The 55,446-nt window shown below is 66.9% G+C and carries 54 protein-coding genes, 1 tRNA gene, 1 other RNA gene and 1 pseudogene (1 of these 57 only partly in view); 29 read left to right on the plus strand and 28 right to left on the minus strand.

All coding sequences use genetic code 11. The annotated features are described in order from the left end of the window. Positions 1–73 precede the first annotated feature (73 nt). Positions 74–792 (minus strand): annotated as a pseudogene (tnpC, locus tag ACH0BU_RS00005) (IS66 family transposase); the annotation flags it as partial. 72 nt (positions 793–864) lie between these two features. On the opposite strand from tnpC, the gene ACH0BU_RS00010 reads away from it, so the two are divergent. After that, entirely contained in the window at positions 865–1,305 is a 441-nt protein-coding gene (locus ACH0BU_RS00010) for a hypothetical protein (RefSeq protein ID WP_500263428.1), read from the plus strand. Positions 1,306–1,558: 253 nt separating this feature from the next. Further along, positions 1,559–3,076 carry a sensor histidine kinase gene (locus ACH0BU_RS00015; protein WP_500263429.1) on the plus strand — a complete coding sequence of 506 codons (1,518 nt, stop codon included), beginning with the start codon at positions 1,559–1,561 and terminating at the stop codon, positions 3,074–3,076. On the opposite strand, the gene ACH0BU_RS00020 is transcribed toward ACH0BU_RS00015, so the two are convergent. Genes ACH0BU_RS00020 through metX form a run of 3 tightly spaced genes read right to left on the minus strand, consistent with a single transcriptional unit; the run spans position 3,060 to position 5,203 of the window. Continuing rightward, positions 3,060–3,452 (minus strand): response regulator, encoded by a 393-nt coding sequence (locus tag ACH0BU_RS00020; protein WP_301090538.1) that lies wholly within the window; start codon positions 3,450–3,452, stop codon positions 3,060–3,062. The genes ACH0BU_RS00015 and ACH0BU_RS00020 overlap by 17 nt on opposite strands. A gap of 21 nt (positions 3,453–3,473) precedes the next feature. After that, positions 3,474–4,088, minus strand: coding sequence for a methionine biosynthesis protein MetW (gene metW / locus ACH0BU_RS00025; RefSeq protein ID WP_125945561.1), 615 nt, complete (start codon positions 4,086–4,088; stop codon positions 3,474–3,476). Beyond that, positions 4,085–5,203: a homoserine O-acetyltransferase MetX gene (metX, locus tag ACH0BU_RS00030; RefSeq protein ID WP_500263430.1), complete on the minus strand. Its 1,119-nt coding sequence runs from the start codon at positions 5,201–5,203 to the stop codon at positions 4,085–4,087. The genes metW and metX overlap by 4 nt, the downstream gene beginning before the upstream one ends. Positions 5,204–5,335: 132 nt before the next feature. On the opposite strand from metX, the gene hisC reads away from it, so the two are divergent. Together hisC and ACH0BU_RS00040 are read left to right on the plus strand one after the other, a co-directional pair. Then, on the plus strand, positions 5,336–6,433 hold the full coding sequence (gene hisC / locus ACH0BU_RS00035) for a histidinol-phosphate transaminase (protein ID WP_500263431.1): 1,098 nt from the start codon (positions 5,336–5,338) through the stop codon (positions 6,431–6,433). Positions 6,434–6,482: 49 nt separating this feature from the next. After that, a complete protein-coding gene (locus ACH0BU_RS00040) occupies positions 6,483–7,391 on the plus strand; it encodes a prephenate/arogenate dehydrogenase family protein (protein WP_500263432.1) in 909 nt (302 codons plus the stop codon). Between the two features lie 73 nt (positions 7,392–7,464). Here the strand turns inward: ACH0BU_RS00040 and ACH0BU_RS00045 are convergent, their stop codons facing one another. Genes ACH0BU_RS00045 through ftsE form a run of 4 tightly spaced genes read right to left on the minus strand, consistent with a single transcriptional unit; the run spans position 7,465 to position 10,281 of the window. Further along, complete coding sequence (locus ACH0BU_RS00045; RefSeq protein WP_046408644.1) at positions 7,465–8,160, minus strand: lysophospholipid acyltransferase family protein; 696 nt, start codon at positions 8,158–8,160, stop codon at positions 7,465–7,467. Further along, entirely contained in the window at positions 8,157–8,696 is a 540-nt protein-coding gene (locus ACH0BU_RS00050; protein WP_046408643.1) for a YdcF family protein, read from the minus strand. The genes ACH0BU_RS00045 and ACH0BU_RS00050 overlap by 4 nt, the downstream gene beginning before the upstream one ends. Next, the gene (locus ACH0BU_RS00055) at positions 8,693–9,577 is read right to left on the minus strand and encodes a cell division protein FtsX (RefSeq protein ID WP_500263433.1); all 885 of its coding nucleotides are present in this window, start codon (positions 9,575–9,577) and stop codon (positions 8,693–8,695) included. The genes ACH0BU_RS00050 and ACH0BU_RS00055 overlap by 4 nt, the downstream gene beginning before the upstream one ends. Next, positions 9,574–10,281 (minus strand): cell division ATP-binding protein FtsE, encoded by a 708-nt coding sequence (gene ftsE, locus ACH0BU_RS00060; RefSeq protein WP_046408640.1) that lies wholly within the window; start codon positions 10,279–10,281, stop codon positions 9,574–9,576. The genes ACH0BU_RS00055 and ftsE overlap by 4 nt, the downstream gene beginning before the upstream one ends. 155 nt (positions 10,282–10,436) lie before the next feature. Here ftsE and ACH0BU_RS00065 point away from each other — a divergent pair, with 155 nt between their 5' ends. From ACH0BU_RS00065 to trhO, 3 genes are all read left to right on the plus strand, one after another. Next, positions 10,437–11,264, plus strand: a complete 828-nt coding sequence (locus tag ACH0BU_RS00065) for an MJ0042-type zinc finger domain-containing protein (protein WP_500263434.1) — start codon at positions 10,437–10,439, stop codon at positions 11,262–11,264. 161 nt (positions 11,265–11,425) lie between these two features. After that, a tRNA-Leu gene (locus ACH0BU_RS00070) sits at positions 11,426–11,512 on the plus strand. A gap of 65 nt (positions 11,513–11,577) precedes the next feature. Beyond that, positions 11,578–12,510 (plus strand): oxygen-dependent tRNA uridine(34) hydroxylase TrhO, encoded by a 933-nt coding sequence (gene trhO / locus ACH0BU_RS00075; RefSeq protein WP_500263435.1) that lies wholly within the window; start codon positions 11,578–11,580, stop codon positions 12,508–12,510. 112 nt (positions 12,511–12,622) lie between these two features. On the opposite strand, the gene ACH0BU_RS00080 is transcribed toward trhO, so the two are convergent. Next, complete coding sequence (locus ACH0BU_RS00080) at positions 12,623–13,954, minus strand: MFS transporter (RefSeq protein ID WP_046408637.1); 1,332 nt, start codon at positions 13,952–13,954, stop codon at positions 12,623–12,625. A 156-nt stretch (positions 13,955–14,110) separates the two neighbouring features. On the opposite strand from ACH0BU_RS00080, the gene cyoA reads away from it, so the two are divergent. The 8 genes from cyoA to ACH0BU_RS00120 are packed head-to-tail and all read left to right on the plus strand — an operon-like array spanning position 14,111 to position 22,451. Next, on the plus strand, positions 14,111–15,277 hold the full coding sequence (cyoA, locus tag ACH0BU_RS00085) for a ubiquinol oxidase subunit II (protein WP_125945555.1): 1,167 nt from the start codon (positions 14,111–14,113) through the stop codon (positions 15,275–15,277). A 16-nt stretch (positions 15,278–15,293) separates the two neighbouring features. Beyond that, positions 15,294–17,282, plus strand: a complete 1,989-nt coding sequence (gene cyoB, locus ACH0BU_RS00090; RefSeq protein ID WP_046408635.1) for a cytochrome o ubiquinol oxidase subunit I — start codon at positions 15,294–15,296, stop codon at positions 17,280–17,282. 40 nt (positions 17,283–17,322) lie between these two features. Continuing rightward, positions 17,323–17,943 (plus strand): cytochrome o ubiquinol oxidase subunit III, encoded by a 621-nt coding sequence (gene cyoC, locus ACH0BU_RS00095; protein WP_197075459.1) that lies wholly within the window; start codon positions 17,323–17,325, stop codon positions 17,941–17,943. Next, the gene (gene cyoD / locus ACH0BU_RS00100) at positions 17,940–18,338 is read left to right on the plus strand and encodes a cytochrome o ubiquinol oxidase subunit IV (RefSeq protein WP_125945553.1); all 399 of its coding nucleotides are present in this window, start codon (positions 17,940–17,942) and stop codon (positions 18,336–18,338) included. The genes cyoC and cyoD overlap by 4 nt, the downstream gene beginning before the upstream one ends. Beyond that, positions 18,338–19,024: an SURF1 family protein gene (locus ACH0BU_RS00105; protein ID WP_500263436.1), complete on the plus strand. Its 687-nt coding sequence runs from the start codon at positions 18,338–18,340 to the stop codon at positions 19,022–19,024. Before cyoD ends, ACH0BU_RS00105 begins: the two co-directional genes overlap by 1 nt. Next, a complete protein-coding gene (locus ACH0BU_RS00110; RefSeq protein ID WP_500263437.1) occupies positions 19,024–20,328 on the plus strand; it encodes an ATP-binding protein in 1,305 nt (434 codons plus the stop codon). Before ACH0BU_RS00105 ends, ACH0BU_RS00110 begins: the two co-directional genes overlap by 1 nt. Before the next feature lie 58 nt (positions 20,329–20,386). Next, positions 20,387–20,923, plus strand: coding sequence for a response regulator transcription factor (locus ACH0BU_RS00115; protein WP_046408628.1), 537 nt, complete (start codon positions 20,387–20,389; stop codon positions 20,921–20,923). Positions 20,924–20,972: 49 nt separating this feature from the next. After that, complete coding sequence (locus ACH0BU_RS00120) at positions 20,973–22,451, plus strand: diguanylate cyclase domain-containing protein (RefSeq protein WP_500263438.1); 1,479 nt, start codon at positions 20,973–20,975, stop codon at positions 22,449–22,451. Positions 22,452–22,697: 246 nt separating this feature from the next. On the opposite strand, the gene ACH0BU_RS00125 is transcribed toward ACH0BU_RS00120, so the two are convergent. Both ACH0BU_RS00125 and ACH0BU_RS00130 read right to left on the minus strand, forming a co-directional pair. After that, positions 22,698–23,102: a DUF6165 family protein gene (locus tag ACH0BU_RS00125; protein WP_500263439.1), complete on the minus strand. Its 405-nt coding sequence runs from the start codon at positions 23,100–23,102 to the stop codon at positions 22,698–22,700. Next, positions 23,059–23,970 carry a glycosyltransferase family 9 protein gene (locus ACH0BU_RS00130; protein ID WP_500263440.1) on the minus strand — a complete coding sequence of 304 codons (912 nt, stop codon included), beginning with the start codon at positions 23,968–23,970 and terminating at the stop codon, positions 23,059–23,061. The genes ACH0BU_RS00125 and ACH0BU_RS00130 overlap by 44 nt, the downstream gene beginning before the upstream one ends. A 208-nt stretch (positions 23,971–24,178) precedes the next feature. Between ACH0BU_RS00130 and ACH0BU_RS00135 the strand changes: the two genes are divergently transcribed. Genes ACH0BU_RS00135 through ACH0BU_RS00155 form a run of 5 tightly spaced genes read left to right on the plus strand, consistent with a single transcriptional unit; the run spans position 24,179 to position 29,384 of the window. Next, positions 24,179–24,994 carry a TIGR04290 family methyltransferase gene (locus ACH0BU_RS00135; RefSeq protein ID WP_125945549.1) on the plus strand — a complete coding sequence of 272 codons (816 nt, stop codon included), beginning with the start codon at positions 24,179–24,181 and terminating at the stop codon, positions 24,992–24,994. After that, complete coding sequence (locus ACH0BU_RS00140; protein ID WP_500263441.1) at positions 24,991–25,932, plus strand: glycosyl hydrolase; 942 nt, start codon at positions 24,991–24,993, stop codon at positions 25,930–25,932. Before ACH0BU_RS00135 ends, ACH0BU_RS00140 begins: the two co-directional genes overlap by 4 nt. Before the next feature lie 11 nt (positions 25,933–25,943). Next, positions 25,944–26,918, plus strand: a complete 975-nt coding sequence (locus ACH0BU_RS00145) for a Gfo/Idh/MocA family protein (RefSeq protein ID WP_500263442.1) — start codon at positions 25,944–25,946, stop codon at positions 26,916–26,918. 5 nt (positions 26,919–26,923) lie between these two features. Further along, positions 26,924–28,021, plus strand: a complete 1,098-nt coding sequence (locus tag ACH0BU_RS00150) for a polysaccharide pyruvyl transferase family protein (RefSeq protein ID WP_500263443.1) — start codon at positions 26,924–26,926, stop codon at positions 28,019–28,021. Then, entirely contained in the window at positions 28,008–29,384 is a 1,377-nt protein-coding gene (locus ACH0BU_RS00155) for a Coenzyme F420 hydrogenase/dehydrogenase, beta subunit C-terminal domain (RefSeq protein WP_500263673.1), read from the plus strand. Before ACH0BU_RS00150 ends, ACH0BU_RS00155 begins: the two co-directional genes overlap by 14 nt. A gap of 70 nt (positions 29,385–29,454) precedes the next feature. Here ACH0BU_RS00155 and ACH0BU_RS00160 read toward each other — a convergent pair whose 3' ends face one another. Next, a complete protein-coding gene (locus tag ACH0BU_RS00160; protein ID WP_500263444.1) occupies positions 29,455–32,625 on the minus strand; it encodes a TonB-dependent receptor domain-containing protein in 3,171 nt (1,056 codons plus the stop codon). A 324-nt stretch (positions 32,626–32,949) separates the two neighbouring features. On the opposite strand from ACH0BU_RS00160, the gene uvrA reads away from it, so the two are divergent. Then, complete coding sequence (uvrA, locus tag ACH0BU_RS00165) at positions 32,950–35,865, plus strand: excinuclease ABC subunit UvrA (RefSeq protein ID WP_500263445.1); 2,916 nt, start codon at positions 32,950–32,952, stop codon at positions 35,863–35,865. A 216-nt stretch (positions 35,866–36,081) separates the two neighbouring features. Then, entirely contained in the window at positions 36,082–37,287 is a 1,206-nt protein-coding gene (locus ACH0BU_RS00170; protein ID WP_500263446.1) for a hypothetical protein, read from the plus strand. Here ACH0BU_RS00170 and ACH0BU_RS00175 read toward each other — a convergent pair. Continuing rightward, positions 37,216–37,560: a BrnA antitoxin family protein gene (locus ACH0BU_RS00175; RefSeq protein WP_500263447.1), complete on the minus strand. Its 345-nt coding sequence runs from the start codon at positions 37,558–37,560 to the stop codon at positions 37,216–37,218. The genes ACH0BU_RS00170 and ACH0BU_RS00175 overlap by 72 nt on opposite strands. A 118-nt stretch (positions 37,561–37,678) precedes the next feature. Between ACH0BU_RS00175 and ACH0BU_RS00180 the strand changes: the two genes are divergently transcribed. Further along, the gene (locus ACH0BU_RS00180) at positions 37,679–38,071 is read left to right on the plus strand and encodes a hypothetical protein (protein WP_500263448.1); all 393 of its coding nucleotides are present in this window, start codon (positions 37,679–37,681) and stop codon (positions 38,069–38,071) included. A gap of 55 nt (positions 38,072–38,126) precedes the next feature. Here ACH0BU_RS00180 and ACH0BU_RS00185 read toward each other — a convergent pair whose 3' ends face one another. The 12 genes from ACH0BU_RS00185 to ACH0BU_RS00240 form a co-directional block, all read right to left on the minus strand. Further along, positions 38,127–38,447: a (2Fe-2S) ferredoxin domain-containing protein gene (locus ACH0BU_RS00185; protein ID WP_500263449.1), complete on the minus strand. Its 321-nt coding sequence runs from the start codon at positions 38,445–38,447 to the stop codon at positions 38,127–38,129. Beyond that, complete coding sequence (locus ACH0BU_RS00190) at positions 38,444–38,980, minus strand: J domain-containing protein (protein ID WP_500263450.1); 537 nt, start codon at positions 38,978–38,980, stop codon at positions 38,444–38,446. The genes ACH0BU_RS00185 and ACH0BU_RS00190 overlap by 4 nt, the downstream gene beginning before the upstream one ends. A gap of 39 nt (positions 38,981–39,019) precedes the next feature. Next, an RNA gene (gene rnpB, locus ACH0BU_RS00195) (RNase P RNA component class A) lies at positions 39,020–39,412 on the minus strand. A 38-nt stretch (positions 39,413–39,450) separates the two neighbouring features. Beyond that, positions 39,451–40,191, minus strand: coding sequence for an aquaporin Z (gene aqpZ, locus ACH0BU_RS00200; protein WP_500263451.1), 741 nt, complete (start codon positions 40,189–40,191; stop codon positions 39,451–39,453). 100 nt (positions 40,192–40,291) lie between these two features. Next, the gene (locus ACH0BU_RS00205; RefSeq protein WP_046408612.1) at positions 40,292–40,981 is read right to left on the minus strand and encodes an N-acetylmuramoyl-L-alanine amidase; all 690 of its coding nucleotides are present in this window, start codon (positions 40,979–40,981) and stop codon (positions 40,292–40,294) included. A 68-nt stretch (positions 40,982–41,049) separates the two neighbouring features. Next, the gene (locus tag ACH0BU_RS00210) at positions 41,050–41,853 is read right to left on the minus strand and encodes a CheR family methyltransferase (protein ID WP_197075450.1); all 804 of its coding nucleotides are present in this window, start codon (positions 41,851–41,853) and stop codon (positions 41,050–41,052) included. An 8-nt stretch (positions 41,854–41,861) separates the two neighbouring features. Continuing rightward, on the minus strand, positions 41,862–42,926 hold the full coding sequence (locus ACH0BU_RS00215) for a chemotaxis protein CheB (protein ID WP_500263452.1): 1,065 nt from the start codon (positions 42,924–42,926) through the stop codon (positions 41,862–41,864). A 3-nt stretch (positions 42,927–42,929) separates the two neighbouring features. Then, a complete protein-coding gene (locus ACH0BU_RS00220; protein ID WP_500263453.1) occupies positions 42,930–43,295 on the minus strand; it encodes a response regulator in 366 nt (121 codons plus the stop codon). A 58-nt stretch (positions 43,296–43,353) separates the two neighbouring features. Further along, positions 43,354–43,791 (minus strand): chemotaxis protein CheW, encoded by a 438-nt coding sequence (locus tag ACH0BU_RS00225; RefSeq protein ID WP_500263454.1) that lies wholly within the window; start codon positions 43,789–43,791, stop codon positions 43,354–43,356. Beyond that, positions 43,788–46,088 (minus strand): chemotaxis protein CheA, encoded by a 2,301-nt coding sequence (locus ACH0BU_RS00230; RefSeq protein WP_500263455.1) that lies wholly within the window; start codon positions 46,086–46,088, stop codon positions 43,788–43,790. The genes ACH0BU_RS00225 and ACH0BU_RS00230 overlap by 4 nt, the downstream gene beginning before the upstream one ends. Positions 46,089–46,135: 47 nt before the next feature. Next, positions 46,136–46,780, minus strand: coding sequence for a histidine phosphotransferase family protein (locus tag ACH0BU_RS00235; RefSeq protein WP_046408607.1), 645 nt, complete (start codon positions 46,778–46,780; stop codon positions 46,136–46,138). Between the two features lie 24 nt (positions 46,781–46,804). Beyond that, complete coding sequence (locus tag ACH0BU_RS00240; RefSeq protein ID WP_500263456.1) at positions 46,805–47,215, minus strand: M67 family metallopeptidase; 411 nt, start codon at positions 47,213–47,215, stop codon at positions 46,805–46,807. A gap of 12 nt (positions 47,216–47,227) precedes the next feature. Between ACH0BU_RS00240 and ACH0BU_RS00245 the strand changes: the two genes are divergently transcribed. From ACH0BU_RS00245 to bfr, 6 genes are all read left to right on the plus strand, one after another. Beyond that, positions 47,228–48,175: an RluA family pseudouridine synthase gene (locus tag ACH0BU_RS00245; protein ID WP_136451763.1), complete on the plus strand. Its 948-nt coding sequence runs from the start codon at positions 47,228–47,230 to the stop codon at positions 48,173–48,175. A gap of 60 nt (positions 48,176–48,235) precedes the next feature. Further along, positions 48,236–49,135 carry an RNA polymerase sigma factor RpoH gene (gene rpoH / locus ACH0BU_RS00250; RefSeq protein ID WP_046408604.1) on the plus strand — a complete coding sequence of 300 codons (900 nt, stop codon included), beginning with the start codon at positions 48,236–48,238 and terminating at the stop codon, positions 49,133–49,135. Between the two features lie 117 nt (positions 49,136–49,252). Then, positions 49,253–49,999: a hypothetical protein gene (locus tag ACH0BU_RS00255; RefSeq protein WP_500263457.1), complete on the plus strand. Its 747-nt coding sequence runs from the start codon at positions 49,253–49,255 to the stop codon at positions 49,997–49,999. Between the two features lie 12 nt (positions 50,000–50,011). Next, positions 50,012–51,295 carry a DUF418 domain-containing protein gene (locus ACH0BU_RS00260; protein WP_500263458.1) on the plus strand — a complete coding sequence of 428 codons (1,284 nt, stop codon included), beginning with the start codon at positions 50,012–50,014 and terminating at the stop codon, positions 51,293–51,295. A gap of 64 nt (positions 51,296–51,359) precedes the next feature. Beyond that, positions 51,360–51,530, plus strand: coding sequence for a (2Fe-2S)-binding protein (locus ACH0BU_RS00265; protein WP_082102837.1), 171 nt, complete (start codon positions 51,360–51,362; stop codon positions 51,528–51,530). A gap of 97 nt (positions 51,531–51,627) precedes the next feature. Further along, a complete protein-coding gene (gene bfr / locus ACH0BU_RS00270; RefSeq protein ID WP_046408598.1) occupies positions 51,628–52,113 on the plus strand; it encodes a bacterioferritin in 486 nt (161 codons plus the stop codon). 96 nt (positions 52,114–52,209) lie between these two features. On the opposite strand, the gene ACH0BU_RS00275 is transcribed toward bfr, so the two are convergent. The 3 genes from ACH0BU_RS00275 to ACH0BU_RS00285 all read right to left on the minus strand — a co-directional run. Further along, a complete protein-coding gene (locus ACH0BU_RS00275; protein WP_500263459.1) occupies positions 52,210–52,656 on the minus strand; it encodes an Hpt domain-containing protein in 447 nt (148 codons plus the stop codon). A 67-nt stretch (positions 52,657–52,723) separates the two neighbouring features. Beyond that, complete coding sequence (der, locus tag ACH0BU_RS00280) at positions 52,724–54,073, minus strand: ribosome biogenesis GTPase Der (RefSeq protein WP_500263460.1); 1,350 nt, start codon at positions 54,071–54,073, stop codon at positions 52,724–52,726. An 82-nt stretch (positions 54,074–54,155) separates the two neighbouring features. Beyond that, on the minus strand, positions 54,156–55,446 hold the 3' portion of the coding sequence (locus ACH0BU_RS00285; RefSeq protein ID WP_046408595.1) for an outer membrane protein assembly factor BamB family protein. The gene runs 32 nt beyond the window's last position; 1,291 of the gene's 1,323 nt are visible here — the last part of the coding sequence; its start codon lies beyond the right edge, outside the window; it ends in the stop codon at positions 54,156–54,158.

Below are 55,446 nucleotides of genomic sequence, written 5' to 3' on the forward strand. Positions count from 1 at the left end.
CCACCTCCAGCCGGCCATGGCGGCGGAGACGACGATGCACTAACAATCAACCCGGACCACCCGGTGGGGGCTGCTCAACCCCGTTCAGCTTGGCGGTTTCGAGCAGGCTGTACATGGCAGCCGCGCGCTCGCCGCCGCAGTCCGCTCCGGCGAACATCCAGTTCTTCCTGCCCACGGCGATGCCGCGCAGGGCGTTCTCGGCCAGGTTGTTGTCGATCTCCAGCCGCCCGTTCTCGGTGTAGGCGAGCAGCGCCGGCTTTAGCCGGACCGCATAGCGCAGCGCCTCCGCCAGCGGCGTCCGCGCCGACACCTGGCCCAGCACGTCACCGGCCCAGGCGAAGAAGTCGAGCGCAGTCAGCTTCGACTGCTTGCGCCCCTTGCGCCGGTCGTCATGCGGGTCCTGCACGATGCCGCGCTCGACCTCGTACAGGCTTCGGATCATGCGAAGCCCCTCGGTCGCAACCGAGCTCGGGTCGGCCTGGTAGACGCCGTGGAGCTTGCGCCGGGCGTGCGCCCAGCAGGCGACGGGCGTGATGGGACCGGGTTGCGGCCGGGGTCGTAGAGCCGCTCAAACCCGGCGTAGGCGTCGGCTTGCAGAAAGCCGGTGAACGCCTTCAGGTGCTCGCGCGGGCGCTCGCCCTTGCGGTCAGGGCTGTAGCGGAAGAGAGCGACTGGCTTGTCGCTCGGCCGCCATCGTCGGTTGTCGCGCAGGTACACCCATAACCGCCCGGTCGCGGTCTTGCCGGTGCCGGGCGCCAGCACCGGGACAGGAGTATCGTCGGCGTGGAGCTTGAGCGCTTAACCGAGTATTCCTGACACGCCCCTGCGGAGCGGACCGCCCTCGCCGCCGCCATCGCGGCCGGCGTGACCGCGCTGCGCATCGCCACCCCGACCAGCTCCAGCTACGGCAACGACCCGCTCGATCATCCCACGATCGTCATCAGCCGGAGCATGGACGACGACGATCTCGTCGACACCGGCTTCTGGACCTACAAGCTCGGCCTCGCGCTGCGGGCGTTCCACCTCATCGACCATGCCGCCGCCACCGGCCGCCTCGCCCTTCCCGACGCCACCCGCGCCCATCTGCAACAGCTCGCTGCCACCGCGACGCAGGCGTTGCTGCGTGCCGCCGACTATCGCGACGGCCTGATCGAGGTGCGCACTTCGTTCAACGCCGGGGAGACCAATTCGGAAACCCAGCCCTGGGCGGCGCTCGGCCTCGTCCCGCATCTCGACCGCGCCCTGCTCGATATTCCCGCCGGTGAGGCGCTTCCCCTGAGCATCGCGATCACCCCAAAGGCGTAACGCGCACGATCAGCGAGCCGGCGCGGTGCCAATACTCGAACGGCCGCGCGCAATATGCTAGCGCTCGGCCGAAGGTTTCAGGCGGGGCAAACTGGATGCATCTTTCCTTTCACGGCACGGCCATTGCTGGTCCAGTGACCCGGGCGCCGCGTTGACCACCCACCGCTCCCACCAGGCCATGGCGGCCCCGCTTCATGATCGGGATCAACCTCGCCCTTCGTCGGTTGATCCCCACCCGAACTTCCCGGAAGGAATGGTTACGCTCTCCTCCCTGCCCGAACTCGACGAGCTTGAGCGCGCCCGCGTGATGGAGCTCTATGACCTCGCCGGTGCGCGCGACGAAGGCTTGCTGGACGATCTCACCGCCTTCGCGGCCGAACTGTGCCAGGCGCCGATCGCGCTGGTCAGCCTGGTCGAGCAGCAGGACCAGTTCTTCCTGTCGCGCGTCGGCCTCGACGTCGACGGCACGCCGCGCTCGCAATCCTTCTGCGCCCACGCGATGCACGGCCATGCCGTGATGGAGGTCGTCGATGCGACGCAGGACGGGCGCTTTCGCGACAATCCGCTCGTCACCGGCGATCCGTTCATCCGCTTCTACGCCGGCGCCCCGCTCGTCTCGCGAGAGGGCACGCCGCTCGGCGCGGTGTGCGTGATCGACACGTCGCCGCGCTCGCCGCTCAACGACTTCCAGCGCCGCGGCCTCGAAATCCTCGCCACCGCTACGATTTCCCGGCTGGAGGCCCGCCGCGTTGCGCGCGAACAGCGGGAACAGCGCGCCGCGCTCGCCGACAGCGAGGAACGCTTCCGCACGCTCGCCGACACCATGCCGCAGATGGTCTGGTCGACGCTGCCCGACGGCTATCACGATTATTACAACGCACGCTGGTATGAATTCACCGGCGCGCCGGCCGGCACCACCGACGGCGAGGGCTGGAACGACATGTTCCACCCCGACGACCAGGCCCGCGCGTGGCAGGTGTGGCAGCACAGCCTTGCCACTGGCGATGCCTATCAGATCGAATATCGCCTGCGTCATTTCGACGGCACCTATCGCTGGGTGCTCGGCCGCGCGCTGCCGATCCGCGATTCAAGGGGGCGGATCACCCGCTGGTTCGGCACCTGCACCGACATCCACGAGCAGAAACTCGCGCTCGAGGAGCGTGAGGTGATCAGCCAGGAACTGTCGCACCGCATCAAGAACATCTTCGCCGTGATCGGCGGGCTGATCCAGGTTGCCGCGCGCGCCCATCCCGAACTGGTGCCGCTCGCCGCGGACCTGCGCGCGCGCATCGCCGCGCTCGGCAAGGCGCATGATTTCGTCCGCCCGCACAGCCCGCATTCGCGCCCCTCGGCGCATCAGGACAGCCTGCGCGGCCTGCTGGAGCAATTATTCGCCCCCTATCAGGCGCATCCCGGCGAGCGGCTGGTCATCAGCGGCACCGATATCGCGGTCGACGATCGCGCGGCCACGCCGCTGGCGCTGCTGTTCCACGAGCTTGCCACCAACGCGAGCAAATATGGCGCGCTTTCGGTCGCCGGCGGCCGCGTGTGGATCGCGATCAGCCGCGATGAAGCGACGGCGCGGATCGTCTGGCGCGAAGAGGGCGGCCCCGGCATCGACGCAAGCGCGATCGCCGCGGGCTTCGGCACCCAGCTGATTGAATTGAGCGCAGTGCGCCAGCTCGGCGGCGCGGTCGTGCGCGATTGGCGGCCGACGGGACTGGAACTGGTGATGGAGGCGCCGGTCGCGTCGTTCAGCCGGTCCGGCTGATCCGGATCACTTCGTCGTCGGCCGGTTCGCCGATCCCGCTCGCCAGCGCCGCCGCGGCCAGGATCGCGCGGTCGCTGAACGGCTTGCGTACATAGCCCAACGCCTCTGACGGGACGCCGATCTGCGCCGGGTTGGCGGTGACGAACACCACCTTCACGCCATAATCGCGCGCGATCCGCTCGGCGATCTGCGGCCCGGTCGGCCCATCGCGCAGGTTGATGTCGACGAAGGCGATCTCGCATCCCGGCGCGGCGGCCAGTGCCTGGTCGCTGTCGGCGGCGATCCCGGCCACCTTGTAGCCGGCATCAGTCAATATCCGCTCGAGGTCGAGCGCCACGAAAATCTCGTCTTCAATGATGAGTGCGGTCTTGGACATGATTGGATTGCGCAACACAGATTAGGGGTGTTTCGTTCCCCGCAGCAGGAATATCGCATGTTCTGCCAGGATATTTGCTGCGGCAGATGTTGTTTTCTTGTCACCCGACAGAAACCAGGCACCCTCTACAGCGATGCCCTGTTCTTTCAGATGCGCTCGAAAATCATCTACGGTCAGATGATGAATGTTCGGTGTATCGTACCAGCGTTCAGGCAGCAGCCGGGTCACCGGCATCCGCCCGCCCCACAATAGCGACAGCCGCACCCGCCAGTGCGCGAAATTGGGAAAGCTGACAAAGGCGTGTCGGCCGATCCGCAACAGGTGGCGCAGCACCACGTCGGGCGCGCGGCACGTCTGCAGCGTCTGGCTCAGAATGGCGTAATCGAAACTCGCATCGGGGTATCCGGCGAGGTCGACGTCGGCATCGCCCTGGATCACGCTCAGCCCGCGCCCCACCGCCGCCGCGACATTGCCGGGGTCCAGTTCCAGCCCGCGCGCGTCCGCCTGCTTGCCATCGCGCAGCGCCGCCATCAGCGCGCCGTCGCCGCAGCCGACGTCCAGCACGCGGCTGCCCGGCGCGACATGGTCGGCGATGATCGCCAGATCGGCGCGCAGATTGCCCGCGCCCGGCGTCATGCGCCCGTCCCCATGAAGCCGGCGACGACGCGGTTCATCTCGGGCGAATCGAGCAGGAAGGCGTCATGGCCATAGGGGCTCGCCAGCTCGACGAAGCTGACCGGCGCTCCCGCCGCGTTCAGCGCATGGACGATGCTGCGCGATTCGCGCGTCGGATACAGCCAGTCGGTATCGAAACTGATCAGCGCGAAGCGCGCGCGCGTCTGGCGGAATGCGTTGGCCAGCAGCCCGCCATGTTCCTCCGCCAGGTCGAAATAATCCATCGCGCGGGTGATATAGAGGTACGAATTGGCGTCGAACCGATCGACAAAGGCAATGCCCTGGTACCGCAGGTAGCTCTCGACCTGGAAATCGGCGTCGAAGCCGAACGTCTTCGCCTCGCGCGCCTGCAGCTTGCGACCGAATTTCTCGGTCAGCCCGGCTTCGGACAGATAGGTGATGTGCGCCGCCATCCGCGCCACCGCGAGTCCCGCGGCGGGCGCCGAATGGCCGTAATAGTCGCCGCCGCGCCAATTGGGATCGGCCATCACCGCCTGCCGGCCGACCTCGTGGAACGCGATGTTCTGCGCCGAATGCCGCGCCGCCGATGCGATGATGACGGCCGCCTCGACCCGGTCGGGGAAGGTCGCGGGCCAGCTCAGCGCCTGCATCCCGCCCATCGACCCGCCGATCACCGCCTTCAGCCGCCCGATGCCCAGATGGTCGAGCAGCATCGCCTGCGCGCGCACCATGTCGCGGATCGTGATGACCGGGAAACTCATCGCGAAGGGCTTGCCCGTCGCCGGGTTGATCGTCGCCGGCCCGGACGAACCCATGCAGCTGCCCAGCACGTTGGCGCACACGACGAAGAGACGGTCGGTGTCGACCGGGCGACCCGGCCCCACCATCTGAGTCCACCAGCCGGGCTTGCCGGTGCGCGGATTGGCGCCGGCGACATGCTGGTCCATCGTCAGCGCGTGGCAGATCAGCACCGCATTGCCGCCATCGGGCGCCAGCGTGCCATAGGTCTCATAGGCGATCTCGACCGGCGTGAGCTGGCCCCCGCCGTCCAGTGGCAGCGGGCCGGGCAGGATCACGTGGCGCTGGAGACCGAAACGCTGGTCATCGGCGGACATGCTGTGCGCGCTAGCATTGTGCGCGGCGCAAGCAAACCATTCGTGTACCGAACATTTGGTGCCGCGTTGCTTGCGCCGAAATGCCGCCGCCACATTGCCAACCTGCGCCGCCCCCCGCTACACGCCCGCGCCATGAACGGACCCGCTCCCAAGCCATGGATCATGCAGATCGCGCCCTATGTTCCCGGTCGCTCGACGACCGAGGACGGGCGCAAGGTCGCGAAGCTTTCCTCCAACGAAAACCCGCTCGGCACCAGCCCGCTCGCGCGTGAGGCATTCGCCAGCGCAGCGACCAGCCTGGAACGCTATCCCGATGCCGGCGCGGCCGATCTGCGTGAGGCGCTGGCCGCCAAGCACGGGCTCGATCCCGCGCGGATCATCTACGGCAATGGCTCGGACGAGGTGCTTCACCTTGCCGCTGGCGCCTTCGCCGGGCCGGGTGACGAGGTGATCTACGTCAATTACGGCTTCGCGGTATATCCGATCGCGACCCGCCGTACCGGCGCGACGCCGGTGATCGCCCCGGACAAGGATTATGCGACCGACGTCGACGCGATCCTCGCCGCCGTCACCGATCGCACCACGATGGTGTTCGTCGCCAATCCCAACAACCCGACCGGCACCTATGCGCCGCGCAGCGAGATCGAGCGGCTTCACGCTGGCCTGCGCGACGACATCCTGCTCGTCCTCGACCATGCCTATGCCGAATATATCGACGGCGCGGACGATGATGGCGCGATGGCGCTGGCGGAACGTGCCTCGAACGTGCTGGTCACCCGCACCTTCTCGAAGATGTACGGCCTCGCCGCCGAACGCATCGGCTGGGGCTATGGCGCCGCGCCGCTGATCGAGGCGATGCACCGCATCCGCCTGCCCTTCTCGATCACCATCGCCGGCCAGTCGGCGGCGATCGCCGCGCTGGGCGACACCGATTTCGTCGCCAACGCCGCCGCCCACAATGCGAAGTGGCGGGCATGGTTCTCGGACGAAATCGCAAAGCTCGGCAATGCCGGCCTTCGCGCCATCCCCAGCCAGGCCAATTTCGTGCTGCTGGTGTTCGAGGGCGATCTGACCGCGGAAGCCGCGTACAAGGGGCTGATGGACGCCGGCTATATCGTCCGTTGGCTCCCCGGCCAGGGTCTCCCGCACGGCCTGCGCATCACCATCGGCACCGAGGATGAAACCCGCGGCGTCATCGCGGCGCTGCGCACGCTCGCCGGCGCCGAATGATCACTCTCCCGTTCCCCACGGCCCGCGCGGCCTGACCCAAGGTGGCATGATGCTTCCCTTCGCACGCGTCACCATCATCGGCCTCGGCCTGATCGGTTCCTCCGTCGCGCGTGCGGTGCGTCACTATATGCCCACCGTCGCGCTCGTCGGCCATGATGCCGATCCCGACGTGCGCCGCCGCGCCGACGCGCTCGGGATCGTCGACGACGTGACCGACACGATCGGCGCCGCGGTGACCGACGCCGATCTCGTCATCCTGTGCGTCCCCGTCGGCGCGATGGGCGCGGCGGCAGCGGAAATGGCGGCCGATCTCCCCGCCGACGCGATCGTCAGCGACGTCGGCAGCTGCAAGGCAGAGGTGGTGCGCGCGCTGCGCGACGCGTTGCCCAACGCCACGATCGTTCCCGCACATCCCGTCGCGGGCACCGAACAGAGCGGGCCGGAGGCGGGCTTCGCCACCCTGTTCCGCGGCCGCTGGTGCATCGTCACCCCGCTTCCCGATGGCGATCCCGCCGCGACCGAGCGGGTCGCCGAATTCTGGCGCCGGCTCGGCAGCACGGTCGAGATCATGGCCCCGGACCATCACGATCGCGTGCTGGCGGTGACCAGCCACCTGCCGCACCTCATCGCCTATACGATCGTCGGCACCGCCAATGATCTGGCCGAGGTCACCCAGTCGGAAGTGATCAAGTTTTCCGCCGGCGGCTTTCGCGACTTCACCCGCATCGCCGCCTCCGATCCAACGATGTGGCGCGACGTGTTCCTCGCCAACAAGGAAGCCGTGCTCGAAATGCTGCAACGCTTCAGCGAGGATCTGTCGCACCTTCAGCGCGCGATCCGCTGGGACGATGGCGACACCTTGTTCGACCTGTTTTCGCGCACCCGCACGATCCGCCGCTCGATCGTCGATCAGGGGCAGGATGATGCCGCCGCGGACTTTGGCCGCAAGCACGACTGACGGGCCAAAGTTCGCCAGAGGGCGGCCGCTCACCGCCGCTTTGAGGCCATTCGCACCCGCCCGGCGGCCGCGCTTACCCCTGCGCGCCGGGCTCCAGCGCATTGATCGCCTGCCACACGCGCTGCTCGATTTCCTTGCGCGGTAGCCCCGCCGGGATCGGCGTTCCAACGCGGATCGTCACCACGCCCGGCCGCTTCGGCCCCTTCTTCGGCATGAACCGCCCACTGTCGAGCGCGATCGGCACCACCGGCAGGTTCACCGCCTTGTACAGCCCGGCAAAGCCCGACCGCAGCGGCGGCGATTCCCCCGGCGTCACGCGCGTTCCCTCAGGATAAACGATCACCGATCGCCCCTGCGCGCGAAGCTCCTTGCCCTCCGCCATCAACCGGCGCAGCGCCTTCGCCGACGCCTCGCGATCCACCGACATCGACCCGTACAGCTTGGTCGCCCAGCCCCACAAAGGGATCCGGCTCAGCTCACGCTTCAGCACCATCGCCGGCCCGCCCAGGATCAGCTGCAGCTCGGTCGTCTCGTACATCGACTGGTGCTTGGCCGCGAACAGGAACTGTCCCTCAGGGATCTCCCCCTCGACCCGCGTCGTCACCCCCAGGAACACGCGCGCCGCCCAGCGGTTCAGCCGCGCCCAGCGATGCGCGTGATGGATCGTCGCCTTCTGCCCGAACGGCGCTACCAGCGGCACGGCCAGCACGATCAGCACCGACCCGCTGTAAAAGACGATCTGATACAGGATCGTGCGTAACCAGTTCATATTCCGTCGATTCCTGCCCACAAGGCGATCCGTCGAAGGATCAGCTTGTTATATTCGTTGACCAGCCGGCCAAGCGGCTGTTCGGCACGCACGCCGTCGCGATGGATCGTGACGTCGCCGTCGAGCGCGGCCCCCAGTTCCATCCGGGCGCGCGCCATATGCCAGTCCGATGTCACCAGCCGCACCGACTTATAGCCATGCTCCCGCATCCAGCGCGCCGTCTCCTCGGCATTGGACCTGGTGTCCACCGCCTCCCGGCCCAGGTCGACGCAGCAGGCGATCGCCCGCTCATGCCCGTTGGCGGCGATCAGGTCCGCCTTGCGCAGGCCCGTGGCAACACCCGTCACCAGCATCCGCTTCGCCCGGCCCTCGTCGATCATCTGCAGCCCCCGAGGGATACGCCCCGGCCCGCCGGTCGGCACGACGATGGCGTCGGTGGTCAGCGATGGCTCGGCCGGTTCGGCCAGCCGCAGCATGAACACCGCGAAGCCCAGCGCCCAGGCCACCGCCAGCAATCCGACGAACCGCGAAATCACAGGACGCGCTCCAGCGTGCGGGTGATCGCCAGCCGCGCCGCCAGCGCCGCCAGCAGGACAAAGGCGACCGGCAGCAGCGCCAGCGTCGCCCAGCCCAACGGCCCCAGTGTCGCCTGCCCCAGCAGCTCGGACCCAAGCCCCGCGGCCTGCGCGCTGATCAGCAGCAACATCGCCAGCGCCGCCAGCCCGCCGATCACCGCGCCAATCGCCGCATCACGCGCGATCCGCCGCTGGAACAGCCGCGCCACCTGCACATCGGTCGATCCCAGCATGTGCATGATCTCGATCGTCTGGCGATGCGCCTCCAGCCCCGCGCGCGCCGCGAGCACCACCACCGCAGCGGTCGCACCCGCGAGCAGGATCACCAGCACCGCCGCGATCAGCACGATCAGGTCGAGGAAATCCGCCACGGGCGTCATCCACGCCTCATGCGTATCGACCCGCGCCCCCGGCGCGATCTTCGTCACCGCCGCACGCACCCGCTCGAGCGCCCGCGGCTCGCCGCTCGCCAGTTCCAGGTCGATCATCGTCGGCACCGGCAGGTCGGGATCAGCGCCCGCGTCCCCCAGCCACGGCCGCAGCAACGCGGCCAGTTCGCCGCGGTCCACCGGCGTCGCCGCGCGCACGTCTTCCAGCCGGCGAAGCGCGCCCAGGACCCGGTCCGCCTCCACCTGGCGACGTGCCGGGTCGCCGGTCACGATCTGCACCGTCGCGCGCCCGGCGAGCTGGTTCTCCAGCCCGCTCGCGGCATTGCGCGTGGCCAGCCCCAGCGCCGCGCCCAGCACCGTCAGGAACAGCATGATGGCGATGATCCACACCATCGCCCGTACCCCGCGCGCCTCGTCCAGGACGCGCCGGGTCCGCTCGCCGGCCCCACTCATGGCAGCTCTCGTGCCGGTGGATGACGCAACGTCCCCGTGGGATCCTGCAGCCGGCCTTTCACCAGCCGCATCATCTGCGCGCCCGGCACCCGGTGCATCAGGTGCAGGTCGTGGGTGGCCACCACCACCGTCGTGCCCAGCCGATTGAGCGAATCGAACAGCAGCAGCAATCGCTCCGCCATTTCCGGGTCGACGTTGCCAGTCGGCTCGTCGGCCACCAGCATTTCCGGGCGCCCGATCACCGCCCGCGCAATCGCGACACGCTGTTGCTCGCCGCCCGACAGCGTCGCCGGTTTCGCGTCGGCGCGCTCCGCCAGCCCGACCCAGGCGAGCATCTCGCTCACCGGCTCCGCAATCTCGGCTTCCGGCATCCCTGCAATCCTGAGCGGCAGCGCGACATTATCCGCCGCCGACAGATGGGGCACCAGCCGAAAGTCCTGAAAGACAACGCCAATCCGCCGGCGAAAGCCCGGCAGGCGGCTGCGCGGCATGGTCACGGCATCCTCACCAAACAGGCGAATGACGCCCCGGCTGGGGCGCTGCGCGAGGTACAGCAAACGCAGCAGCGATGTCTTGCCCGCGCCGCTCGCGCCCGTCAGGAAATAGAAGGAACCGGCAGCCAGCGCGAAACTGACATCGCAAAGCGTTTCAGGCTCTTGCCCGTAGCGCAGCCCCACATTCTCGAACTGCACGATATTCGCCATTGCGGCGCTGCTTGTCCCTTGAACCACCGATGTCTTGCACGCGCCATCGCACGATGCAGCCTTCCGCTTCAACCTCCGCTTGCAAGCGGGGCGCAGGGCGTGTTTAGATTCGCCATGGCTTCAGCCCTTCTGTCCTACGCCGGTAACGACGCGCGATGATCCTCGAATGTCCCGAATGCCGCACCCGGTATCTGGTGCCCGACACATCGATCGGCCCGGAGGGTCGCACGGTGCGCTGCGCCAATTGCCGCCACAGCTGGCACCAGGCGCCTGACGCCCGCGCGATCGAGGCGCTCGCCGCCGGCCCGCAGATGGCGACTGTCGCTGCCGACGCACCAGCATCCGATCCACCGCCCCCGCAACGGGGAACGGAGGCGCCAGCCACCCCCTCTCCGGCGGCGTCCAACAACACGCCCCCTACGGTCGCTGCCCCCCCTGCAGTCGCTTCGCCGCCTGCAACCGCTGCGCCGGCTTCCTTTGCATCCGCGCTCGCCGCGCCCGTGTCGCCGCCGGCAGCCAACGGCGCCGCCCCGCCCCCCGGCGGCCGCCCGCGGATCAACCCGGCGCGCCGCTGGACCATTGCGGCGGTGCTCGCTGCGCTGCTGATGCTGGTCGCGGTCGGGGCCATCCTGTGGACCAGCGCGCCGGGCCTCGCCTCTCAGCTCGGGCTCAATTTCGGGCCGGAGGAAACGCCGCTGCGGCTGATCGACAATCCAATCGAGCGGCGGGAGATCAGCAACGGCAGCGAATTATTCGCGGTCAGCGGCAAGGTGCTGAACCCGTCGAACGAGCGGCAGCGCGTGCCCGACATCCGCGCCGACCTGCGTGATGACCAGAACCGGATCGTCTACACCTGGACGATCATCCCGCAGCAGCGCACGCTGGCGCCCAAGAGCGCGATCGATTTCAACTCGGCCAAGCTCGACGTGCCGGCCAGCTCCAAGAAGCTGGAACTCAGCTTCGTGGGCGAAGGCGACAGCTGATTGCCGGGCCGCGATCCACGGCCCCGGGGCCTGCGGATCGCGGCGCATCATTTTTCCGCACAAACTTACGATTTGAGCCTTGGGACCCATTGCCAGCCCCAACAAGCCTTGCTAGTGGCCCGCTCCTGCCAGCCGCCGGGCCAGCCCGGTGGACATCACGTGCGGTCGTGGCGGAACTGGTAGACGCGCAACGTTGAGGTCGTTGTGTCCGAAAGGACGTGGAAGTTCGAGTCTTCTCGACCGCACCATTGATTATCGGCGGGGTTACGACACACTCTCTTGAGTGCCCCGCCGCTACTCCTGCCGGCTGATCATGACCCTGCCCTTCCGCACCGCCGCGCTGTATCAATTCGCCCGCTTCGATGATCCCGCTGGCTTGCGCGATGGCATTGAGGCGTGCTGCCGCGCGCACGGCGTGCAGGGAACGCTGCTGCTGGCGCATGAGGGGATCAACGGGACGATCGCGGGCTCGGCCGCGGCAATCGACGCCGTGGTCGCGCACCTGCGCACCCTGCCCGGCTGTGCCGACCTCGCGGTCAAATACGCCTGGGCGCCAACCGAGCCCTTCCATCGGCTGAAGGTGCGCCTGAAGCGAGAGATCGTCACCATGGGGCAGCCGGATCTCGATCCGCTCACCGATGTCGGCACCTATGTCGCGCCCGAGGAATGGGACGCCCTGATCACCCGGCCGGACACGGTGGTGATCGACACGCGCAACGATTACGAAGTCGCGATCGGCACCTTCCCCGGCGCGATCAACCCCGAGACACGCAGCTTCCGCGACTTCCCGGCCTGGTTCCGCGCCAATCGCGACCAGCTGACCGCGGGCAAGAAGAAGGTCGCGATGTTCTGCACCGGCGGGATCCGCTGCGAGAAATCCACGGCCTTCCTGAAGGCGGAGGGGATCGAGGAGGTCTATCACCTCCAAGGCGGCATCCTGAACTATCTGGAAAAGATGCCGGCGGACCAAGTCTCGTGGCAGGGCGAATGCTTCGTCTTTGACGAGCGTGTCGCGGTGACGCCCGACCTGGCCCCTGGCACGCACGTGCTGTGCCGCGCCTGCCGCCGCCCGGTCAGCCCCGAGGAGCGCCAGTCGCCGCTGTATGAAGAGGGCATCAGCTGCCCCGCGTGTCACGCCGACCTGGACGACGACAAGCGCGCCCGCCTCGCCGAGCGTCACCGGCAGGAGGAACTCGCCCGCAAGCGTGGCGAGCGGCACGTCGGCGCCCGGATGGACAAGGACTGACCGCGCCCCTCTCCTAGGACAGGCGCAAACCTGCCAGTCCCAAGCCAAACGAAAACGGGCGCCGACATCGTCGGCGCCCGTTCGTGCATCAGGATGCGGGTAAGCGCCGCGATCAGGCCGCCCGGCGGGCGAAGTCCTTGTTGATCGCCAGCGCCCCCAGCGTGCAGATTGCGCCCGACAGCAGGTAGAGGCCCACCGACCACAGACCGAAGCGGCTGGCGAGGAACAGCGCCACCAGCGGCGCGAAGCCGGCGCCGATCACCCAGGCCGCATTGGCGACGATCGCCGCGCCCGTGTACCGCGATTCGGGCGGGAAGTTGCTGTTCACCGCGCCCGACGACTGTCCGAACGCCAGGCCGAGCAGCGCGAAACCGCCGATCATGTAGATCGTCTCGCCCACCTGGCCCCCGTCGAGCAGGCGCGGGGCGAAGCCGCTGTACACCGCGATCAGCGCCGCCGAGACGCCCAGCACCGCGCGCCGGCCGACCCGGTCGGCAATCACGCCCGAGGCCAGGATGGCAAGGACGCAGACCACCGCGCCCAGCGCCTCGATGCCCAGGAAGCGCACCGGGTCCTCGCCCACTTCCAGCGTCACCCACGACAGCGGGAAGACGGTGACGAGGTGGAACAGCGCGAAGCTCGCCAGCGGGGCGAAGGCGCCAAGGATGATCGTGCGGCGCTCACGGAACATGGTGGCGAACGCCGGCGACGGTTGCAGCTCGCGGCTTTCGAACAGCCGCTCGAACTCGGGCGTCGCGACGAGGCGCAGGCGGGCGAACAGCGCCACGACGTTGATCGCCAGCACCACGAAGAACGGATAGCGCCAGCCCCAGCTGATGAAGTCCTCAGGCGACAGGATCGCGAGGAAATAGGCGAACAGGCAGGAGGCGACGAGCAGGCCAAGCGGCGCGCCCAGCTGCGGGATCATCGCATACCAGCCGCGCTTTTCCTCAGGCGCGTTCAGCGACAGCAGCGACGGCAGACCGTCCCACGCCCCGCCCAGCGCCACGCCCTGACCGATGCGGAACAGCGCCAGCAGCACCGCTGACAGCGTGCCGACCTGGGCATAGCTGGGCAGCAGCGCGATCGAGATCGTCGACCCGCCCAGCAGGAACAGCGCGATGGTCAGCTTCGTGCCGCGGCCATGGACACGGTCGATCCACATGAACAGCAGCGTGCCGAACGGCCGCGCGATGAATGCCAGCGCGAAAATCGCGAAGGAATAGAGCGTGCCGGTCAGCGCATCGACATACGGGAACACCAGCTGCGGGAACACCAGCACCGATGCGATCGCATAGACGAAGAAGTCGAAGAACTCGCTGGTGCGGCCGATGATCACGCCGATGGCGATCTCGCCGGGCGCGACATCCTTGTGGCGCGCGTTGATCAGTCGGGCATCTCGTTCCAGGGCTGCCGAATCCGGCGCGTTGGTCGATGCAGTCATTTTCCGTCATGCTCCCGCGGCACTCGGCCGTGCGATTAATGATTGGCCCGCCTCGGGGGTCACTAATACACTCCTCTGCCTAACCGACGCCAGTGACGGGATTGGACAAATTGTCCAATGTAGCGGCTACTGGACTCGGCCTAGGAGCGCCTGGATATGCCCGATCATCCCGCCCCGGTCCCGCGGTTCGCCCGCCTGGCCCTGCTTCCGCTCCTGCTGTTCGTCGCCGGTTGCCAAAGCGCCGTGCTCGATCCGGCAGGCGACGTCGCGCTTCAGGAGCGCAACCTGATCTATGCCTCGGTCGGGCTGATGCTGCTCATCATCGTCCCGGTGATGATCCTGACGGTGGTGTTCGCCTGGCGCTATCGCAAGGGCAACAAGGACGCGACCTACGATCCCCACTTCGATCACAGCACCTCGCTGGAGCTGGTGATCTGGTCGGCCCCGCTCCTCATCATCATCGCGCTCGGCGCGCTGACCTGGTCGAGCACTCACCTGCTCGATCCGTTCCGCCCGCTGAACCGCATCTCCGCGACTCAGCCGAAGCCGAAGAACGAACGGCCGATGCTGGTCCAGGTCGTGTCGCTCGACTGGAAATGGCTGTTCATCTACCCGGAACTGGGCATCGCGACGGTCAATGAACTGGCGCTCCCGGTGAACCGCGAGGTGCGGTTCGACATGACGTCGACGAACATGATGAACACCTTCTACGCGCCGACGCTGGCGGGGATGGTCTACACCATGCCGGGGATGCGCAGCACGCTGCACGCGGTACTCAATCGCCCCGGCGACTATGAGGGCATGTCCGCCAACTACAGCGGCGCCGGCTTCTCCTACATGCGCTTCAAGCTGCTGGGCGTGGACAATGCCGGCTTTGATCGCTGGGTGAACGAGGTGAAGGCACGCGGCGGCTCGCTCGACACCGCCAATTACCTGAAGCTGGAAAAGCCCAGCGAACAGGTGCCGGCGATGTTCTTCTCCTCGGTCCAGCCGCAGCTGTTCCAGCGCATCTATGAACGCTGCGTCACGCCCGGCACGCCGTGCATGAGCGAGATCATGGCGCGCGACGCGGCGCTGCGCGGTGCCAAGCCGCACGAGATGCGCCCTGTCGGGGCGCCCGCCGGCCGCACGTCGATCCCGCGCGAAAAGCCCGATGGCGCGCTGCTCAAGGAAAGCGAGGAAATCGAACCCGCGCCGCACCTCAGCAAGCCGCCGCAGCCCGGCGCGCCTGGTTCGACCAAGCCCGACTCGCCCCGCAACCGCGACATGTCCTTCCTTCTCCTGCCAACCGTGCCCGGCGTGACCGGCGCGGCGCGCGGCTGAGCCGCCGGAGCTCCTCATGTTCAACGAATCCGTTCTGAAGACGATCTTCGGTCGCCTCAGTCTAGAATCCTTCCCCGTGCACGAGCCTATCCTGCTCGTGACCTTTGCCGTCGTCGTCGTGCTGGGCCTCGGCATCGTCGGCGCGATCACGAAGTACAAGCTGTGGGGCTATCTGTGGCACGAATGGTTCACCAGCGTGGACCACAAGAAGATCGGGATTATGTACATAATCCTGGGCATCATCATGCTGCTCCGCGGGTTCGCGGACGCGGTGATGATGCGTGCACAGCAGGCGATCTCCTTCGGTGCGAACGAAGGCTATCTGAACGCTCACCATTATGATCAGATCTTCACCGCGCACGGGACGATCATGATCTTCTTCGTCGCGATCCCGCTGGTGGTCGGCATCATCAACTATGTGATGCCGCTGCAGATCGGCGCGCGCGACGTGGCCTTCCCGTTCCTCAACAATTTCAGCTTCTGGCTGACGGCTGCCGGTGCGGCGCTGGTCATGGTCTCGCTGTTCGTCGGCGAATTCAGCCGCGCGGGCTGGCTGAACTATGTGCCGGTCGCGAACCTGCAGAACAGCCCTGATCCGGGGCCCGACTATTATCTCTGGGCGCTACAGATCGCCGGGGTCGGCACGACGCTGTCGGGCATCAACATGGTCGTGACCGTGATCAAGATGCGCGCGCCCGGCATGACGATGATGAAGCTGCCGGTGTTCGTCTGGACGGCGCTGTGCAGCAACGTGCTGGTCGTCGCGATCTTCCCGGTGCTGACCGCCGCCTTCGCGATGCTGATGCTTGACCGCTACGTCGGCACCAACTTCTTCACCAATGATCTCGGCGGCAACCCGATGATGTATTGGAACCTGGTGTGGATCTGGGGTCACCCGGAGGTGTACGTCCTCATCCTCCCGGTGTTCGGCATCTATTCGGAAATCACCTCGACCTTCACCGGCAAGCGGCTCTTCGGCTATTCGTCGATGGTCTATGCCACGGTCGTCATCACGATCCTGAGCTACCTGGTGTGGCTGCACCACTTCTTCACCATGGGCTCTGGCGCCAGCGTCAACAGCTTCTTCGGCATTGCGACGATGGTCATCTCGATCCCGACCGGTGCGAAGATCTTCAACTGGCTGTTCACCATGTACCGTGGCCAGATCCGGTTCGAGCTGCCGATGCAGTGGGTCGTTGCCTTCATGCTCACCTTCGTGGTGGGCGGCATGACGGGCGTGATGCTTGCCATCCCGCCGGCCGACTTCGTGCTGCACAACTCGCTGTTCCTGGTGGCGCACTTCCACAACGTCATCATCGGCGGCGTCGTGTTCGGCCTGTTCGCCGGCATCGATTACTGGTGGCCCAAGGCCTTCGGGTTCAAGCTCGATCCGTTCTGGGGCAAGATCCACTTCTGGGGCTGGGTGATCGGCTACTGGATCGCGTGGACGCCGATGTACGTCGCAGGCCTGATGGGCGTCACCCGTCGCCTGCGTCACCTTGACGACGCGACGCTCCAGCCGCTGTTCATGATCGCTGCCGTCGGCGTGGTGATCATCGCCATCGGTATCGCGGCCTTCGTCATCCAGATCGCGGTCAGCATCAAGAACCGTGAGAAGCTGCGCGTCGGCGACGATCCCTGGGACGGCCGTACCCTGGAATGGGCGACCAGCTCGCCCCCGCCGGCGTACAATTTCGCCTTCACCCCGGTGGTGCACGATCTGGACGCGTGGCACGACATGAAGGTGCGCGGCTTCAAGCGCCCGACCAGTGGTTACCGGCCCATCCACATGCCGCGTAACACGGGGGCCGGTGTCATCCTGTCGGCGCTCGCCGCAGTGCTCGGCTTCGCGATGATCTGGTACATGTGGTGGCTGGCCGCCGCGAGCTTCGTGGCGATGATCGGCTACGGCATCGCCCACACGTTCAACTACAACCGCGACTATTACATTCCGGCCGAGGAAGTGGCCGAGAATGAACGCAAGAACGCGCTGGCGGGAGCCTGACATGACCAACCATTCCCCCACCGTGGAGGATGCACGGAAGATGGCCGGGGCCGACGACGCCCCGCCCGTCTTCTACCAGACCGAAGCGGATCATCACGATCACAGCTCCGGCGGCACGATGCTGGGCTTCTGGATCTATCTGATGAGCGACGCGCTCATCTTTGCGACCCTGTTTGCCACCTATGGCGTGCTCAGCACCGGCTATGCCGGCGGCCCGGCGCCCTTCCAGATCTTCGATCTGTCGCTGGTCGCGCTGAACACCGCGATGCTGCTGATCTCCTCGATCACCTGCGGCATGGCGATGATCGCGATGGAGCGCGGCAACAAGCAGGGCACGCAGCTCTGGCTGGCGATCACCGCGCTGTTCGGCGCTGCGTTCATCGCGATCGAGCTGTACGAGTTCGCCGAGCTGATCCATGAAGGCGCGACGCCGATGCGCAGCGCCTTCCTGTCGGCCTTCTTCACGCTCGTCGGCACGCACGGCCTCCACGTGTTCAGCGGCCTCATCTGGATCCTCGTGATGATCGTCCAGGTGGGTCAGCGCGGCCTCATCCCCGAGAACCGCCGCCGCCTGATGTGCCTCAGCATGTTCTGGCACCTGCTCGACGTCGTCTGGATCGGCGTCTTCACCTTCGTCTATCTGCTCGGAGTTCTGCGATGAGCACGCCCCACGCCCCGGCGCATGCGTCGGCCCACGCCCATGATCAGCACCATGACGGGCCGCCGCCCGATGGTGGCCACGGCCACGGCTCCGCCCGCGGCTATGTCATCGGCTTCCTCCTGTCGGCGGTGCTCACGGCCATTCCGTTCTGGCTGGTGATGAGCGGCACGCTGACGGCGCAGTTGACCGCCGTCATCGTGGTGGCGCTCGCCTTTGTGCAGATCATCGTGCACACGGTCTTCTTCCTGCACGTGAACCGTCAGTCGGAAGGTGGCTGGACGATGCTGACCATGCTCTTCACCCTGGTGATCGTCGCCATCGTGATCGCCGGCTCGCTGTGGATCATGTACCATCTCAACACCAACATGATGCCGATGGACGGCATCGGCATGTGATGCGGCGCGTCGCTTTCGCCGGCCTCTGTCTGGCGCTCGCCATTCTGTTCGCGGGCCTGGGCATCTGGCAGGTCGAGCGACGCGCATGGAAACTCGATCTGATCGCCAAGGTGGGGGGGCGGGTTCACGCCGCCCCCTCCGTCCTCCCCCCGCGGGATGAATGGCAGGGCGACAACGCCTATCGCCGGGTCCGCGTGACCGGCACCTTCCTCCACGATCGCGAAACGCTGGTTCAGGCGCTCACCGCCTTGGGCGGCGGCTGGTGGGTGCTCACCCCGCTGCAGACCCAGGATGGCATCATCCTCGTCAATCGCGGCTATGTGCCCGATGACCGCCGCGACCGCGCAACCCGCCAGGCCGCGCTCCCCACCGGGCCGGTCACGGTCACCGGCCTCATGCGCGACCCCGAACCCGGCGGCGGCTTCCTGCGCAGCAATGATCCGGCGGCCGACCGCTGGTTCTCGCGCGACGTGGCGGCGATCGCCCGCGCACGCCAGCTTGGGGCGACCGCGCCCTTCTTCATCGACGCGGACGATACGCCCAATCCCGGCGGCTATCCGGTCGGTGGCCTGACCGTGATCTCCTTCCGCAACAATCACCTGTCCTATGCCGTAACCTGGTTCGCGCTGGCGCTGCTGAGCGTGGCTGGCGCGGTGATGGTCCTGCGCTCGGGCCGGCGGCGCTGATGGAAGCCCCGATCCTCGCACTGACGGGCCGCCGCTCCGACCAGGCCGGATCGTCGCGTGATTCCACCGCGGCGGAGAATATGCGCCAGCTGGTGCATCTGCGCTGGATCGCCGTCGCCGGGCAGCTCCTGACGATCCTGTTCGTCGAATATGCGCTGGGCTTTCACCTGCCGTTGCTGCCGATGCTGCTCGTCATCGCGCTTCAGGCCGGCGCCAATATCATCAGCTTCGCCCTGCTCCGCACGAAGCGGGTGCCGCGGATCGCGCTCCTGTTCGGGCTCCTGTTCGACGTCGGCTCGCTCACCGCGCAACTGTCGCTCAGCGGCGGCGCATCCAACCCGTTTGTGTCGCTCTATCTGCTGCAGGTCGTGCTGGGCGCGATCCTGCTGCAAACCTGGTCGGTCTGGGTGCTGGTCGTTCTGACCGCAATCTGCTTCGCCGGCCTGACCGTCGGCAGCCGCCCGCTCGATTACCCGCCGGAGCTTGAGCCGCTGATCGGCGATCTCACCACCTTCGGCGCATGGCTCAGCTTCGTGCTCAGCGGCGTGCTGCTCGCCATGTTCGTCACCCGCATCAGCCGCAATTTGCGCGCCCGTGACGCCTATCTCGCCGATCTGCGCCAGCGTGCGGCGGAGGAGGAAGGGATCGTGCGCATGGGGCTGTTCGCCAGCGGCGCGGCGCATGAACTCGGCACCCCGCTCGCCTCGCTCGCCGTCATCCTGGGCGACTGGCGCCGCCTGCCCAAGATCGCACAGGATCCAGAGCTCGCCGCCGAGCTCGATGACATGCAGGCCGAGGTGCAGCGCTGCAAGGCGATCGTCACCGATATCCTCCATTCCGCCGGGGAGCCGCGGGGCGAGGCGATGGAAAGCGTCCCGGCGGGCGCCTTCCTCGCTGACATCGTCGATGAATGGCGCCCCACGCTGGCCAGCGCGCCGCTGGTGGTGGATCTGGAAGCCCTCGGCGATGCCGCGGTGGTTGCCGGCCCCGCGCTTCGCCAGGCGATCTGGAACCTCCTCGACAATGCTGCCGAGGCATCCCCTGCCGGGCTGACGTTGCGCGCCACGCGCGACGGCGAGGAACTGGTGATCGCCGTGATCGACGACGGGCGCGGCTTTACCGAGGCGCAGCTGGCCAGCCTTGGCAAACTCTACCAGTCCGGCAAGGGGGCCGGCCACGGCGTTGGCCTGTTCCTGGCCAACAACGTTGCCCGCCGGCTCGGCGGCCGACTTGAGGCCGTGAACCGCGAAGGCGGCGGTGCGGAGGTCAGGCTGGTCCTGCCGCTCGCCCCCAAGCGGCGCTGATCGCGACAATCCGCGCCGCGCGTTTTGAAAGCGACTGCCGCACTGGTACACCATCGCCATGACCGATCAGCGCCGCCTCCTCATCGTCGAGGATGACTCGACCTTTGCGCGGACCCTGCAACGCTCCTTTGAACGGCGCGACTATGCGGTCTGGGTGGCGCAGGGCCCTGCCGAAATGGAGGCCGCGCTGGAAGAAGCGCATCCCGGCTATGCGGTGGTTGATCTGAAGCTGGGCAGCGCTTCCGGCCTCGCCTGCGTGGAACGGCTCCACGCCTTTGACCCCGCCATGCTCATCGTCGTCCTCACCGGCTTTGCCAGCATCGCAACAGCGGTGGAGGCGATCAAGCTTGGCGCGTGCCATTATCTCGCAAAGCCCGCCAACACCGACGATATCGAAGCGGCGTTCGGCAAGGCCGCTCTGGGGGACGCTGCCGTGCCGATCGAAGGCCGCAGCACATCGATCAAGACGCTGGAATGGGAACGGATCAACGAAACGCTGGCGGAAACCGGCTTCAACATTTCCGAAACCGCGCGCCGGCTCGGCATGCATCGCCGCACCCTCGCCCGCAAACTGGAAAAAAAGCCGCTGCGCTGAGCGCCGCGGCGTTAACATTTGGGTAAGCATTGTGACAGAAGGTCGACCCATGTCGCCCGCGCTTGAAGAAGAGCGCTTGCGCGCGCTGCGCACGCTTGAAGTGCTCGATACCGCGCCCGAAGCTGAGTTCGACGCGATCGTGGAGGGCGCGCGTCACCTGTTCGGCTGCTCGATGGCATTCGTCTCGCTGCTCGACGTGAACCGCCAGTGGTTCAAGGCGCGCTTCGGCCTCGACGAAGCGGAAACGCCGCGGGATGCGTCGATCTGCCAGCATACGGTGGCCGCCAACGAAACCCTGGTCATCCCCGACACGCGCGCGGATCCGCGCTTCGCGACCAATCCCTTCGTCACCGGTCGGCCGCATATCCGATTCTACGCCGGCGTCCCGCTGCGGATCAGCGCAGAGGACGGTCGCCCTCCGCTCCCGATCGGCACCTTGTGCGTCGCTGATGATCGCCCGCAAACGCCACCTGCGGACAAGATCGCGTTGTTCGAAGGCATGGCGCGGGTCGTGGAATCGATCCTGTCGACCCGCCGGATCAGCAATGACCGGCTGCGCCTCGCAGTCGAGCGGCAGGAGGCGCTGGTCGAGATCGAGCGTGCCCAGCGGCTGCTCCAGCAGGCCGAACGTATGGCGCGCATCGGCTCGTGGCGGCTCGATCTGCACACTGGGCGGTCGCACTGGTCGGCGCAAACCTACGCCATCCACCATTTGCCACCCGACACCGACACTGCGGCGATCGAGCCCATGTCCTTCTACGCGCCGGGCGATCGCGCGTTGCTGCAACAGGCGCTCGTCGCCTGCAAGGCAGAAGGCCGCCCCTGGGACCTGGAGCTCGACTTCATCAACGCCGATGGCGTGCAGCGCCGCGTTCGCACGATGGGCGAGCCGGAACTGCGTGACGGCAAGGTCGTGGCAATGATCGGCGTCATCCAGGACATCACCGAACGCTACAAGGTCGAACGTCGGCTGCGGGCATACGCGCTGACCGACGATCTCACCGGTCTTGCCAGCCGCCGCGCGTTCAACGAGCAGATTGACGAGGCGATCGTCAGCGCGCGGGAACACTCCTCCCCGCTCGCGGTGGCCATCATCGACCTCGATCGGTTCAAGGAGGTGAACGATCGCCGCGGGCATCCGGCGGGCGATGAAGTCCTGCGCGTCGTCGCGGCCCGGCTGCGCGCCGCGGATTATCTTGGCGATTATCTTGCTGCCCGCCTCGGCGGTGACGAGTTCGTCGTCCTCCTGCGCGGCACCCATGCGCGCGAGCGGCTGGCAGAGGGGATCGGCATCCTGCTGTCCGAGTTGCGCCACACGGTCAGCGCCGATGATCGGGAGATCACCGTGTCCGCGACCATCGGCGCCTGCGTGCTCGATGATGCGCACGCCGACCGTTCGACGCTGCTGAAGGGAGCGGACGAGGCATTGTACCGCGCCAAGCGGGGCCGCCGCGGCACCGGCGCGATCGCCGGTCAGCCGGAGTTGCTGGCGCCGTCCGACAGCAGCGTTGCGGAGCCCGCCCGCTAGCGCCGCGCGGCCGCCCGCGTCACGACAGCGGCCGCCACTTGCCCTTCCGGCGGCTGGTCAGATGGATCATACCGCACCGGTCACAGCGATACGGCCATAGCGCCAGATCATGCGCCTGCGCGAAATCGATCGCCTCCCGCGTATCGGCGAACCTGTGCTTGCGCCGGCAGATACTCAGCCTCGTCCGCACCCCGGCCCCACCATCCTGCGTTCGGCACGCCCCTTACGCCGCCGTCCGCGCCGACGCTACGCGGCCACGCTGGCGGCGTAGCTCTTTTCCTCGATCAGGTCGGATTCCAGCGCCCGGTTGATCTCGCGCTTGATCGCCGCCCGCTCGTCGTTGCGCTGGTACACCGCGCGCGCCAGACGGACGAACTCGGCGCCGAAATCGCGCGCCGCCTCCTGTTCGCGGATCGCGTCTTCAATTTCCCAAAGCGTCTCGTTGACCCGCTTCAGCGCCTCGACCAGCGCGGCGACACCGCTACGGTTCAGCACCTGGGCGCCGATCCCCCGCAGCAGGCGATATTCACGCAGCACATTCTCCCGCGCCTCGGCACGGGCGATCCGGTCGCGCTTGATCTCCAGGATCGTGATCTTGTCGAGCAATTCACCCCAGGAGACGGGAACCGACGGTGCCGCAATCGTTGCCATGGTCCGACCTTTCGTTGTTGATGAGGGGGGCGTTGCGCGCCACCAGCGCGGCGTGGACGCGGGCGATCACCCCGGCCCAGTCGCCGGGCGATTGCTGCACGAACAAGCGCATGCTGGGGTACCAGGGGGTGGCGGTCGCCGCCGGGTTCCAGCGCCAGTCCGGCTCCGCCTTCAGCAACAGCCAGGTCGGCCGCCCCAGCGCACCGGCAAGATGCGCGATCATCGTATCCACCGTGATGACGAGGTCGCACGCCGCCACCAGCGCGGCGGTCTCCTCCATGGTGAAGGCGCAGCCCGCGGGATTGAGCACTGGCAGCGGCGATGACTCGGGCACCAGCGTCACGCACCGGTTCGCCTCCGCAATGTTTTCCAGCAGCAGCGGATCGAACGAGCGGCCCGGATCCCAATCCCCACCCTGGTGGCACAGCCCGATCACGCCCGTCGGCAGGACATCGGGCATCACGCTGAGGTAGGGGGCGGCGACCACGTCGGGCCGGCACCGTAGGGCGAAGGGAAGCTCGGTAATCTCGATATCGCACTCCGCCGGGGGAAGCGGATCGGCATGGTCGAACGGCGCCAGCGTCACCGCGGGATCGGCACTGGCCAGCAGCGAATGGAGCCGCTCGGGCGCCTCCACCGTCACGCGCCGCGCTCGCGCCGTGAGCGCCGGCAGGAAGCGGGCGAATTGCAGCGTGTCTCCCAGCCCGTGATAGCATCGCACCAGCACATGACGCCCGTCGAAGGGTCGCCCGTCCCACACCCAACGTTGATGATAGGGCAGCCGCGGGTCATCGCGGGTTGCCGGATCACGCGCGGCAAGATCACGCGCGGACAGCGCCCAGGCGCGCGCATAGTCGCCCTCACGCATTGCCGAAATCCATTGCTGGGCGCCGTTGTCCATCAACAAAGCCGAATGTCGCGGACCGCCCACCGGTTCCATCGCGCGTCAACGCGCCGGCCACCGGGAACACCTTCAAACTCCGTTCGTTAAGCGAAACGAGGGGCCTGCGCACAGGTGCAGATGCCCGTCACTCGTCATGGCACCGCATGTCGCGGGCCGACATCCAGGGGGCGCGATGCCGGTAGCCAATCGTTCGGACGATCAAAGACCGTATGACGCACTCAGGAGCAGCATCGCGGCGCTGGCGCCGTGGTTCCACAATATCGATCTGAACGGCGTCGCAACCGCGCCCGATCACTTTCTCGGCAATTACCCGGCGGACAAATTCGCGCGGTTCGCCTCGATCGTTCCGGCCGATCTCACCGGCAAGAGCGTGCTCGACATCGGCTGCAACGCCGGCTTCTACTCGGTGGAGATGAAACGCCGCGGCGCGGAGCGGGTGGTCGGCATCGACAGCGACGATCGCTATCTCGCGCAGGCGCGTCTCGCGACGGATGCGCTCGGCTTCACCGGCGTCGAGTTCCGCAACCTGTCGGTCTATGACGTGGCTGCGCTGGGCGAGACGTTCGACCTCGTGATCTTCATGGGCGTCCTCTACCATCTGCGCCACCCGCTGCTGGCGCTGGACCTCATCCGCGAGCATGTCGCGCGCGATGCCATGCTGTTCCAGACGCTGCAGCAGGGCTCGCCGGAGATCGCCGACGTGCCGGAGGATCACCCCTTCTTCGAACCGGGCACCTATCGCCAGCCCGCCTATTTCGACGCGCCCGGCTATCCCAAGATGCATTTCATCGAACGGCAGTTCGCTGGCGACTGGACGAACTGGTGGGCGCCCAACGCCGCCGGCAGCCAGGCCATGCTGCGCGCAGCCGGCTTCTCCGTTGAGGCGCAGGCCGACGGCGATGTTTATTTCTGCCGGGTCGCACCGGTGCCGTTTGGCCAGCATGGCCCGGCGGCGGTCTATCCAGCCAAGGGGGGTACAGGTTCGTGATCGAAGCGGCGATGATCTGGAATGAGCCGAACAACAAATCGCACTGGGATCCGGAGATCGATCCCGACTGGTCGTCCTACGCCGATCACGTGATCCGCGCCGGCAATGCGATCGCCGCGATCAATCCGGCGGTCACCCGCGTGCTGGGCGGCATGTCGCCGATCGACCCACAATGGGTGAACCGGATGCGGGCGCATGGCGCGCTTGATGCGGTGGACGTCGTCGCCGTGCACGGCTTCCCGCTCGACTGGAACCTGTGGTCGATCCACGACTGGCCCAAGAAGATCGCCGAGATCGAGGAGGTCGTAACCGACAAGCCGATCTGGGTGACCGAGGTCGGCGTGGGCTCGTTCGGGGCAGAGGAAGTGCAGGTCTTCGGCGTCGAAAAGACCGCCGAGCTGCTGATCGGCCGTGTGCCCAACGTCTATTGGTATTCGCTGTTCGATCTACCCCAGGCATGGGGCGCGACCACCCGCCACCGCGAGGCGGAAGGCTCCAGCTATTACCGCCATTTCTACATGGGCCTGATCCGCGAGGACGGGACGCCAAAGCCGGCGCTCGACGTCTATGCCCGCCACGCGGCCGACATGGGCCTGATGCAATGGTTCCACTTCGAGGATCCGCGGCTCGACGAGGCGGTCGACTGGCTGAAGCGGCTGGGCACGCGCAAGCTGCGCACCGGGCTCAGCTGGGCCGATCGCTTCCGCCCCAATGCGCTCGACTGGTTCGACCGCCAGATGGAGGCGCTGGCCGACTTCGAGGTCACCGTCACCTTCTGCTTCACGCCCGAGCATCTCGGCGTCCAGCCGCATCACACCAGCCCGGCGCGCGATCCGCAGATGTTCGCTGATTTCTGTGCCGAGATGATCGATCGCTACGCGCCCGCGCAGTCCGGCGCCGGTCAGGCCTCGCCGCTCAAGCTCGTCGCCTCGGCCTGAGGGGCGCGCATATGAAGCCCCGTATCGGGTTCCTCGGCACCGGCTGGATCGGCCGGCACCGCATGGCTGCCATGGTGGCGACGGGGGCGGTCGATGCCGTCGCGGTCTGCGACCCCTCGCCTGAATGTATCGCGGAGGCGGCCACCATCGCTCCCACGATCCGCATCGTCGACACGCTCGACGACATGCTCGCGCTCGACATCGATGGCGTGGTCATCGCGACGCCCAGCGCACTTCATGCCGATCAGTCGATCCAGGCGCTTCAGGCGGGAAAGGCCGTCTTCTGCCAGAAACCGCTCGGCCGAACCGCGGCGGAGGTGGATGCAGTGATCGCCGCCGCGCGCGCCGCCGACCGGCTGCTCGGCGTCGACCTGTCGTATCGCCACACCGCAGGGATGGAGGCGATCGCCGGCCTGATCCGCGAGGGCACGCTGGGCGATGTCTTCGCGGTCGATCTCACGTTCCACAATGCCTACGGCCCGGACAAGCCGTGGTTCTACGATCCGGTGCAGTCGGGCGGCGGCTGTGTCGTCGACCTCGGCGTCCACCTCGTCGATCTCGCACTCTGGACACTGGGCTTCCCCAAGGCGAGCGACGCCCATGCCGCGCTTTATGCCGGGGGACAGCCGCTCCACCCCGGCTCGGTGGAGGATTATGCCAGCGCCAGCTTCACCGCGGGCGGCGCCACCGTCCGCCTCACCTGTTCTTGGCGCCTCCACGCCGGGCAGGATGCGGTGATCGCCGCCGATTTCTACGGCACGCGGGGGGGGGCCGGCTTCCGCAATGTCGGCGGCAGCTTCTATGATTTCACCGCCGATCATTTCACCGGCACCGCCACTCACCGCCTGACCGACGGGCCGGATGATTGGGGCGGCCGTGCCGCCGCCGCCTGGGCGCAGCAGCTTGCGCACAGTGACCGTTACGATCCCGCTGCGGATCATTTCGCCCGCTCCGCGGAGGTGCTCGACCTCATCTACGGGCGCTAGGCGGCATGGCGGCGCGCCCGGCAGGTCCACGCAAGGTCGGTGTCCTCACCTTCCATCGCTCGATCAACTACGGCTCCTACTGGCAGGCGCGCTGCCTGGTGGAGGGGCTGCGCGCGCGCGGGCTGGATGCCGAACTGCTGGATCACCGCTCGCGCTGCGTGGAATGGCGCGAGGCGCGCAACGCCTTTCAGCCGACCCTGCCGATGCGCACCGACCCACGACATTTCGCGGCGCTTGGCCGCAAGACCCGCGCCTTGATCGCCGCGGTCGACGCCTTGCCGCTGTCGCCGCCCTTCCCGCTGCGAAACCCGGCGCAGGCCCCGCATTATGACGCCGTGGTGGTCGGCAGTGACGAAGTCTGGAACTTCCGCCACCCCTGGTATTCGGGCGAGCCGATCTTCTTCGGTGATCGCCTCCCCACCGATCGGCTCGTCTCCTACGCCGCCAGCGTCGGCAACCACGACTTGGCCGACGGCATCGACGGCCCGTGGCTCGATCGACTTCGCCGTTTCGATGCGCTGTCGGTGCGGGACGAGAACAGCCGCGCCCTGCTCGCGCCGCTCGCCGCCGATCAGGCGGAGGCTGCGGGCGGGCCGCCCCTCGTGCTCGATCCCTGCCTCCAGTTTCCCGGCGTCATTCCCGACGCTGCAGCCTCGGGTCCGGGCCGCTACGCCCTCATCTACGGCCACAGCTTCCCCGACTGGTACACCGCGCAGCTGCGACGCTGGGCCGATCGCAGCGGCACCCGCCTGGTCGCGGTAGGCTACCCCAGCCCGATCGCGGACGAGGCCAGGATCGATGCCGACCCGGCCGAATTCTCCGCTCTGTTCGCCGGCGCCGCGGCAGTCGCGACGAATTTCTTCCACGGCTGCGTCTTTGCGATCCGACACCACCGCCCGTTCGTCTGCGCCGCCTCGCCCTATCGCCGCAACAAGGTGCAGGATCTCACCAACATGCTTGGCCTCGAACGGCACCTCGTCACGGCGGCGGTGAGCGACGACGATTTCGCCGACCGCCTCGGCGCCCTCCCCGCAGGCCTGGCCGATCGCCTCGCGACGGAGCGGGCCAGTTCGGCGCGCTTCCTTGATCATGCCCTCGCCTGAGGCGCTCACCCCCGCCGACATCGTCGAAGCCGGCCTGTGCATCGGCTGCGGTGGCTGCGCGACCCGCGGCATGACATGGGACCGCTACGGCCAGCGCAAGCCAAGCAGCGCCACGCTGACGGATCACAAGACCGGACACGCCCCGTCGCCCGCCGCCTTTGCGGCCACCTGCCCCTTCTCGCCCGCCGCCCGCAACGAGGATCAGCTCGCCCTCGCCCGCTTCCCCGCCGCGCCGCATCACGATCCCCGCCTCGGCCGCTACGAGGCCAATTATGTGGGCCACGCCGATCAGCCGCCTTTTCGGGAGCGCGGCAGCTCCGGCGGCATGGTCAGCTGGGTCGCCGCCGACCTGCTTGCTTCCGGGGCAATCGACGGCGTCGCGCACGTCATCCCGTCAACCGGCGATCGCCTGTTCCATTACCGCATATCGCGCACCGCCGATCAGATCCTGGAGGGCGCGCGCTCGCGCTACTATCCGGTCGATCTGGCGGAGGTGCTGGCCGAGATCCGCGCCACCCCCGGCCGCTACGCGATCGTCGGCGTGCCTTGCTTCATCAAGGCGGTCAGCCTGCTGCGGGAGCAGGATCCCGTCCTGAACGACCGCATCACCCATCTTCTCGGCCTGTTCTGTGGTCATATGAAAAGCGCCGCCTTTGTCGACAGTTTCGCCTGGCAGCTGGGGGTTGAGCGCGACGCGGTGCGCGCGGTCGAATATCGCCGCAAGGATCCCGATCGCCCCGCCAATTGGTACACCGCGCACCTGACGCTCGACGATGGCACGGCCCGCTGGCAGGACTGGTTCCACCTCGCCGATGGCGATTGGGGGGCCGGCTTCTTTCAGAACAGCGCCTGCGATGCGTGCGACGACGTCGTCGCCGAATGCGCCGATGTCTCCTTCGGGGACGCCTGGGTGGAGCCCTATTCCTCCGACGGCCGCGGTACCAATGTGGTGATCGTCCGTTCGCCTGAGATTGCGGCGCGTATCACCGCCGCCATCACCGACGGCCGCCTCGCGCTGACGGACGTTGATGCCGATTTCATTGCCGGCACGCAGGCCGCCGGCTTTCGCCAGCGTCGTGAGGGGCTGGCGTATCGCCTCACCTGGCAGAAACGCCGCATCACGCCGGTAAAGCGCGTCGCGCCCCGCGCTACGGACCACCCGCCCCGCCGCCGCGCCATCTACCGCACCCGCGCCGCGATCGCGCGCTGGAGCCACCGCATGGCATGGCTCGCCCGGCGCCTGAACCAGCCCTGGATCTACACCCGCTGGGCCGCCGCCAGCCTCTACGTCTACCAGGCACTCGCCTACAAACGCGGCCGCCTCGGCCGCCTTCTCGCCCGCCTCGACGGCGCAGAGGACTGAGCGTCGGAGCCGAGCAAAAAGAAAAAGGGGCCGCTGAAGCGACCCCTTCCCCTTTTGATCAATGATACGATCAGTACCGGACGTTCACGCCGGCATAGAAGTACCGACCCGTCACCGGGAAGATCGAGCTGATGTTTGCATCGCCCGAGCCCGTGCCGGTCAGGCCGTACGGCGGCAGCTGATCGGTGATGTTGTCCACGCCCAGATAGAAGCGGAACTGGTCGTTCGCACGGATACCGAACTGCACGTCGTGGATGAACACGTCCGGGTAGTTCAGGAACGGGTTGCGATCGGCGTCCGTCGGCGGACGATCCTGCTCGGTGTGCTGGACGTTCCAGGCACTGATCGTCTGCTTGCCGATATACTGGCTGGTGAACGCAACATCGAACGGTCCCGCCTTCAGGTTGGCGGACAAGAGGCCGCGCCACTCGGGATCACCCAGCGTGCTCTTGATGCGGGTGTAACGGTTCGGATCGTTGAGGAACGTGTACTGATTGCGCGTGGCAAGCCAGCTCACCACCGCACGCAGGTTCAACCGCACCTCGTCGCTGAACTCATGCGAATACGCTGCCTGAGCGTCGATGCCGCTCGTGCGCAGGCTTGCATAGTTGAACGCGCTGTTGGCGAAACCATTCCCGACAATGCCGATGTTGAAGTCCGGGAAGCCGGCGAACCGGCGGCCCTGCTGACCGGTGAAGGTGTAATCAGCAAGGGGATTACCCGGATCGCGACGACGATTGACCAGTGCGCAGAACTCATTGTCCAGCCCGACCGGGTCGTCATAGCAGCGATTGACCAGCTGCTGCGGCGAGATCGAGTTGATCGCGTTCTTGATGCGGATGTTGTAATAATCGACCGTCAGCGAGAAGCCCGGCAGGAACCGCGGCTGCACCACGGCGCCAACCGTGAAGCTGTGGCTGGTTTCCGGCTCAAGCAGCGCGTTGCCGCCGTTGGTGCCCAGGATGCCCGAGGTCGGAGCATTGGTCCACGGACGGGTCGAACCATCCGGCAGGGTGATCGTGGTCGGAACACCGGCCGCGGCGCAGTTGCGAGCGCGGTTCGGATCCTGGTTGATCACGTCCTGGCTGCACGGATCGACGAAGCTGTTGGCAAACGTCTGGCTCGTGCCAGCGTACAGGTCAGCAAGGTTCGGCGCACGAACCGACTTCGCGTAGTTCACGCGGAAGCGGACGTCCGGGATCGGAGCATAAACGCCGCCCGCGGTCCAGGTGTACACAGGGTCGCTGAGGAAGTTGTACTTCGATACGCGGCCCGAACCCTCAAGCGTCAGCTCCTCGGCGAAGCGCATTCCACGCAGGATCGGCACGCGGATTTCGCCAAACGCTTCGAAGACGTTCGTCGCCGGTCCGTTGCTGTCCTGGATCGCATTCAGGAAGGTGTTCGACTGCCCCGGGGCATATTCGCCCTTGGTGAAGTCGTCGTAACCCGAGAAGTAATCCTCGCGGCGATATTCACCACCCAGCGACACCTGAACTGCGCCACCCGGCAGGGTGAAGAAGTTTCCGGTGTCACCGCTGATGAAGGCCACGGCGTTCAGCTGCTCGGCCCACTGGCGGCGCGACGAGTCCACGAGCACGTAGTTGATGCCGTCCGGCGTGGTCTGCGGGGCGCCTTCGCCGAACAGATTGAGCGGGCGGCACGACGGATCGTCATTGGCAGTGCTGGCATCGGCGTTCACGCGGCAGACGATCTGGCCTGCCGAGTTGCGCACGGCGTCTGCCGCGCGGTTGAACTTCAGGATGTCGACGTTGCCACCGGTGCGATAGAAGGTCTCGGTCCGGCCATAGTTGACCGATGCCTCGTACTTCCAGTTGCCTCCGTCCGACAGGTCGCCACGCGCGCCGGCGACAAAGCGGTAGGTTTCACGCTTGTGATCCTCGGCGCGGGTACCGATGTCGTTGTTGAAGCGGAAGAAGTTGAAGCCCGTCGCGCCGGCCCGCAGGATCGTCCCCAGCGTCTGGCGTGCCTGTGCCGACAGGAACGGGTTATCCAGCGAGAAGCTCGGCGTCAGGCGACCGTTAACAAACGTCGGCTGCGTCGAGGTCTGATTGGCTGTGACCCGAACATACTTGGCTTCGAAGAACGGACGGAAAGCGTCCGATACGTCGAAGTGGCCCATCATGTTGAAGTTGGCGCGCTCCAGGCCGGGGAGCAGCATCGCACCCTCGACCCCGGTAGCCGAACGGCCACCAAAGACGCCGCCGCCGACCGAACGATTGTCGATCGTTGGAACGTCACGGACGAGCGTGCCATCGGGCAGGAAGGCATAATTGTTCGACAGACGGCCACCCGTCGGCGACAGAGCGCCGGTGCAAACCGCGTCGCGCAGCGCGCCATTCGTCGCGGTGGGTGCCGGGCAGGCGGTCTGCACCATGCCGCCGAGCGAGATGATGCCGAAGTTCTGGCCAAGACGGCTGGAGAAATACGAACGGTCCGGGATGCCGTTGCCGGCCGGCGGCTCGTTGCGCGCAGTACCATCCGGGTTCACGAAGGTCGTGCGCTCGGTCTGGTAGAAGCCCGGAACGCCAGTGAACGCGCCGGTCTGCTCGTTGCGCTGGCTGAAATACAGCGGCTCGGACTTCGCATATTCCGCGGCAAACGTGATGTTGCCACGGCCTTCAGCGAAGTTCTTACCCCAGACGAGGCTGCCGAGGTAGGAACCGCGATCCCCGCGCTCCGACATGCCGCCCTGAAGACGCGCCGACAGGCCATCATAGTCCTGCTTCAGCACGAAGTTGACGACGCCCGACACTGCGTCGGAGCCATAAACGCCCGAATTGCCGCCCGTGACGACGTCGACGCGCTCGATCAGGTCATTGGGGATCGAGTTGGTATCGACCAGGAAGCTGCCCGGCGAACCCGACACGTGGCGGCGGCCGTTCACCAGCACCAGCGTGCGGTTCGTGCCGAGGCCGCGCAGGTCGAGCGCGCTGATGCCCGCGGTGCCAATGTTGGCAGTCGAATTTGCCTGGCTCAGCGTCGAGCGCAGCGCAGGGAGACGGTTCAGCGTTTCGCCGATCGACACCTGGCCAACGCTGTTCAGCTGCGCGGCAGTGAACGTCGTCACCGGAATTGCAGTATCGATGTTCGGACGCGCGATACGCGAGCCGGTCACGACGATGTCGTTGCCGCCCTGTGCGGCCGTCGGCCCAGCGACGTCGGTCGCCGTGGTCGCGTCAGCCGGCGCGTCCTGCGCGGTCTGTGCACTGGCAGCAGGCACAAGCGCCCAACTGCAAGCAAGCGCGGTCGCGCTCAGCAAGTTCCTGATTTTCATGGTCCCTCTGCGGGCACTATGCCCGTTGTACGGGCTTGACGCCCGCTTGTTATGTGAGCCCCCTTAACAGCTCAGCGATGCCGGGTGACGCAAGACCTGTCGTGCCGAATGGAGACGGTTTGAAAAACGGTGTTGCAGAAATACTACTATTTGTTGTCAGATCGTAACCATCACATTTCGCTCAATTCCGTCCGCCGCTGGCATCCCCCGCCCCCGCTTCCTACATCTCCGGTCTATCCTCCCGACCGGAACGGAAGTAGAACTAAACGCATGCTGACTCACATCTCCGTCCGCGGCGCGCGCGAGCACAACTTGAAGGACGTAAGCGTCGATATCCCCCGGGATACGCTGACGGTGATCACTGGCCTCTCCGGCTCGGGCAAGTCGAGCCTCGCGTTCGACACTATCTATGCCGAGGGTCAGCGCCGCTACGTCGAGTCCCTGTCCGCCTACGCCCGCCAGTTCCTCGAACTGATGCAGAAGCCGGACGTCGATCATATCGAGGGGCTCTCGCCCGCGATCTCGATCGAGCAGAAGACGACCAGCCGCAACCCGCGCTCCACCGTCGCAACGGTGACCGAGATCTACGATTACATGCGCCTCCTCTGGGCGCGCGTCGGCATCCCCTATTCGCCCGTCACCGGGGAGCCGATCGCAGCGCAGACCGTCAGCCAGATGGTTGATCGCGTCATGGCGCTGCCCGAAGGCACGCGGCTCTACCTCCTCGCGCCGGTCGTGCGCGGCCGCAAAGGTGAGTATCGCAAGGAGATGGCCGAGTGGCAGAAGGCCGGCTTCACCCGCGTGCGCATCGACGGCGAAATCCACGAGATCGAGGACGCGCCCGCGCTCGACAAGAAGTACAAGCATGACATCGAGGTCGTGGTCGATCGCCTCGCGGTGAACGCGGACATCGCCACCCGCCTCGCCGACAGTTTCGAGACCGCGCTGAAGCTCGCCGACGGCCTCGCCTATGTCGATCTCGCCGACGGCGTCGTGCCTGGGCGCGAGGATGAGGCCGCGTCCGGCGGCGCGATGAAGAACGCCGGCGTGCCCGCCAACCGCATCGTCTTTTCCGAAAAGTTCGCCTGCCCGGTCAGCGGCTTCACCATCGCCGAGATCGAGCCGCGCCTGTTCTCCTTCAACGCCCCCCAGGGCGCCTGCCCGGCGTGCGACGGCCTCGGCGAAAAGCTGATCTTCGACGAGGATCTCGTCGTTCCCAACCACGCGCTCACCATCAAGAAGGGCGCCGTCGTCCCCTGGGCGAAGTCGAATCCGCCCTCACCTTATTACATGCAGGTGCTCGGCTCCCTCGCCCGCGCCTATGATTTCAGCCTCGACACCCCCTGGGCCGACCTCCCGGAGGAGGTGCGGAACATCATCCTCCACGGCACCAAGGGCAAGGCGGTCACCCTCACCTTCATCGACGGCAAGAAGAGCTACGACGTCAGCAAGCCGTTCGAGGGCGTCATCGGCAACCTCAATCGCCGTATGCTCCAGACCGAGAGCGCGTGGATGAAGGAGGAACTCGGCAAGTACCAGTCCTCCCAGCCCTGCGAGGTCTGCCACGGCGCCCGCCTGAAGCCCGAGGCGCTGGCGGTGAAGGTCGCGATGCAGGACATCAGCCACGCCACCCACCTCTCGGTGGTCGACGCGCTCGCCTTCTTCACCGACCTGCCCAGCCACCTCAACGACCAGCAGCGCGCCATTGCGGAGCGCATCCTGAAGGAGATCGTCGAGCGGCTGGGCTTCCTCAACAACGTCGGCCTCGACTATCTCAACCTCGATCGCACCTCCGGCACCCTGTCGGGCGGCGAAAGCCAGCGCATCCGCCTCGCCTCGCAGATCGGCAGCGGCCTCTCCGGTGTCCTCTACGTCCTCGACGAACCCTCGATCGGCCTGCATCAGCGCGACAACGACATGCTGCTCGCCACGCTCCGCCGCCTGCGCGATCTCGGCAACACCGTGCTCGTCGTCGAGCATGACGAGGATGCGATCCGCACCGCCGATTACGTGGTCGACATGGGCCCCGGCGCCGGCGTCCACGGCGGGCAGATCGTGGCCCAAGGCACGCTCAAGCAGCTCCTCAAGTCCAAGGGCAGCGTCACCGCCGATTACCTCAACGGCACCCGCGAGGTCCCCGTCCCGGCCAAGCGCCGCAAGGGCTCGGGCAAGAAGCTGACGGTGCATAACGCCACCGCCAACAACCTCACCGGCGTCACCGCCTCGATCCCGCTCGGCACCTTCACCTGCATCACCGGCGTCTCCGGCTCGGGCAAGTCCAGCTTCACCATCGACACGCTCTACGCCGCCGCCGCGCGTCAGCTGAACGGCGCCCGCATCCTCGCCGGCAAGCACGACAAGGTCACCGGGCTGCAGCATCTCGACAAGGTGATCGACATCGATCAGTCGCCGATCGGCCGCACCCCGCGCTCGAACCCGGCCACGTACACCGGCGCCTTCACCCAGATCCGCGACTGGTTCGCCGGCCTGCCGGAGGCGCAGGCGCGCGGCTACAAGCCCGGCCGCTTCTCGTTCAACGTCAAAGGCGGCCGGTGCGAGGCATGTCAGGGCGATGGCGTGCTCAAGATCGAGATGCACTTCCTCCCAGACGTCTACGTCACCTGCGACGTGTGCCACGGCGCGCGCTACAATCGCGAGACGCTGGAGGTGAAGTTCAAGGGCCACTCGATCGCCGACGTGCTCGACATGACGGTCGAGGACGCGGCGGAGTTCTTCAAGGCCGTGCCCCCGATCCGGGACAAGATGGCGATGCTGGTCGAGGTCGGCCTCGGCTACATAAAGGTCGGCCAGCAGGCGACGACGCTGTCCGGCGGCGAGGCGCAGCGCGTGAAGCTCGCCAAGGAACTCTCCCGCCGCGCCACCGGCAACACGCTCTACATCCTCGACGAACCGACCACGGGCCTCCATTTCGAGGACGTGCGCAAGCTCCTCGAAGTGCTCCACGCCCTCGTCGAGCAGGGCAACACCGTGGTGGTGATCGAGCACAACCTAGACGTCATCAAGACCGCCGACTGGGTGCTGGACCTCGGCCCCGAAGGCGGCGTCAAGGGCGGCGAGATCGTCGCCGAAGGCCCGCCGGAGGTTGTGGCGGCGGAACCGCGGTCATTTACGGGGAAGTATCTCGCGCCGTTGCTGGGGAAGCGTGAGGCTGAGGCGGCGGAGTAAAACACCAATCCTCCCCAAGCACAGCTTGGGGAGGGAACCATGCGAAGCATGGTAGAGGGGGCGGGATACGGCAGGCGGCTTCGCTTTCGTCCTGCCCCTTCTGGGAACTTGCCTACTAACTTGAAGATTTCCGAACCTGACTTCGGACGTAGAGATTTAGACTCTTGCTTAACCTAATTAGGTGCGCTTAGTTTCGGGCGTTAGCTTGGAGCAAGCATGAGCAAGAACTTAGTCCCTGCACCAAACACCGGCTTACTCCACGCAGAGAACGTTCCAGGAATGCTGGCGAGCATTCGTCCGCAGTGGCAGGCAAGGAACCTAATCGATCGAGTAAGGCGCCTTGTAGACGTTGACCCAAGCAGCGCTTGTCAGCGCATTTTGAATGCCGCGATCCACGATTTAAGAGAGAAGATCGTGATTGCCGGGGTCGACATAGCCGGGGAAGCAGCCCGGCAACACAAGCTTCCCCCCGTGACTAAGGCCGACGATATCGAGAATTATTCGAACTCTAATGTACTAGATCTTAGTTACCGTATGGGCCTTCTTTCTCGACCCGAGTGGCGCAGAATAAGCCGATGCTATGAAATCCGCAGGGATTTGGAACATGAAGACGATGAATATGAAGCAGGTATTGAAGATGTAGTCTACATATTTCGGACCTGCATTGAGGTTGTACTAGCTCGAGATCCGATTAACCTTGTTCGAGTGACTGAGTTTAAGAGTTTAGTAGAACAGCCCAATGCCGCCGTTCCTGACGACGCATTACTGGAGGACTTCGAGAAGGCGCCGCAGCCTAGGCAAGAAGAAATCGGCGGCTTCTTGATCAGCATGGCCCTAGACAAAGATCAGCCTGATTTAGTTCAGCAGAACGCATACAATGCTTTGAGCAGCATCGCTACACTGCTAACATCAGCAGCGAAAGTCGCTCTGGGCTCTAGTCTGCAGAATAAAATCGGTCGCCAGATGAACGACCGCCAAGCTAGAGTAGCCGCAGCATCAGGCCTTATGCCGTATGTCAGACAGGCCGCTCGCACATCTTTCTTTGAAGATGTTCATGCCAATATGCAGAAGGTAGGAACAAACTGGAGCGCATACCCCCACCACGGCGATCTTCTGCGGAACTTTGAGGAGTATGGAGGTATCGATAGTTGCCCTCCAGAAACACAGCGCAAGATTCTGAAATGGCTTGTTTTGACGTACATCGGAACCTCCGGAGGAAGAACGTCTTACGGCAACATACGAAATGTATACTATAGCAACTCGGCAGCTCCCTACGTAAGATCCATTCTACAGGAGTCTAAATCAAATTTACGGCCCATTCTTGAGTCACTAAAAGACAGCAAGTCCATCTCACGACTTCTCGACGACAAGCATATAGCCCGCCGCTTTGAGACACTTATGGATGATGTGAGCGCCCAATAGCTTTAACCCCACCGCCTTCCGCAGCGCTTCGTTCATCCGCGCCTGCCACCCCGGCCCGCCCTCGCGAAACTTCTCGATCACGTCGGGATCGAGCCGCAGCGTCACCTGACGCTTCGCCGCGCCGCGCAGCGGCGGGCGTCCGCGCACGACGCCTTTCGGGCCGAGATAACCCGGGGCCGGGCGCACGACCTTCCCGCCGATGTGCGCTCCGGCCGCCTCGGCCAGTTCCCCCATCAGTTCCGGCGCGTCATCCGGATCAATCCCGTCCGACATGCTCAACCTCCCACTGATCCATGCGCCGCGTCGAACTCACCCGAACATCATCGTCAGCGGAACCACCGCGATCGCCCTCCGTTGGCCCTGTCCCACGCCCCAGCCCTCGAAGATTAACATGGATTACAAGAAGTTAGGCTTCGGCCTCGGCCTGTTCTCGATCGCGCTCGGCGCGGCGGAGCTGGTCGCGGCGCGGCGGATCACGCGTTCGCTCGATGCCGAGGGGCATGAGACATTGGTCAAGGCATTCGGCGCACGTGAATTGCTCGCCGGCGCCAACCTGCTCGTCGCCCCCGCCGTCGCCACCAACGTCTGGAACCGCGCCGCCGGCGACGTCATGGATATCGCCGCCGCCGGCGCCGCCGTCCGCAACAGTCCGAAGAACCGCGCCGCCTGGGGCACGCTGGCCTTTGTCGTCGGCGCGCTGGTGCTCGATACCTGGGTCGCGCGCGGGCTGGACAAGCAGACGGGCAAGACCTTCCCCGTCGACGCCGGCCCCCTCGCCGCCTAGGCGCTCCCCGCGGCAGGATCAGGCGGCGCGGCGCCGCCCCCCCCTCGGCAGGGCGTCAGCGCTCCGCCTGATCCGGCCCGTCCGTCGCCGCGAACCGCCGGGCCAGCGCCCCTACATCCTCGCCCGGCGCCACCACCAGCCACTCGCCCGGCCGGCGCGTATCCACCACCGTCACTGCATTCTTCGGGCACAGGCCCAGGCATTTCACCTCGATCACGCCGACCTGCGCCTTGCGCTTCTTGCCGAACCCCGGCTCCCGCCGCAGCGCCTTGGCCAGCCCGTCGCGCCCCTTCTCGCCAAAGCCGCCATCGACCTTGCGGGAGCATTTGGCGCATACCAGCACCGCATCGGTCCAGTTGGACTTGGCGCGTTTCACGCCGGCTTCCAGGTCCGCCGCTCCTCGGCGGTGCGCAGCACCTCATAGGCCGCCTGGATCGCCTGAAAGCGCTTGGCCGCCTCCGCGTCGCCCGGGCGCACATCGGGGTGGTTGGTCTTGGCCAGCCGCCGCCACGCCAGCCGCACGTCCTCGAACGTCGCGTCCGTCTCCAGCTCCAGCACCTCCAGCGCGCGCATCTCGTCGCGTGATCGGCTGCCGTCGCCCGATCCCGCCCAGCTCTGGTAGCGCGATTGCTCATAGCCCGACGCATCGCGCCGCTCGGCCTGCTCGCGCGCCGCCGCTTCCTCGGCGTCCAGCCCTTCGAAGTAATTCCAGCCGCGGTTATATTCCGCCGCATGCGTCTGGCAGAAATACCAGCGCTCCGGACTGTTGGGGGATTTGGGGGCGGGGCAATTGCCCGGCTCGTCACAGCCATGCCGGTCGCACAGCCGCACGGCAGTCGCTTCACGGGATGCGCCATAACTGCGCCAGCGGGGAAAGCCCCAGTCGTTGGATCGGGAGGAACGCGCCATTGCCCCCGATCTAGCGATTGAAGGCGAAAGGTTAAAGGTGACACCAGAGGGCCTGTAAGCCGGGTTCTGTCCCCCCTTGCGGGATAGGCGACCATTCCTCTCGGCGCGCCGTTGCCGACGCGCTCCAGCAACCAACCCGGGCAGCAGGTGGGAACACACCCCGGGGATCAAGTCCCCATGCCGCCCCTATTCGGTCTTGCTCCCGGTGGGGTTTGCCATGCCGCCGCCGTTACCGGCCGCGCGGTGCGCTTTTACCGCACCCTTTCACCCTTGCCCGGCCGAAGCCTTCATCTGAAAGATTGGGCGGTCTGCTCTCTGTGGCACTTTCCCTGGGGTCACCCCCGGCGGGCGTTACCCGCCACCGTTGTTCCATGGAGCCCGGACTTTCCTCGGCGTGGGACAGGCCCACGACGCGGCCGCCCGGCCCTCTGGTGTGCGCGCGGCTGTAGCGTGGCCGCGCGCGAATGCAATCATGCCCGTGTGCGCCACTTCGGATCGCCCACCACATTCTCCTGCGGCATCGGGCTGATCCAGCGGTACGCCATGCCGCCGATCGCCCCGCCGATCAGCGGCGCGACCCAGAACAGCCATAGCTGCGCCATCGCCCATCCGCCGACGATCAACGCCGGCCCGGTGCTGCGCGCCGGATTGACGGAGGTATTGGTCACCGGGATGCTGATGAGGTGGATCAGCGTCAGCGCCAGGCCGATCGCGATCGGCGCGAACTGCACCGGCGCCCGGCCGTGCGTTGCGCCCATGATGACGAACAGGAACCCCGCCGTCAGCACCAGCTCGCTGATCCACGCCGCCGTCAGCGAATAGCCGCCCGGCGAATGTGCGCCATAGCCATTGGCGGCAAATCCCGACGTCGCCGGGTCGAACCCCGGCGCCCCGATCGCGATCAGGTACAGCACAAACGCGCCCAGGATCCCGCCGATCACCTGCGCGACGATATAGGGCAGGATGTCGATCACCGGGAACCGCCCGCCGACCGCCAGCCCCACGGTGACCGCCGGGTTCAGGTGGCATCCCGAAACATGGCCGATGGCATAGGCCATGGTCAGCACGGTCAGCCCGAACGCCAACGACACGCCGGCAAAGCCGATCCCCGGTTCGGGAAAGGCGGCCGCCAGCACCGCCGACCCGCACCCCCCGAACGTCAACCAGAACGTGCCGATCAGTTCGGCTGCATATTTGCGAAAATTCTCCACGCTTTCTCTCCGACCAGCGCCGCTGGGGCGAAGGAAACAGGGAAAGTCTGCGCAGTGAAATTGGGGGATTGCCCCAGCCGCCGCGGCGGGTGAACCGCGCCTAATCGTCCCCCTGCGGCTTGGGCAGCAGCAGCGCGAGCAGGATCATGCGGCATTCCGCGTCGATCTCGCCGTCGATCAGTTCGGGCCGGAACCGCCGCTGGAACGCGACGATCGCCGCCATCTTGTCGCTCACGTCATAGCCGAACCGCTCCAGCGCCAGCAGGAACGCCGCCTCGCCCCACATCGGGTCCATCAGGTTCCGGGTCGGCCGCGGCAGCGCCAGCCGAAGCCGTGCCAGCTTGCCCCACGGGAACAGCTCGCCCGGGTCACGCTTGCGCGCCGGTGCAATGTCGGAATGCGCGACGATGTTGCCGCGGGTGATCTCGTACCGGTCCTTGATCGCATGGACCAGCCGGATCACCGCATCCACCTGCGCGTCCGGGAACGGGCGATAGCCGAATTCATGCCCCGGGTTGACGATCTCGATCCCAATGGAGGCGGAATTGATGTCGGTGATCCCGCGCCAGTGCGACTTGCCGGCATGCCACGCACGTTTTTCCTCCGGCACCAGCCGCAGGATCGTGCCGTCCTCCTCCACCACATAATGGGCGGAAACCTTGGCCTCGGGATCGCGCAATCGCGCGATGGCGGACGGGCCGTCCACCATGCCGGTATAATGGAGCACGATCATCGTGATCGGCAGCGTGCGCTCGTCGAAATTGGGCGATGGCGCCTCAATTGGCGTCATGGATACTCCTGCGGGCCGCTCGTCACGAACCCCGCCTTACAACGCGCGCCCGCCGCCCGCCATGCCGTTCAGCGTGGCGGCAACAGCTCGTAGAGGCCGCGGAACTGCTTGCTCGGCGCGAAGCGGTCGGACTGGCCGATCACCGTCTCGCCTGCCCCCAGCATCAACAGCCCGCCCGGCTTCAGGCTGCGCGCGATCGTTTCCAGCACGCGCGGCCGCAGCTCGGGCGCCAGGTAGAACAGCACGTTGCGGCAGAATACCGCATCCAGCCGCCCCGCCGGCGCGGGATCAAGCACCAGGTTGCTGCGCCGCCACGATATGCCGCGCACCAGGGCGGGCTGCGCGACCCAATCGTCGCCCTCCTGGTCGAACCAGCGCACCATGCGGCCGATCGGCAACCCGCGCTGGATCTCGAAATGCGAAAAGCGCCCCGTGCGGGCCCGTGCGATGGCGGTTGCCGATACGTCGCTGGCGATGATCTCGGGGGCCGGGCCGCCACGCTCGGCAAAGGCGATCGCCAGCGACAGCGGCTCCTGCCCCGTCGCGCATCCCGCGCACCAGATCCGCGGCGTGGCTTCAGTGCTGGCGGCAATCGCCGCTGCCGCCGCGACGATGACGTCGCCGTCACGAAAGAAGGACGTCTCCTGGTTCAGCAGCGCGTCGACGATGCGGTCCGCCAGCGCGGGGTTGCGCCCGTCGCTCACCTGCCCGACCAGCTCGTCGACGGAGGCGGCACCATTGGCGGTGGCCAGCGGGCGCAGCGCGGTATCGATCCGCCACGCGCGATTGGCGGCGATCTGCTGCCCCGTCCGGTTTTCGAGCAGGGTCGCCAGCGCAGCCACCGTCGCGGGGCTTGCCTGCGGTGCGATCATCACCTGGCTCAACGGCATGGTACGGCCGCCATCTGCCCGGCCACGAGGCCGCCGATCGCCTCGGGCGTCAGCACCGCATCGGCCAGCCCCGCGGCGGCGACCGCACCCGGCATCCCCCATACGACGCTGCTGGCGCGATCCTGCACCACCACCGTGCCGCCCGCCTCGCGCACCGCGCGCGCACCTTCCAGCCCGTCGCGCCCCATCCCGCTCAGCACGATCGCCAGCAGCCGCGCGCCGTAGCGGGCAGCGGCGCTTTCGAACATCGGGTCGACCGACGGCAGGTTGCCGTTCGCCACCGGCACCTGCGACAGCCGCACATTGGTCCGCCCGCTGCGCAGCGGCGCGACGGTCAGATGCGCGTCGCCCGGTGCCAGCACGATCATGTCCGGCTCCAGCGTCATCCGCTCGGTCGCCACGACACACCGCCGCCCGACCGCGCTTTCCAGCTGCCGTGCGAAATGCGGCACGAACGCCTGCGGCAGATGCTGCGTCACCATCACCGGCGCGCGGAACGTCGCCGGCAGGTCACGCAGCAGGTTGTTCAGCGCATGGATGCCGCCGGTCGACGCACCGATCGCCACCGCGTCAAACGGTCGCGCCGCGAGCCGCGCGATGGGGGCGCCGCCGCCCATCGGCTCGCCAGGATCGGTCAGCCGGGCGATCTTCTCGGCCAGTGCCTTGGCGAAACTGCCGGCGGAAATGCTGCGCCCCGGCTTCACCAGCGTATCCGCCGCCCCCAGCGCCAGCGCCTGAACGGTTGCCGCCGCCCCGGCGTCCGCCGCCGAGGACACGACCAGCACGCGAGCGCCGCGCCCCGCCGCCAGCAGGTCCGGCAGCCCGCTCAGCCCGTCGATCCCCGGCATCTCGAGGTCGAGCAGGATCACGTCGACCGTCTCGGTGGCAAGAAAGGCAAGCGCCGCCGGCACATTGGCCGCCGCACCCGCCACCTCGCACGCGCCATCGTCGCTGGCGATCCGTGCCAGCACCGTGCGCGCGACCACCGAATCGTCGACGATCAATATCCGGCACTCGCCGGCACGCACCGGATGGAGAACCGCTCGGCTCGCCACGGTTCAGGCGAGACCGACGATCTGCAGCTTGCTTTGCAGCGTCTCGCGATCGAACGGCTTCATCACATATTCGTCCGCGCCCGCCTCGATCGCGGCGCGGATATGCGCCACGCCATTCTCGGTGGTGCAGAACACGACCTTGGGCCGCGGCGACACGTCGGTCTCGCGCAGCGCGCGCAGGAATTCCATCCCGCTCATCACCGGCATGTTCCAGTCGAGCAGGATCACGTCCGGGATGCTGGCGTTGCACGCGTCCAGCGCCTCGCGCCCGTCCGCTGCCTCGTTGACCGAGAAATCGAGCCCCTCCAGGATGTGGCGGGCGACCTTTCGGATCACTTTCGAATCGTCGACCACCAGACACGATTTCATCACGATACCCCTACAACCTGTTGATCGCCGTCATGCCGCGCGAAGCGTAAGGACCGCGTTAATCGCGCGCGTCGTCGGCCATCGCGCCGACCAGCGCGGCAAGGTCGATCACCAGCAGCGGCTCGCCGTCGCGCTCCGCCGATCCGGTCGCGACCCGCGACCATCGCGCGCCCAGCGCAAGCCCGGTCGGGATCGGCAGCACGTCGATCGGTGCGACATCCTCCAGCGCCTCGACCAGCATCGCGTGATGATGGCCGTCGACCACGGTGATGATCGCGCGCTGCGCGCCCCCACCACCCGCGGGCAGGTCCAGCAGCTGCCAGGTATCGACCACCGTGACCACGCGGCTGCGCAGCGCGGCGAGGCCACGCACCGCCGGATGGCTGCGCGGCGCCGGCACCACGGCATCGATATCGACGACCGATTCGACCATCTCGGCCGGCACGGCGATCGCCTGCCCGCCCAGTCGCGCCAGCAGGTGCAGGGTGCCGCTCATCGCGCCGCTCCCGCCGACAGCGCCTGCGCCAGCGTTATTGTATCAAGCGTCGGCTGCCCCGTCGCCGCGTCACGGCTCAGCCGCACCACCCGGCCCGCCGTCGCCGGCTCGTCATCGGCCGCCAGCGTCACGACCGCCGTCTCGCCGGGCGCCAGATCGCGCGCCACGCGATAGCCCGCCGCCTCGATCATCGGCCGCAGCATCGTGTCGGTCCAATGGCTGTCGACACCCTGGACGAGGCAGATCGGCCGCCCGCCGCCGCCGCCGTCAGTCGGCGGGCTCCACCACGCGGCATCGATGAACTCGACCGGTGCACCATCGATCATCGCCACCCCGCGCACGCGCGGATCGGCGGCGGGGAGCAGCTCGTCGGGCACCGTCACGATGTCGAGCGCGCGCCGCACCAGATAGCCGGTGGCCTGGCCCGCCCCCGGCAGCATCAGCATCGTAAGCTCCGCCACCGCCGGTTCACCGATCGCCGGATCGACATGCACCGCGACCATCCCCTGCCGCCCGCGCGCCCACCAACGGCCGCCGGCCTGGCACAAGGATCCCGGCTCGACCGCCTCGATCCGCTCGACCGCATCCAGCGCCACCACGCGCCGCTGCCCGTCGAGCGCCTCGATCATCAGCGCGGCGATACCCGGCGGCGCGGCCTCCTCGGCCGGCTCCTCGACCGCAATCACCCGCTCGAACCGCAGCCCCGCCTGCTCGGCAATCCCCGCACAATCGAGCAGCAGCAGCGGCCGCCCGGTATCGAGCAGCATCTGCCCGGCATAGATGCCCGCCATCATCACGGCCGGCGAGACCGGCTTCACCACCAATTCCTGCGTATCGTCGACGCCATCGACCCCCAGCGCGTAGCTGCCATGCGCCAGGTTCACGATCATCAGCATCGTGCCGACGCCAGCCGCCGCGTCCGCGCCATCAGATCCCAGCACCGCGTTCAGCCGGATCACCGGCAAGCGCCGCCCGCGCACGCTCGCCAGAAGCGTATCGCCGACCGCATCGATCCGCACCGCGTCCGATCCGACCGCCACGATCTCCTCGATCGCCTGCCGCGGCACGGCATAATGCTGGTCGCCCGCCTCGATGATGATCGCCGACAGGATCGCCAGCGTCAGCGGCACCTCGATCGTCGTGGTCAGCCCGCGCCCGGCGACATTGTCCAGCCGGATGCTGCCGCCGATCTGCTCGACGTTGGTGCGCACCACGTCCATGCCGACGCCGCGGCCCGACGTGGTGGTCGCCTCGTCGCGGGTCGACAGCCCCGGCTCGAAGATCAGGTTGAGCCGCGCCCGCTGGTCGAGCGCGCCGAGCTCCGCCGCCCGCGCCGGCTCCTGCGCGATGCGCTTCGCCAGCAGCTTGGCGGTATCGATCCCCTGCCCGTCGTCGGCCACCTCGACGATGATGCGATTGCCCGACTGGCGCGCCACGATCGCCAGCCGCCCCGCCTCGGGCTTGCCCGCTCCCCGTCGCGCCTCGGGCGCCTCGATGCCATGGTCGATCGCGTTGCGCACGATATGGACCAGCGGATCGCGCAACAGCTCGATCATCTCGCGGTCCAGCTCGACGTCGGCGCCGTCGATCGACAGCGAGACCTTCTTGCCCAGCGCCGCCGCCGTATCGCGCACCAGCCGGGGCAGCGCGGAAAACAGCGAATCGATCGTCTGCATCCGCGTCCGCGTCACCGTGTCGCGCAATTCGGCGACGGTCATCGACAGGCGGTCGACCGCGGTTTCCAGCGTCGTGTCACCACTGTCGCGCAGCCGTCTGGCCAGCTCGTTGCGCGCCAGCACCATTTCCGACACGCCATTCATCATCCGGTCGAGCAGGTCGACCGACAGGCGAATGCTGCGCGCGGGCGCACGCGCCGCACTGGTGATCGGCACGACGACCGGCGCGGGCTCGGATGCCGGCGCGGTCTGCGCCTTCCCCTCCAGCGCGGCGAGCAGCAGGTCCTCGGCCGAATCGTCCAGCGCCGCGCCAGCGTCGATCGCCTCGACGATCTCGCCAATGCGGTCGACGATCGCCAACACGGCATTGACCAGCGCCGGATCGGCGGCGCGTTCGCCCGACCGCACGCTCTGCAGCACGTCCTCGGCCGCATGGCTCAGCCGGGCGAGCCGCGGCAGGTCGAGGAAACCGCAGCTTCCCTTCACCGTGTGGACGAAGCGGAAGATCGAATCGAGCCGTGCCCGGTCGGCGGGGTCCGCTTCCCACGCCACGATTTCGCCCGCCAGCGCGTCGAGCGTTTCGCGGGTTTCCGCGATGAATTCCTGCAGCAGATCGTCCATTGCCCGCCCGCCATGGGGCAGCGGCGGTAAATTCCGCGTTTATTGCCTCAATGGGGCCGCATCGTCGCGCCGAACAGCATCACGTCCTCGGCCGGTGCGCTCACCAGCACGCGGCCATTGGCCGATTTGACCATCTCGTGCACCAGGAACGCGGCCGCCACGCGCGGCGTCACCGCCTCGGACGCGCGGCCATCGACCAGCGTGGAGCGCAATTCGTCGTCCAGCGTGATGCGCGGCCCCTCGGCCTTCATCACGATCTCGATCGCGGTGTCGCCGCTCTCGCTGCCGATATCCAGCGATCCGCCGCGCACCAGCGTGTCGCCGGCGATCATCGCCATGTTCAGCAGCACCTTGATCGCCGCCTTGGGCAGCATCGGCTCCTCGACCAGCCAGTTGACCTTCAGCCGCTTGGTCTCGCCGAACAGGCCCTCGATCGCCTGCTGCGCCTCGCGCGTGTCGACGGCCTCGCCGAACCCGCCTGCCGCGCCGAACGCCAGGCGGAAGAATTTCAGCTTGGCGGCGGACGTCCGCGCGCTTTCCGCCATCAGCTCCATGCACCGCTCGCGCATCTTGGGATCGGTCTCGTCGGCCAGCAGCTCCAACCCGTTGTTCAGCGCGCCGATCGGCGACAGCAGATCATGGCACAGGCGGGAGCAGAGCAGGCTGGCGAAGTCGACGGGATCGATGGTCATGCGCGTTCAATGACGCAGCGGACTTTACCGCGCAATGGCAAGGGCAAGCGGATCGAAGCGGCCGTGCACCGCTCCGTCGCCCACCGCCTTCCACGCGGTGATGTCGATGCCTGCGACGATGATCCAGATGCTCCCGTCGGCGGCCGCGGCGGCGGCATCGGTGGCCGATGGCGTCGCCTGGCCCGACGGGTGCGAATGATAATGGCCGATCACCCCCGGCCCGCCCGCCCGCGCGGCGCGCAGCGCGGCGAACAGCGCCGCCGGATCCAGCTCGAAATGGGTTGCCGGTGTCGGATGAACATTGCGGCAGGCAACAACCTGAGTCACATGGCCTGCGCTGCCAAGCAGCAAGCCACAAACCTCATGATCGCTTTGTGCCGCATGCGAAATGATTTCGCCGGCCAGCGACCTTGAAATATGCACCGTCTCACCCATCTAGGACACCTAATGGACCGGGGGGTTTCCATCATTCAAGCGACGATCGCACCGGCTGCCGATACATGGCGGCTCGACCGTGCGCTCGCCGACGCCGTGCCGACGCTGTCGCGCGAACGGCTCAAGGTATTGATCAACGCCGGCCAGGTCACCCGCGACGGTCTGGCAGTACGTGATCCTGCGCGTCGCGCCGCCGCTGGCGAGGTCTATAATGTGGCCGTGCCGGCCCCCACGCCGGCGCATAACGAGCCGCAGGACATCCCCTTGGTGGTCGCCTATGAAGACGAACATCTCATCGTCATCGACAAGCCTGCCGGGCTGGTGGTTCATCCCGCCGCGGGCAACCTCGACGGGACGCTGGTGAACGCGCTGCTGCATCATTGCGGCGGCTCGCTCTCGGGCATCGGCGGAGTGGCGCGGCCCGGCATCGTCCACCGCATCGACAAGGACACCTCGGGGCTGATGGTGGCGGCGAAGACCGATCGCACGCATGAGGGGCTGGCGAAGCAATTCGCCGCGCACACCATCGACCGGCGCTACAAGGCGATCGTCGGCGGCCGCCCGATGCCGCCCGCGGGCACCGTCGATGCGCCGCTCGCCCGCTCGCCGCACAACCGCAAGAAGGTGGCGATCGTCGCCGGCGGCAAGCGTGCGGTGACGCATTACCGCACCGAACATCTGCTGCGCGACGCGGCGCTGGTCGAATGCCGGCTCGAAACCGGCCGCACCCACCAGGTGCGCGTCCACATGGCCTCGATCGGCCACGCCTTGCTGGGCGACCCGGTCTATGGTAGAACAAAACCAGTTCATAAGCGTCAACTTGATGAACTTTCGTTCCGGCGACAGGCGCTGCACGCAGCCCGGCTGGGGTTCGTTCATCCGATCACAAGCACCGCTTTGTCGTTCGAAAGCGCGATGCCTGCAGACATGCAGGAACTGTTCAGTCAACTCGACGTATAGGGTGTAACCGCCTGCGCTGATCTGCGCGTGGCGTTCCCCGGAAAGGGAGATTAGGTACTCATGGCTAGCGGCAACGTCCCAGCGACGATCCCCGCTCTCGGCGGCGAGCAGAGCCTCAACCGCTATCTCGCCGAGATCAAGAAGTTTCCGATCCTGGCGCCCGAGCAGGAATATATGCTCGCCAAGCGTTTTCAGGAACATGGCGATCCTGAGGCGGCAGCTCAGCTCGTCACCAGCCACCTGCGTCTCGTCGCGAAAATCGCGATGGGCTATCGCGGCTATGGCCTGCCCGTGTCCGAGCTGATCAGCGAGGGCAATATCGGCCTGATGCAGGGCGTGAAGAAGTTCGAGCCCGATCGCGGCTTCCGCCTCGCCACGTACGCGATGTGGTGGATCCGCGCCTCGATTCAGGAATTCATCCTGCGCTCGTGGAGCCTGGTGAAGATGGGCACCACCGCCGCGCAGAAGAAGCTGTTCTTCAACCTGCGCCGGATGAAGGCTCGTCTCGATGCGTTCGAGGACGGCGATCTGAAGCCGGAGGATCTGACCAAGATCGCAACCGATCTGGGCGTCAGCGAGGCCGACGTGGTCAGCATGAACCGCCGCATGGCGATGGGCGGCGACACGTCGCTCAACGTCTCGATGCGCGAGGATGGCGAGGGCCAGTGGCAGGATTGGCTGCAGGACGATTCGCCCCTGCAGGATCAGATCGTTGCCGATGCGCAGGAGGCTGAAGTCCGCCACGACATGCTCGTCAGCGCTATGGACAGCCTGAACGATCGTGAAAAGCACATCCTGACCGAGCGTCGCCTGACCGACGATCCCAAGACGCTCGAGGAACTGAGCCAGGTTTATGGCGTCAGCCGCGAACGCGTTCGCCAGATCGAGGTGCGCGCCTTTGAAAAGCTGCAGAAGGCGATGATGAAGGTCGCCGGCGAAAAGCGGCTTCTGCCGGCCTGACGGACACGGCCTGCCGGGGCGTCGATCGGCACCCCGGCAGGACCGCCTGCCACTTACCGCTTGAAACCCCGCGCGCCGTCGCCCACCCCGCCGCCAAGGACAGGTGACGACGAAACGATGTGGCGCGACATCAAGCAATTATACGCCGACTGCCTCGCCTTCGCGCTGGCACTCCCGATCCTGTTCTCGATCCCCGCGGTGCTCGAATTCGGCCAGCACGTGGTGGAGATCGACCTCGGTCTCTTCTCGCAGGGCTTCCGCGCCACCGCCGCGCTCGATCAACGCCGCCTGTCGCTGGGCTTCGCCAAGATCCTCGCGATGCTGCTGCCCTCCTATTGGTTCATCCGCTTCATGGCCTCCGGCCGCGACGCCGCCTGGGCCAAGAAGGTCGAGCGGCCGGCCGTGACCCTGTTCGGCATCCAGTTCGCGATCCTTGCCATGGTCCAGTGGCTCTCGCTGTTCGGGCCGCCGCCGGGCGTCGTTCTCGGCCTTCCCTTCGCCTGGTGGGAATATGCCTCACTGGCGCTGGGCGTGCTCGCCGCCGTACTCGGCATCTATCTTTCCGCATGGCGCGTAGCCTGGCCGCTCGGCAACACGGCGATCGGCCCGCTGCGCTCGATCGCGATCATGGCCGGCAGTTTCTGGCGCGCCGTCGTCTACATGATCGCCGGCTTCCTGCCGCTCGCCGCGCTGCATCAGGCGCTGAACATCCTCCCGGTCGGCGCGCCGCCCTGGGTCGTGTGGCTGGCGATGGTCCTTGACTCATTGGTGGTCGGCTTCCTCGCGCTCGCCTCAACCGGCGCGATCTTCCTCGCCGCGCGCCACGCGGCCGAACGGCGGAACCTTGCCCTCATCCCGCGCTGATCGCTGCCGCGCATGAGCATCGCCGGCCCTGTCCGCGCGCCCGGCCGGATCACCGCGATCGACGGCGTGCGCGGCTTCGCCGTTCTCGGAATCCTCCTGCTCAACATCGTCGCCTTCGCGATGCCGAGCTATGCCTATGTCGATCCCACCGTCTACGGCGGCAGCACCGGCGCCAATTGGTGGGCCTGGGTGCTCGCCTTCATCCTCGCCGACGGCAAGATGCGCGGCCTGTTCACGATGCTGTTCGGCGCCTCGACCCTGTTGATCGCGGATCGGGCGCTGCGCAGCGGCAGGTCCCCGGCCCGCATCCATTATGCGCGAATGGCCACGCTGTTCGCGATCGGGATGGTCCATGCCTATCTGATCTGGCCCGGCGACATTCTGGTGCTCTACGCCCTGTGCGGCGCGCTGGTGTTCCTCGCGCGCGACTGGCCCCTCCCCCGCATGCTCGCGATCGCTACCCTGCTGATCGCCGCCCCGCTCGTCACCGGCATCGTCGATCACGCGGCGGCCGAGCATTTCCGCGCGCTTGCCCTGTCGCCCCGCGCGTCCCCCGCAATCCTCGCCGAATGGGCCCGCTATCAAGCGGAAATGGACAGCCTGCGCGCGACGATCCCCGCGGAACTCGTGGCTTTCCGCGGGGACTGGCAGCAAGTCACCGCGATGCGCGCAACCCTGGCGTGGCAGGCCCAGCGGCAGATATTCCCCGATCTCGCCGCCGAGACGATCGGGCTGATGCTGCTCGGCATGGCGCTGTTCCGCAGCGGCTTCTTCACCGGCGACTGGCCCGCCCGGTGGACGCGCGCCGTGCTCCTGATCGGCTACGGCCTGTGCCTCCCCGCCTATGTCGGGCTGGCGCTCTGGATCAGCGCCTCGAACTTCGATCCGATCGTGCTGATGCTGGCGGAGCCGTTGCACCTCGTGCTCCTCCGCCCCGCCATGGCGCTCGCCCATGCCATCGTCGTCATGGCGCTGATCACCCGCATTCCGACCGCCTGGTTACCGATCCGGCTGACGGCGGCCGGGCGGATGGCCTTCACCAATTATCTCGCGACCAGCATCATCTGCACCCTCCTCTTCTACGGCTACGGCCTCGGGTGGTTCGGCTATCTCCAGCGTTGGCAGCTTTATCCTGTGGTCGCCGCTATTTGGGCGCTGATGCTCCTCTGGTCGAAACCCTGGCTCGATCGATTCGCCGCCGGCCCGCTCGAATGGGCGTGGCGCTCGTTGACGTTCGGGAAACGCCCACCATTTCGTCGCCGGCCACCCTCCGACCGGCGCTCTTTTGCGAATTAGACGCAATTATAGTTGCGACCTGTTCTCATGAGCGATATGCACCCTTCAACGAAAGGTGCTCTTCATGGTCGTTTGCGTTTGCAATGCTATTCGTGAAACCCAGGTCCGCGAGGCGGCGCGCGCCGGCTCGACGACGGCATGCCAGGCCTATCGTTCGCTCGGCCGCCAGCCGAAATGCGGTCAGTGCACGCCCTTCGCGCGAGCCATTATCGATGAAGAGCGTGCTGCTGCATAACATTCGCACCTTCTAAAAACCGCGGAAATCCGCCAATTTTTGATTGCTGATCCTCCACATCCCAAGGTAAGGACGGGAACGACATGGAGGTATTTCAATGAAGGGCGACCCGCGCGTCATCGAGTTTCTTAACGAGACGCTGAAGAACGAGCTGACGGCAATCAATCAATATTGGTTGCACTATCGCCTGCTCGAACATTGGGGCGTCAAGAAGCTCGCCGAATATGAGCGGCACGAATCCATCGACGAGATGAAGCATGCGGATTGGCTCGCTGAGCGAATCCTCTTCCTCGATGGCCTGCCCAATTTCCAGCTGCTCGGCCGCCTGCGCATTGGTGAGACCGTCGAGGAGGTGCTGAAGGCCGATCTCGCGATGGAGATCGAGGCCGTCGCCCAGCTGAAGGCCGCGATCACTTATTGTGAAGAGGTCAAGGACTTCGGCAGCCGCGACCTGTTCACCCGCATCCTCATCAGTGAGGAAGAGCATGTCGACACGCTCGAACGCCAGTTCGAGATGATCGAGCGCATGGGGCTGCAGAACTACATCCAGCTCAATGCAGAGGCTGACAAGCCGCACGGGTAACCCGGTACAGGCGCCATCCCGCGGGTGGCGCCGGCCCTGTCCCGGCGCGCCACGCCAGCGCCCGCTCTAACTCGAAGGCCGCGCCGCGGCGTCCTGCTATCCGATGATATTCGCCGATGACGTCCGCCGCCCGAACCCGGCCGCCGACCGCCGCACCGGCGCCGGCCCCGCCTCGCGCTCCAGCAGCGCCAGCGTCTGGGTGAACAGCGGGCGCAACGCGACCACGTCCTCCAGCACGTCCTCCGGCGTATCGCGCGTTTCGACGCAGTCGCGCCCCATCGTCTCGATCCGCTCCGCCAGATCGGCCAGCGGCGCCGCGCCGAACTGCCGCGCCTCGCCCTTCAGCGTGTGCGCCGGGATGATCAGGCCGGCCGCATTCTTGGCGCGCATTGCCGCCTCTATCGCCGAAACCGACTTGATTCCGTCCTCGCGGAAATAGCCCAGGATGCGCTGGAATCCGGTCCCAAGCTCCGCCCTGGCCTTGGCAAAGGCTTCCCGGTCCACCAGGATTCCCGGTTCGAGTGACACGCTTGCTTCCCCCATTGTCGCATGTCGTGCGATCGTTGTTCGCCGCCCGGCCTAGGCCATCACGGTAAACAGCAGGTAAGCGTCAGCTACCGAACGGATTTTTGGGCGCGCGCAGCGTCAACCGGATCGGCACCGCGCCAAAGCCCAGGTCACGGCGCAGCGAATTGACCAGATACCGCTCGTAGCTGGCCGGCAGCTGGTCCACGCGCGTGCCGAAGATGACGAAGCTTGGCGGGCGCGTCTTCACCTGCGTGACGTAGCGCATCTTGATCCGCTTGCCGCCGGGCGCGGGTGGCGGGTTCGCCTCGATCGCACGCTCGAACCAGCGGTTGAGTTCGCCCGTCGGCACGCGCCGCGACCATGCCTCGCGCGTCTCGAACGCGGCGCCCAGCAACTGGTCGATGCCACGCCCGGTCATCGCCGACACGGTGATCAGCGGCACGCCCTTTACCTGGCTCAGGCCATCGCCCAGCGCCGCCTTGACGCCGTTGAACAGCGACGAGGGATTGTCCGCGACGTCCCATTTGTTCAGCGCGATGATCAGCGCGCGGCCTTCCTCCAGCACGCGGTCGGCGATGCGCAGGTCCTGCGACTCCAGCCCCAGCGTCGCATCGAGCAGCAGCACCACGACCTCGGCGAAATCCACCGCATGCAGCGCATCGGCGACCGACAATTTCTCCAGCTTGTCCTGGACCTTGGCGCGCTTGCGCATCCCGGCCGTGTCGATCAGGCGCACCGGGCGGCCCTGCCACTCCCAGTCAATGGCGATCGAATCGCGCGTGATCCCGGCCTCGGGACCAGTGATCATACGGTCCTCGCCCAGCATCCGATTGACCAGCGTCGACTTGCCGGCGTTCGGTCGCCCGACGATCGCCAGCTTCAGCGGCGCGGCGGGATCTTCCTCGTCCTCGTCGGAAACGTCCTCCTCGTCGCGCTCCAGGTACGGCAGCAGCGCCTCGAACAGGTCCGCGACGCCTTCGCCATGTTCGGCGGACAATTGCACCGGATCCCCAAAACCAAGCGCCAGCGCCTCCAGCACGCCCTGCTCGCCCGACCGGCCTTCGGCCTTGTTGGCGACCAGAACCATCGGCGTGGTCGATCCGCGCAGCCACCGGCCGATTTCCTCGTCGAGCGGCACGATGCCGGCGCGCGAATCGATCATGAACAGCGCGACATCGGCCTGCGCCACGGCGGCCTCGGTCTGCATCCGCATCCGCCCGGGCAGCGACTGCGGGTCGTGATCCTCATAGCCCGCGGTATCGACCACGCGGAAATCGAGCCCCAGCAGGTGCGCCTCGCCCTCGCGCCGGTCGCGCGTCACGCCGGGCCGGTCGTCGACCAGCGCCAGCTTCTTGCCGACCAGGCGGTTGAACAGGGTCGATTTGCCGACATTGGGTCGGCCAACAATCGCAACAGTGGGAAGACGTGCCATCACGTGCCCCTACAGCGCCCCGCCCGACAGCGGAAGCCGCAGCGTGCTGCTCGCAGGAGCCGGCATCACTGCCGGCCCCCGATCAGCGATAGGCCGACAGCCGCCCCTTCTGGTCAAGGACGTACATCGTCTGGTTGGCGACGACCGGGGACAGCGTGAACGGCGCGCCGTTGTCGATCGTCACCTGCACGCTGCCGTCGGCCGGCGACGTGCCGACCAGCTGCCCGCGCGAATTGGTCAGCCACAGCCGGTCACCGGCCAGCACCGGGCCGAACCAGGTATAGGGGCCCTTGCGCTTCTCGACATTGCGATAGGCCTGCAACTGGTTGATCCAGCGCACCTTGCCGTTGGCACGCGACAGGCAGACCAGCCGCGCATCATCGGTGACGATGAACAGCCATTCGCCGGCCAACCACGGCGTGGTGATGCTGGCGAAATTCTGCTCCCACAGCCGCTGGCCGGTCGCGATCTCCACCGCCACCATGCGCCCGCCCTGCCCGACGGCGTAGACGCGACCGTCGGCGATCACCGGTTCGGCATCGATATCGGCAAGGCTCGACACCGACGTGGAGGAACTGGTGCGCGACAAGGCGTCCTGCCACAGGGTGCGGCCGTTCTCGTAGCGATAGGCGTTGAGCTCGCCCGAGGAGAAGCCCGCCACGATCGTGCCCGATGCGGCCGCGGGCGCCGCGACGCCGAACACGCCCTGCGTCTCGACGCTGGCGGTGGCCGTCCACACGACCTTGCCGTCATTCTGGTCGAGCGCGAACAGCTGATTGTCCTGGCTCAGCACATAGACCTGGCCGTTGGCGACGGTCGGCGCGCCGCGCAGCGGACCGCCCGGCTTCGACCGCCATACGACGGCGCCATCGGTCGCGTTCAGCGCGACGACATCGCCCAGCCCGTCGGTCGCATAGACGCGCCCGCCGTCGAAGCTTGCCCCGCCGCCGAACAGCGCCGCCTTGTTGGCGTCGCCATCGGACAGCGCGGTGGTCCACTGGCTTGCGCCCGTCTCGGCGGAAAAGGCATGGACGTTCGCTTCCACGTCGACGACGAACACACGCCCTTCGGCGATGACCGGCGCCGCGCCCAGCCGCTGCCGGTTGGAGCCGCCGTTGATCGATGCCGTCCACACGCGCGCGGGTGATGCGCCCAGCGCCAGCTGGCCCATCGACTTGGCGGCATTGCCGCCCGGCTGGGCCCATTCGGTGTTCACCACTGCCGGCGGCAACAGCACCTGGACGCCGGCCAGCGACGGATCGACCTCCGCCGCGCTTTCGGCCACCAGGATCGGAACGCGGTTACCGACCGTCGGCGTCTTCTTGGGCGAACCCTTGAACACGCCGCAGGCGCTCAGCCCCATCAGTGCCGCG

Origin of the sequence: Sphingomonas olei, assembly GCF_045369765.1 — a bacterium.
Lineage (GTDB): Bacteria > Pseudomonadota > Alphaproteobacteria > Sphingomonadales > Sphingomonadaceae > Sphingomonas > Sphingomonas panaciterrae.

What these genes read in the sequence shown, in the direction of transcription:
- ACH0BU_RS00110 (WP_500263437.1), top strand. Translation starts at nt 19,024, where the DNA reads ATGGAAGCCCCGATCCTCGCACTGACGGGCCGCCGCTCCGACCAGGCC.
- ACH0BU_RS00265 (WP_082102837.1), top strand. Translation starts at nt 51,360, where the DNA reads ATGGTCGTTTGCGTTTGCAATGCTATTCGTGAAACCCAGGTCCGCGAG.
- ACH0BU_RS00180 (WP_500263448.1), top strand. Translation starts at nt 37,679, where the DNA reads ATGGATTACAAGAAGTTAGGCTTCGGCCTCGGCCTGTTCTCGATCGCG.
- ACH0BU_RS00065 (WP_500263434.1), top strand. Translation starts at nt 10,437, where the DNA reads ATGATCCTCGAATGTCCCGAATGCCGCACCCGGTATCTGGTGCCCGAC.
- ACH0BU_RS00275 (WP_500263459.1), bottom strand. Translation starts at nt 52,656, where the DNA reads ATGGGGGAAGCAAGCGTGTCACTCGAACCGGGAATCCTGGTGGACCGG.
- ftsE (WP_046408640.1), bottom strand. Translation starts at nt 10,281, where the DNA reads ATGGCGAATATCGTGCAGTTCGAGAATGTGGGGCTGCGCTACGGGCAA.
- ACH0BU_RS00130 (WP_500263440.1), bottom strand. Translation starts at nt 23,970, where the DNA reads ATGCGTGAGGGCGACTATGCGCGCGCCTGGGCGCTGTCCGCGCGTGAT.
- ACH0BU_RS00045 (WP_046408644.1), bottom strand. Translation starts at nt 8,160, where the DNA reads ATGAACTGGTTACGCACGATCCTGTATCAGATCGTCTTTTACAGCGGG.
- cyoC (WP_197075459.1), top strand. Translation starts at nt 17,323, where the DNA reads ATGGCCGGGGCCGACGACGCCCCGCCCGTCTTCTACCAGACCGAAGCG.
- ACH0BU_RS00205 (WP_046408612.1), bottom strand. Translation starts at nt 40,981, where the DNA reads ATGACGCCAATTGAGGCGCCATCGCCCAATTTCGACGAGCGCACGCTG.
- bfr (WP_046408598.1), top strand. Translation starts at nt 51,628, where the DNA reads ATGAAGGGCGACCCGCGCGTCATCGAGTTTCTTAACGAGACGCTGAAG.
- metX (WP_500263430.1), bottom strand. Translation starts at nt 5,203, where the DNA reads ATGTCCGCCGATGACCAGCGTTTCGGTCTCCAGCGCCACGTGATCCTG.
- trhO (WP_500263435.1), top strand. Translation starts at nt 11,578, where the DNA reads ATGACCCTGCCCTTCCGCACCGCCGCGCTGTATCAATTCGCCCGCTTC.
- hisC (WP_500263431.1), top strand. Translation starts at nt 5,336, where the DNA reads ATGAACGGACCCGCTCCCAAGCCATGGATCATGCAGATCGCGCCCTAT.
- ACH0BU_RS00105 (WP_500263436.1), top strand. Translation starts at nt 18,338, where the DNA reads ATGCGGCGCGTCGCTTTCGCCGGCCTCTGTCTGGCGCTCGCCATTCTG.
- cyoD (WP_125945553.1), top strand. Translation starts at nt 17,940, where the DNA reads ATGAGCACGCCCCACGCCCCGGCGCATGCGTCGGCCCACGCCCATGAT.
- ACH0BU_RS00230 (WP_500263455.1), bottom strand. Translation starts at nt 46,088, where the DNA reads ATGGACGATCTGCTGCAGGAATTCATCGCGGAAACCCGCGAAACGCTC.
- ACH0BU_RS00055 (WP_500263433.1), bottom strand. Translation starts at nt 9,577, where the DNA reads ATGAGTGGGGCCGGCGAGCGGACCCGGCGCGTCCTGGACGAGGCGCGC.
- ACH0BU_RS00170 (WP_500263446.1), top strand. Translation starts at nt 36,082, where the DNA reads ATGAGCAAGAACTTAGTCCCTGCACCAAACACCGGCTTACTCCACGCA.
- ACH0BU_RS00235 (WP_046408607.1), bottom strand. Translation starts at nt 46,780, where the DNA reads ATGACCATCGATCCCGTCGACTTCGCCAGCCTGCTCTGCTCCCGCCTG.
- ACH0BU_RS00190 (WP_500263450.1), bottom strand. Translation starts at nt 38,980, where the DNA reads ATGGCGCGTTCCTCCCGATCCAACGACTGGGGCTTTCCCCGCTGGCGC.
- ACH0BU_RS00225 (WP_500263454.1), bottom strand. Translation starts at nt 43,791, where the DNA reads ATGAGCGGCACCCTGCACCTGCTGGCGCGACTGGGCGGGCAGGCGATC.
- uvrA (WP_500263445.1), top strand. Translation starts at nt 32,950, where the DNA reads ATGCTGACTCACATCTCCGTCCGCGGCGCGCGCGAGCACAACTTGAAG.
- ACH0BU_RS00020 (WP_301090538.1), bottom strand. Translation starts at nt 3,452, where the DNA reads ATGTCCAAGACCGCACTCATCATTGAAGACGAGATTTTCGTGGCGCTC.
- ACH0BU_RS00220 (WP_500263453.1), bottom strand. Translation starts at nt 43,295, where the DNA reads ATGAAATCGTGTCTGGTGGTCGACGATTCGAAAGTGATCCGAAAGGTC.
- ACH0BU_RS00125 (WP_500263439.1), bottom strand. Translation starts at nt 23,102, where the DNA reads ATGGCAACGATTGCGGCACCGTCGGTTCCCGTCTCCTGGGGTGAATTG.
- ACH0BU_RS00150 (WP_500263443.1), top strand. Translation starts at nt 26,924, where the DNA reads ATGGCGGCGCGCCCGGCAGGTCCACGCAAGGTCGGTGTCCTCACCTTC.
- ACH0BU_RS00015 (WP_500263429.1), top strand. Translation starts at nt 1,559, where the DNA reads ATGGTTACGCTCTCCTCCCTGCCCGAACTCGACGAGCTTGAGCGCGCC.
- ACH0BU_RS00245 (WP_136451763.1), top strand. Translation starts at nt 47,228, where the DNA reads ATGGACCGGGGGGTTTCCATCATTCAAGCGACGATCGCACCGGCTGCC.
- der (WP_500263460.1), bottom strand. Translation starts at nt 54,073, where the DNA reads ATGGCACGTCTTCCCACTGTTGCGATTGTTGGCCGACCCAATGTCGGC.
- ACH0BU_RS00120 (WP_500263438.1), top strand. Translation starts at nt 20,973, where the DNA reads ATGTCGCCCGCGCTTGAAGAAGAGCGCTTGCGCGCGCTGCGCACGCTT.
- ACH0BU_RS00135 (WP_125945549.1), top strand. Translation starts at nt 24,179, where the DNA reads ATGCCGGTAGCCAATCGTTCGGACGATCAAAGACCGTATGACGCACTC.
- ACH0BU_RS00115 (WP_046408628.1), top strand. Translation starts at nt 20,387, where the DNA reads ATGACCGATCAGCGCCGCCTCCTCATCGTCGAGGATGACTCGACCTTT.
- ACH0BU_RS00145 (WP_500263442.1), top strand. Translation starts at nt 25,944, where the DNA reads ATGAAGCCCCGTATCGGGTTCCTCGGCACCGGCTGGATCGGCCGGCAC.
- ACH0BU_RS00040 (WP_500263432.1), top strand. Translation starts at nt 6,483, where the DNA reads ATGCTTCCCTTCGCACGCGTCACCATCATCGGCCTCGGCCTGATCGGT.
- ACH0BU_RS00260 (WP_500263458.1), top strand. Translation starts at nt 50,012, where the DNA reads ATGAGCATCGCCGGCCCTGTCCGCGCGCCCGGCCGGATCACCGCGATC.
- rpoH (WP_046408604.1), top strand. Translation starts at nt 48,236, where the DNA reads ATGGCTAGCGGCAACGTCCCAGCGACGATCCCCGCTCTCGGCGGCGAG.
- ACH0BU_RS00210 (WP_197075450.1), bottom strand. Translation starts at nt 41,853, where the DNA reads ATGATCGCACCGCAGGCAAGCCCCGCGACGGTGGCTGCGCTGGCGACC.
- cyoA (WP_125945555.1), top strand. Translation starts at nt 14,111, where the DNA reads ATGCCCGATCATCCCGCCCCGGTCCCGCGGTTCGCCCGCCTGGCCCTG.
- ACH0BU_RS00155 (WP_500263673.1), top strand. Translation starts at nt 28,008, where the DNA reads ATGCCCTCGCCTGAGGCGCTCACCCCCGCCGACATCGTCGAAGCCGGC.
- ACH0BU_RS00255 (WP_500263457.1), top strand. Translation starts at nt 49,253, where the DNA reads ATGTGGCGCGACATCAAGCAATTATACGCCGACTGCCTCGCCTTCGCG.
- ACH0BU_RS00080 (WP_046408637.1), bottom strand. Translation starts at nt 13,954, where the DNA reads ATGACTGCATCGACCAACGCGCCGGATTCGGCAGCCCTGGAACGAGAT.
- cyoB (WP_046408635.1), top strand. Translation starts at nt 15,294, where the DNA reads ATGTTCAACGAATCCGTTCTGAAGACGATCTTCGGTCGCCTCAGTCTA.
- ACH0BU_RS00240 (WP_500263456.1), bottom strand. Translation starts at nt 47,215, where the DNA reads ATGGGTGAGACGGTGCATATTTCAAGGTCGCTGGCCGGCGAAATCATT.
- ACH0BU_RS00175 (WP_500263447.1), bottom strand. Translation starts at nt 37,560, where the DNA reads ATGTCGGACGGGATTGATCCGGATGACGCGCCGGAACTGATGGGGGAA.
- metW (WP_125945561.1), bottom strand. Translation starts at nt 4,088, where the DNA reads ATGACGCCGGGCGCGGGCAATCTGCGCGCCGATCTGGCGATCATCGCC.